The organism is Pseudoalteromonas sp. Angola-7 (assembly GCF_028599255.1).
Classification (GTDB): Bacteria; Pseudomonadota; Gammaproteobacteria; order Enterobacterales; family Alteromonadaceae; genus Pseudoalteromonas; species Pseudoalteromonas atlantica.
Genome location: NZ_JAQREL010000010.1, coordinates 115,343 through 159,333, shown reverse-complemented (window position 1 = coordinate 159,333; position 43,991 = coordinate 115,343). Strand labels below are relative to the sequence as shown.

Here is a 43,991-nt window from a genome sequence, read left to right as displayed (position 1 = left end):
TTTACCGATGCAGCCAATGCCGTACAAACTATTGATGTACAAACCGATGCCAATGGTAATTGGAGTGCCACCCCAGCGACTGATTTAGCCGAAGGTAACTACAGTGTCAGTGCTAGCATCACGGATGTAGCGGGTAACACGGGCACAGGGACAGACAGCGGCGAAGTGGATGTAACGCCACCGACTTTAGAGATCATTCCTTCGTTTGCCCTAGGCAATTTAGTCTCTCTTTCAGGGGATTCTGATTTACCAGAAGGGTCAGTGATCACAATTACCGAGTATTTAGTCGGTGGTTTAGTGGGCGCAACGTACACTGCTACCACGAATGCTGATGGCACATGGGGACTTGCCAACATAACAGTACCTTTGCTTAGTCTTGCGTATGTTACTGCAACTGCAAGTGATGCAGCCGGCAATGTTGCGAGCGTCAACTCACTTAATTTTGATAATGAAGCACCTGCGCTCACTGTGACTGTTGATGCCTTATCGAACGATGCAACGCCTGTGATCTCTGGTGTTACTGATATGGTTCAAGGAACCGAGGTAGAACTAACCGTTGTAGATAGTGCAGGTCAAAGCCAGCAATTTACGGCCATAGTTCAAGCTAATGGAAGTTGGTCTGTTGAAGTGCCAACCGAGTTAGCACAAGGGCAGTACACTGTTACCGCAGAGGTAAGAGACGATGTGGGTAATTTAACCACTGAGCAAGCACAAGGTGAAATAGACAGCATAGCACCTACTCTTAGCGTTAATCCTATCGACACTACAGCAGATACAACGCCAACCCTATCAGGCACTAGTGATGCTATAGGTGCTGATGTAATAATTAGCATTGATGGCCAAACCTTTTTTGCGGTAGTAGATGCTGATGGAAATTGGCAGGTAGAGGTACCAACTGCACTTACCGATGGTAACTATACGGCGCAAATTAATGTTGCTGACGACGCCAATAATATCACTAACACAACAATCGACTTAACAATTGATACTCAGATACCAATAGTCGCATTGGACGACATAACCGTATTTAACACAGATACGCCAGTTATTAGTGGTACATCTGGTGAACCTATTGGCACAAATGTAGATATTGTTATTACAGATAGTAATGGTGATACGCATACGTTAGCTGCTACGGTTGATGCAAATGGTAATTGGCAAACAACAGCGCCTAATTTACCTGAAGGAAATTACAGTGTTGTTGTTAGTATTACCGACGATGCTAATAATACAGGTTCAGCGACTGGAACAGGGCTTGTTGATACTCAAGCACCAACCATTAACATTGACGCATTAGGTACAATTAATAGCAGCACGCCTACTATTTCAGGTACATCTAATGAGGTTGAAGGTACTACAATTAATGTCACAATTACTGATGGTGATAGCACTGATACCTACGCAACGACTGTGGGAGCAGGCGGGGCCTGGAGTGTTGATGTAACCACGCCATTAACTGATGGACAAGTGACAGTTTCAGCAAGCATTACTGATACTGTAGGTAACAGTAGTGAAGCAAATGCTACTGCCACGCTTAATACTAATGCACCTACCATTAATATAAACACTATTGTTGATACAAACGATCAAACACCTACGCTTTCTGGGTCAAGTAGTGCTGCAAATGGTACGCTAGTTACGGTTACTATTACCGATGTTAATAATGTCTCGCACACGGTTACAACAACTGTAACTGGTAATGCATGGAGTGTAGATGCGACAAATATCCTTCCTGAGGGCACGTTTACTGTTTCAGCCAGTGTGACTGAAGGTGGCTTAACCAGCAGTGCAACAGATACAGGGCTGATAGATTTAACAGCCCCAGAATTGAATATTACACCGCTACTAACGAGTAATGATACAACGCCTACAATTTCAGGTACAAGTACAGCCCCACAAGGCGCGATAGTCGCTATTTTGATTACAGATAGCTTAGGCGCAGAGCAAACAGTTAATGCCACAGTAGGTGCAAATGGCACATGGTCAGTTGCAGCTCCTTTATCGCTTAGCGAAGGCACGTATACTGTTACTGCATCAACAAGTGATACCGCGGGCAACCCTGTAAATACTAGCACTACCGGTGTGGTTGATATAACCGCACCAGTGGTTAGCATTAACGATATTGTAGGTAGTACAGATTTAACACCTAGCGTTTCTGGCAGTGTAACAGGTGCAGCCGTAGGAGATGTGGTTGCTGTGGTATTTACCGACTTCCAAGGTAATGCGCATACAGTCAATACAACGGTGCAAGCCGGTGGGACTTGGTCAGTAGAGGCAAGTAATACTCTTTCACAGGGAGCATATTCAGTTGAGGTATTTATTACTGATAATGCCGGAAATACAGGTAGCAATACCACTAACGCAAATATAGATACAATTGCGCCAGAAATTAGTATTGATCAAAGTTCATTAATACTTACCCAAGACAGCACGCCATTAATTAGTGGCACATCAAACGAGCCAAATACAAACGTTATTGTTACGTTTACGGATTCAGTTGGTGCATCGCACCAAATTACCGTACAAACGGATGCAAATGGAGACTGGCAAGCCGCTGCCGATAACATTTTAGCTGACGGTGTCTACAGTGTTACGGCTACGATTACTGATAGTGCAGGAAATACTTCGGTAGATAGTAAAACGGGTGGCGAAGTAGATACAGTAGGGCCAGAGCTTACTATTGTGCCTTCGTTCTTGCTAGGGCAGCTTATTTCTTTATCTGGTACATCTGATTTAGGTGAAGGCAAAACCGTTACGGTAACTCTAGAGCTTGCAGGTGATTTACTTGACTTAACATACGATGTTACCACCGATGCCAATGGTGATTGGGAATTACTAGGCCTAGCGGTTAATGTTATTGGCCTATCAGTTGTAGAAGCCTCTGCGACTGATGATGCAGGTAACACAACCACTATAACTACGGCTGATGTTGATGCGTCAACGCCATTACTTAATGCAGTGGTTGACTTTGTTACAGGGCAAGGGGATTTACCAATCATTAGCGGTACGACCGACCAAGCCCCAGGCACCGAAGTACTTGTTGAAGTCATTGATAGTGATAACGTTGTGCAAGAACTCGTTGCAATAGTACAGGCAGATAACTCATGGGCAGTACAAGTTCCTCAATCACTTGCTGAGGGCGTGTTTACTGTAACTGTAAATGTATTAAGTGAAGTTGGGATCACAGCGACACAGCTAATTAGTAGTGTAGTAGATACCATCTCGCCAACACTTGATTTACAAGTAATTGGTACAACGTCAGATTCTACTCCAATAATTCAAGGAACCAGTGATTTAATTAATGGTGTGGTAGAAATTCAGTTAGACGGCGGCTCAGTACTAACCACAACAGTGAATGCAGCAGGTCTATTTTCACTAGAAGTCGATGCGCTGACTGAAGGGCAGCATGTTGCCAACGTGAGTATCACTGATGATGCTGGCAATGTAGTAACGCAAACGCTTGAGTTTGTTGTTGATACGTTAGTACCTGTGGTAGATATTTTACCGTTGAACATCAGCAATACTGACATACTAACTATTTCGGGTACTTCAGAGGAAGCTCCGGGTACGGACATTGATGTAACTGTGGTAGATAGTAACGGCAACGCAACAGTATTTGATGCCCTTGTTGGGAGTGATGGCACGTGGTCGTTATTAACCACGAGCCTACCTGATGGTATATATAGTGTATTTGCAAGTATTACTGATGCTGCGGGTAATGTAGGCCAATCTGCTACTGAGCAAGTGACGATTGATACCATACCGCCATCGTTAGAAATAGATGCCTTTGGTGTACTTAACACGCTAACGCCAACTATTACTGGCACCAGTGACGAAGAGGCTGGTAGCTTAATTACGGTTAATATTACCGACTCTACAAACACACTTTATGAAGTTACTACAACAGTATTAGGCGATGGCACGTGGCTTATTGTTGCACCTGCACTTGCTGAAGGCGAATTAACCATAGAAGCCATTAGTATTGATGATGCAGGTAATATAGCAACGGTGACGCAAACGGGCGTTGTGAGCACCACTTTACCGAGTCTATTAATCAACCCAATAATAGATACAAGCGATACAACTCCTACTATTAGTGGTACTACCGATGTAATAAACGGTAATGTAGAGGTTGTTATTACAGATAGTAGTGGTAATGCAACAACCTATAACACTCAAGCTATTGCTGGTGTATGGACATTAATACCGACCACTCCATTAGCTGAAGGTGCGTTTACGGTTGATGCGACAGTCGAAAACTTAAACCTTACAAGTTCTACAAGCCTAAGTGGCATTGTTGATTTAACACCGCCATCAATCGATATTGACCAGCTACCAGTGACTAATAACTCACTACCAACCATTACAGGTACAAGTGATGCACCAGCAGGTACAACACTGAGCGTGGTTATTACTGATGCTAATAATGATTCACAAACACTTACTGCCCAAGTTGCAGGCAATGGCGCATGGTCAGTAACAGCGACTACTCCATTAAGTGAAGGTAGCTTTAGTGCTACAGCATCCATAAGTGATACTGCGGGTAACTCTTCTAGCGATACTATGGTGTCAAGTACAGACTACACAGCGCCAACTGTCGTCATAGACCCAATATCGGTAGGGCAAGATACTACGCCTACTGTTACAGGCTCAGTAACGGGAAGCTTTGCAGGCGCGTTAGTAGTCGTTATGTTTACTGATTCAGCGGGTGCCACTCACAATGTTCAAACAACAGTTGGTCCTGATGGAACTTGGAGCGTGACCTCAGAAGAATTACTTCCTGAGGGTAACTACAGCGTAGATGTAAGCATTGCTGATAGCGCAGGTAATACAGGTACGCAATCCACAACTAGCGCAATTGACTCAGGTATTACAATTGACTCAGGACTCGCTCTAACCGCGGATCAAAGTCCACTTGTTACAGGAACTGCTGGTGCTGGAGAAACGATATTAGTCACCTTTAGCGGCCCCATTGAGGTCACTAAGCAAGTAACCGCTGATGCATCCGGGGCATGGAGCGCTTCGCCAGATACAGATTTAGTTGATGGCGCATACTCTGTAACAGCGGTAGCAACGGATACATCAGGCAATACAACTTCAAGCGGTAGCGTATCTGGGTTGGTTATTGATACAACACCAATAGGTTTTGAGGTTACTGATTTTAGTTCAGGAGTATTAGGTATTCTACTTCCATCAGTTGAAGGAACAACAGAGCCAGATACAGAAGTGTATATTATTGGCTCTTCATTATTGGGTGTTAACTTGCTCGGTCTAGATCTAGATGTATTAGAACTTTCAGCGAGCTTTACTTCAGATAACAATGGGGATTGGGGAGGGTTCTTAAACTTAGCTAATCTGAACATTGGTGGAGGGGAGCAATATTATTTCGTTACTGTTGATGAGGTAGGAAACTACTTAATCAAAAATACTGCTAATGAGATAGAACAGTCTGGCAATATATACACGTCACAATCTGGCTCAGGTGCTGGCGATACTATGCCTTCGTCATTTAGCGAAGAGTCGGCATTGGGAGATACGCAGAGCGATGGCGTGTTAAACACAGAAACGATAAACCTTGAAAATATAGGAAGTATGACAAGTTCATCTGAGCAAGTTGTACAAGTAAGCGAAACAGAGCCACTTAATTTAAACGATGTAATTATTGACTCTGAAACAGAGCAATTGCTTGCATTAAATAACTTACTTGACGAAGAAGGCTCTGCAATTGCTTATAGCCCTGCACAAAGTGGAGGACGTGTTGATGAGGCAGCGCCAGCCGTTGATGTTCAAAACCAATCAGAGGAAATGATTAAACACTTAATTGAAAATGGTAACAATCAAACGGATATATAATACCAACCCGCAATAATACTTAATCATTTTGTGGGGCTAAACGTGTCGTTATCAGCGTTAAAAAATTCTTATTTAGAACAACTAAATAGCGAGTTTTTTGCCTAGCTAACAACACGTTTTTCCAGCCTCAAAATAGATCACTTAATTAAGCGGATTGGTATAAATGGAGAGTACCCACTTCAGTTAAATAACTGAAGTGGGGCACTAATACTCATTTTATTAAAAGGTGGTTTGTTTTACCTGAGAAACTTATAATGCTGTTAGCGTTTTTTTAGCACGTTATAAAGGCTAAATATTTAAGACAACGGGTATTGTTTGGGTTAAATAGTAAACCTAAAAAAGCCCTTATTGAGACTTCAATAAGGGCTTTTTTAATAAATTTGGATAAATAAAAGCAGTTAAGCTTTTAGATTACGTACCAGCTTACTGTCGGTATTAACCACGCTACCGCCTTGATCGTAGGTCATACTAGTTGGGGCGCCTATTAAAATATCTTTAAGCTGTTTTACACTTAAGTGCGCTTGGCGGGCAGCGTGCGAGTTTACTTTATTTTGTTTTTGGCACTGCGCTAACTGCGCCTTAACTTGCGCTACTCGCTCAGTTACTTCAGGGGCATTTTCATCATTTGCAGCAAAAAGTTTATTCAACTCTTTATCAAGCTGCGTAAGCTTAGTTAAAAAAGACATTTTTTGTTGGGCAAGTTCTTTTAAACCTTCACCTCTACGAGAGGCAATAATACTAAGCTCTTCGTTTAACAGCGCATGTAACGAATCCAAGCAATTCACTTGTTCATTTAATTTAACGCTAATTAAACTATTGTGATCAGCCATATACGTTAAACTCAAAATCCGCTAAGTTTTTGGTCAGCTTTTCAGCATCGATTTGGTATTTACCTTCGGTAATCGCTTTTTTAAGCTCAGCAACTTTTTCACTGTCAAAGCCAGAAGACTGCTGCGCTTTATCTTGCAGTGTTTTTAACTGCTGTGCTTGTGGTGTTAGACTCACTGAGTCACTCGCAGCTTTCGGCGAAGGGGTGGGTGCTGTTTGTGTACTTGCAGCATTATCTTTTTTAATATCAACTTGTTGCTGTTTTGCGTTTGTAAGCGCATTAGCTTGTTGATTACTGCCATTAACTTGATTAACCATAATAATAAACCTGTATATTACCCAACTTATGCCAAGTTATCGGCATATACATAGGATACTTTAGTATAAATCGAAATTAAATATTAACTTGCACAGACTCTACACCATCTACGCGTGCATTCAAAATTTTACCGGACTTTTTATTCTTAATCTGCACTTGTTCACCTAAAGTGCCATCTTCAAGTGCTATACCTGTTGTTTTTATCCTAAGTCCTTTAATACTCGCATAAATATTTACGGCATCGCCCTTACAAACCATGCAAATTTGATTAAGTAAAACGGGCATACCGCTGCGTATATTTCGTTTACTGCGGCTGCCAATAAGCATTAAAGGGTCATCTAAATATTGAACTCTAACAAATTGTGAAGGCTTCATTTGTACACTTAAATGAGACTCAGTAATAACCTCCCCACGGGCCAGGTTTGCCGTGGCAACCACAACGGGTGCCATTTTTACTATTCTTACATGAACATACTGAGTCCAGCTTTGCGCATCGTTACACTTTATTTGTACAGTCACCTGACGTGTAAATGGCGGCTCATTTGGCACAACCAACTCTGGGTCATTTTCGCACACTCTATCAGGAATACGGCTATCAAGCGCAAGCGCGGTGATCTCCACATTTTTCTCAAGAGGTACGGTAACTTGTTCAGCAATATGAGAAATTGCAATTTGTTGTAATAAATCTTTACTAAACACTTTTGCATGCAAAGGTGTTGCTAAGCAGAGGCTAGCAAGAAAATAAAAAACACTGTATCTTCTGACTTTTTTTAACAAACTCATAATGTTTCGACTATGCTTATGGTTTCAAACAGGGTATAAATATTTTGCGTCAAACTTTAGACGCTCCCGCGATGTTATGTAGCTTTATAAACAGAAAGCAATTATCGTTCCGCATTACTTGTTTTCTTTAGGAGATTTGAATGGCAGGCATTTTAGACTCAGTAAACCAGCGCACCCAGTTGGTTGGGCAGAACCGCCTAGAATTACTATTATTTAAGCTCAGAGGGCGTCAGCGTTTTGGGATCAATGTATTTAAAGTAAGAGAAGTACTGCAATGTCCCCCTTTAACGAGTATGCCAAAATCAAATGCATACATTCGGGGAGTTGCGCATATTCGTGGTCAAACTATTTCAGTTATCGACTTATCTATGGCCGTAGGCGGCCGCCCGATTGAAAATGTAAAAGACAGCTTCATTATAATTGCAGAATACAATCGTTCTGTGCAGGGCTTTTTAGTCGGCGGCGTTGAGCGAATTGTTAACATGAACTGGGAAAAAATAATGCCACCCCCGTCGGGTGCAGGGCGTTATTCTTATCTAACGGCTGTTACCGAAATTGAAAACGAATTAGTCGAAATTCTCGATGTAGAAAAAATCTTAAACGAAATTTGTCCGGTAAATACAGAGGTTAGTGCAGATCTGGCGGCCGATAGTGCTATACAAAAAGACTTAGGCGAGCGTATTGTATTTATTGCCGACGATTCAGCCGTGGCTCGTAACCAAGTAAAAAGAGCACTCGAGCCGCTTGGCGTGCAAACCGAGCTTGCAAAAAATGGTAAAGAGGCTTTAGTTAGGCTTAAAGAAATCGCCGAGCTTGATTGTAAAAATGATATTACGGAGCGTGTAGGTTTACTTATCTCTGATGTTGAAATGCCTGAAATGGACGGCTATACATTAACAGCAGAAATTAAAGCTGACCCTAAATTAGCGCCTCTACATGTTATTTTACACACTTCTTTGAGTGGTGTATTTAATCAGGCGATGATTGAAAAAGTCGGCGCGGATGACTTTATAGCAAAATTTAACCCAGATGAATTGGCAACAGCAGTTAAAAAATGGGTTCATTGTGATTAAGCAACAATAGGTGTTAATAATTTGAATAATAAAGATTTGCAGCAAAGTGACTACGATCAGTTCCGCTCTTTTTTAGAGCAGCAATGTGGTATTGTGCTAGGCGAAAACAAGCAATATTTAGTAAAAAGTCGGCTTGCTCCGCTTATGGCTCGTTTTAATGTTGAATCTTTATCACAGTTAGTGAGTAAAACGCTTGCCCCCCATGAGCGGCAACTTAGAGCCGCAGTGGTTGACGCCATGACCACAAATGAAACATTGTGGTTTAGGGATCAATACCCATTTGAGCTGTTAAAAAATAAACTGTTTCCTGAGTTCAAAGACGCTCGCCGGCCAGTAAAAATTTGGTCAGCGGCCAGCTCTTCAGGTCAAGAGCCATATTCTATTGCCATGTCGGTTGCTGAGTTTCAAGCGCAGCAGCCGGGTGTGCTGCGTATGGGCGCACAAATTATTGGTACTGATATTTCCAATACAATGCTTGATATGTGTAAAAACGCTGAATATGATGCGCTGGCATTAGCGCGAGGGCTCTCAGCAGAACGCCGTAAAAAGTACTTTATGGATAGCGGCAATGGAATGGCAAAAGTTGTCGATTCAGTCAGAAAGCAGGTGAGCTTTAGACATTTAAACTTGCTCGACTCTTATGCCTTAATGGGCAAGTTCGATATTATTTTTTGCCGCAACGTACTTATTTATTTTTCACCAGAGGTTAAAGCAAAAATTATTAGCCAGTTTGCCCAAGCACTAAACCCAAAAGGGTACTTGTTTTTAGGTGCATCAGAGTCAATGACTGGCTTAAGTAACGAGTTCGACATGGTTCGTTGTAACCCCGGAATCATCTACCAAAAAAAATAACGCCTCTTCCTTCCCATTAAAAAACGACGCTCTGTGCGTCGTTTTTTCTTTAATAACAAACTCCTATAAAAAAGTAACCTTATTCAAAACTACTGGCTTATTAATTGCTTTAACTTAGTTAAGTCAATTTTTTGGAGAATGTTATGGCTATCAGTTTTGATAAAGCATTAGGTGTCCATCCGCATGCGATGTTGATCCGCTCACAGCGGGCAGAAGTGCTTGCCACAAATATAGCGAATGCTGATACGCCTGGCTATAAAGCAAAAGATATTGACTTTGCCTCTGCATTAAAAGCGGCAAGGTCAACTCAGCAAAGCGGCAATAGCATGGTCACAACCAATGAAAAACACATTGCTGGCGGTACTCGCAGCGTAGGTGGTTCTGAATTATTTCGCACTCCAAATCAAGGAGATACAGGCGATGGTAACTCAGTTGATATACAGGTGGAACGAAACTTGTATACACAGAATGCGATGGAGTATCAGGCAAGCCTGCAATTTTTAAGTAGTAAATTTAAGGGCCTGAATAAAGCGCTCGGTAGTCAAGGGTAATAATTATGAGTTTATATAATGTTTTTGATATTTCAGGCAGTGGTATGAGTGCGCAAAATGTGCGCCTAAATACTACCGCGAGTAATATTTCGAATGCTAATACAATAAGTTCATCCCAAGACAAAACATACCGAGCTCGCCAACCTGTATTTGCTGCCGAGCTGACTAAAGCGTCTGCCTCAGCCAGTAACCCTCAGGGCTCCGCTGTTGGTGTTAAAGTGTTGGGGATTGTTGAGAGTAACAAACCACTACAAATTGAATATAACCCTAATCACCCAAGTGCGGATGAAAATGGCTATATCTATAAACCCAACGTTAATGTTGTTGAGGAGATGGCAAATATGATCTCTGCCTCTCGCTCATATCAAACAAACGTGCAAGTTGCCGATGCAGCTAAGCAAATGTTAAGCAAAACGCTGTTACTTGGGCAGCGATAACCGAGGGTAGGTTATGAGTAACGATATTAGTACTAGTTCATCTTTTATGGACTCGATTACTTGGCAAGAGACTCAAGTAGCGACTTCCACTGAAGAGAGCGATGCGTTAACACAGGAAGATTTTTTCTCGTTGCTAACTCAGCAGCTATCGTATCAGGATCCGAGTAATCCGGCTGATAACGATCAGATGATTGCGCAAATGACTAATTTTACCATGGCGCAAGGTATCACAGATTTAAACACAAATTTTGAGTCGCTTGCCTCATCAATGACTTCAAACTCTGCTTTACAAGCATCAACCCTGGTTGGTAAACAAGCGCTTTTAGAATCTAATACGCTTGAACTTGGTGAAAGTGGCGAGGCAAAAGGGTCGGCAGTTGCTGAAGAAGCCGTTGATAATTTAAAAATCAAAGTCACAGATGCCTCTGGGCAACTGGTAAGAACTATCGATATGGGTTCGCAAGCAGCGGGTGCTGTGCGCTTTAGTTGGGATGGGAATAATGAATCTGGCGAACGCCTACCAGAGGGCGAATACACGATTACTGCAGAGGGCAGTACCAACGGCGAGTTTTCAAGCTTACCGGTAGCCACATTCAAAAACATTGAAAGCGTTAATATCAACGGCTCTAGTGGCATTATTATTAACACCAAAGAGGGTGCGGTTAGGTTGACGGATGTCGCAGAGATCGCATAACCATTTAAAAGTATTTCGCCTGCTAGCAGGCTATTAGATTAAAAGTTAGAGGTGAATTATGAGCTTTAATATCGCACTTACAGGCCTAGCTGCCGCTCAAAAAGACTTAGACGTAACAGCAAATAATATTGCTAACGTAAATACCACTGGTTTTAAAGAATCGCGGGCTGAATTTGCTGATGTATATGCTGCATCTGTGTTTAGCGCAGGTAAAACCAAAAATGGTGATGGTGTGCAAACAACCATGGTTGCACAGCAATTTCATCAAGGCTCACTGCAATTTACTAACAACTCGTTAGACTTAGCGATTACTGGCGAAGGTTACTTTGCAATGACCGATGATATTTCGTCGCAAGATTTAACCTATACTCGTGCAGGTGCATTTAAGCTTAATCAAGACAATTTTATGGTTGACGCCAAAGGTAATTACTTACAAGCTTTTCCGGTTGATGCATCAAGTGGGGACACCACATCGGTAAGTCTAAGTACAACTAACCCAATTCAAATTCCTGATTCATCTGGTTCGCCTCGCGCTACAGAAAACGTATTTTTGTCATTTAATTTAGATGCAACAGCAGATGCTACAGGCCTTGCTTTTGACCCTACATCAAATGGTACGTATAACTCGTCAACGTCTACAACCGTTTATGATTCACTGGGTGAGCCGCATATTCTTCAGTACTTTTTTGTTAAAGAAGAAGACGCTGCTGCAGGTGGTACTGATAACAGCTGGGAGGTATACGCCACCTTAGATGGGAAAGTTGTAGATGGTACATCAGGTGCAGAGCAAACAACTACACCTTATACACCGATAGCTACACTTGGCTTCGACTCTAGTGGTTTACCTGCGACAACCAACGGTATAGCAAATACTAACGCCACAACATTTGACGAAATTAATTTACCGGCAGGTGCAGGCACTGGTTTATCGTCAATGCTTGATAACGGCGCGACATTTCCAAGCACGGGTATTGAGTTAAATTGGCGCGATGAAAATAACACAGCAGGACGTATTCCCACTCAGTACTCAAGTGGTTTTGAAGTAAAAGCCCTTGACCAAGATGGTTCTACAGTCGGTCGTTTAGCGGGTATTGATATTGGTACAGACGGTAAAATTGTGGCCTCGTACAGTAATGGTGATTCAACCTACTTAGGGCAAGTGGCTATGGTACGTTTTCCAAACTCACAAGGTTTATCGCAAGTAGGCGATACCAGCTGGAAGCAAAGTATTGACTCTGGCGAGCCGGTAGCCGGTGAAGCAGGCTCGGGTACTTTTGGTAGTATTAATTCATCCGCACTTGAGCAATCAAATACCAACTTAACAAACGAATTAGTTGATTTGATTACCGCTCAACGTAACTACCAAGCAAACTCTCGAGCGCTTGAAGTTAACTCAACAATTCAGCAAAGTATTTTGCAGATTCGATAAGTTAACCTTATTTTTGGTTAAGATTTTAAGGCTGCATTTTTGCAGCCTTTTTTATACCTAATACCACAAATTAGCCTAGCTGAACCGTTCAATACCTTCCTTATATTGCGTCAAATTTAATCTGGCATCTATTTTGCATTTATCAACTCAGAGATTTTTTATGTGAGTCGATGTTATGGACAAAATGGTCTACATTGCGGCCTCTGGCGCTAAGCAAAGCCTACAGGGGCTTGCACTTAAAGCCAATAATTTGGCAAACGCAAATACCACAGGTTTTAAAGCTGACTTCGCGCAAGCGCGTTCTATGCAAGCATTTGGCGAGGGCTTGCCGACCCGAGTGTTTTCTATGCAAGAGCGACCTGGTTCTAACATGACCTCTGGCGGCATAATCGAAACAGGGCGAGATTTAGACATTGCCATGAGCGATAACGCCTGGCTCGCTGTTCAAGATGACTCAGGGAATGAAGCCTACACTAAAGTCGGTACGCTGAACATTACTGCACAAGGCATGTTAGTAACGAGCCATGGTCGTCAAGTTATTGGCGAAGGTGGCCCCGTAATTCTACCTGTCCCTATTGAAAAAATAAGCTTTAGTGCAGATGGCGCCATTCAGGTTCGCCCGCAAGGCGCACCAGCCAATTTTTTAGAAGAAGTAGACACGCTACGTGTTGTTGAAGGAAACAGCAGGCAGCTTGAAAAAGGTAACGATGGTTTATTTAGACCAGTACCTGGGCAAACCGTTGATACCTCTGAAAATGTAAAAGTGTTAAGTGGTGCACTGGAAATGTCTAACGTTAATCCAGTTCACGAAATGGTCGATATGATCAACCACCAACGTCAATTTGAGTTACAAGTAAAACTAATGAAAACAGCTGAAGAGATTGACGAACGTCAAGATCAGTTGATGCGCATAGTTTAACTTTAAAATGAGGGCATACTTATGAATCCTGCATTGTGGATAAGTAAAACAGGGCTAGACGCTCAACAAACTGATATTTCAGTTATTTCAAATAATTTGGCGAATGCCAGTACCGTAGGTTACAAAAAGAGCCGCGCTATTTTTGAAGATTTACTGTATCAAAACATCAACCAACCTGGCGGGCGATCATCACAAGATACTGAGTTACCATCAGGCCTAATGCTTGGTGCCGGTGCAAAAGTGGTTGCTAACCAAAAAGAGTTTACGCAAGGCAATATGCTTACCACTGAAAACTCACTTGATTGGATGATCTCAGGCGAAGGCTTTTTTGAAGTGTTGCAACCTGATGGCAATATTGCCTATTCGCGTAATGGACAATTTACTACCGATGAAGACGGCCGCATTGTTACTTCAGGTGCTGGCTTTGTTGTTCAGCCCGAAATGAATGTTCCCGATGATGCGCAATCAATTACGGTTTCTCAAGATGGTGAAGTATCTGTACGTGTTGCAGGGCAAGCCGATAATGTGGTGATTGGTCAGCTAACAATTAGCGACTTTATTAATCCATCTGGTCTTGAGCCAATTGGTCAAAACCTTTACACCGAAACGGCTGTTAGTGGGGCACCTGTGCAAGGTAATCCAGGCGTAGAAGGGTTGGGTACTATTATTCAGGGCTCGCTTGAAACATCAAACGTTAATGTAACAGAAGAACTGGTAAACCTTATCGAAACACAACGTGTTTACGAAATGAATTCAAAAGTAATTTCAGCCGTTGACGAAATGATGAGCTACATCAATCAACAGTTATAATCGTGCACAAGGGGATAGTTATGCGTAAAGTTATTTTATTTGCTGCAGGCACCATATTTTTAAGTGGCTGTGTTTCTACGCAAAATAGTGAAGTGGTTCAAGACGACCCATACTACGCACCCATGTACCCAGAGCCCGTAGCAGAGCCCGTTGTTGCAACAGGTTCGCTATTTAATACCAACACATTTAATGACCTGTATTCAGATAAAAAAGCGCTTAGAACAGGCGATATCATCACCGTCAAGCTTGAAGAGTCAACACAAGCTACAAAAGCCGCAAAAACTGAAACTGACAAAGAAACCGACGCCAGTTTGGACCCCATTATTGGATTAGGTGGCTTACCTGTAAATATAGGTGGCGACAGTATTCAGTTTGGTATTGGTAGTGATTCATCATTTACCGGTGACTCTAAATCAAATCAGTCAAACAGTTTAGTGGGTGATATTTCTGTAAATGTTATGCGTGTTTTACCCAATGGTAACTTAGTTATCCGTGGTGAAAAATGGCTAACACTTAACACTGGCGAAGAGTTTATTAGGCTCGAAGGGCTAGTTCGCCCGCAAGATGTAAGCGCCGATAACACGGTTGAGTCGAATAGAATTGCGAATGCCCGCATCCAGTATTCAGGTAAAGGGCAAACACAAGAGGCGCAAAGTCCAGGGTGGTTAACCCGTTTCTTCAGTAGCTCGTTATTTCCATTTTAAAGGATAGTAGTATGAAAAACATTAAAGCGTTTATTTTGATCATACTGCTAGGCTGGCAATTTTCTGCCAGCGCGGAACGAATAAAAGATGTTTCTATGGTTGAAGGGGTCCGTGCCAACCAATTGGTAGGCTATGGTTTAGTGGTGGGGCTACCTGGCACAGGGGAGCAAAACTCTTACACGCAACAAAGTTTTAGGGGCATGTTAAACAGTTTTGGTATTACCTTACCTTCAACGCAAAGCCCTAAAATTAAAAACGTAGCAGCAGTGGCAGTTCATGCTGAGCTGCCGCCGTTTAGAAAACCTGGTCAAACAATCGATATTACGGTTTCTTCTATTGGTAGCGCAGGCAGTTTACGTGGTGGTACGTTGTTGCAAACCTTCTTAAAAGGGGTTGATGGTAACGTATACGCCATAGCACAAGGCAGCTTAATAGTAGGGGGGTTAGGTGCACAAGGGCTTGATGGTAGCAAAGTAGTAATTAATACCCCAACCGTCGGCCGCGTACCAAACGGAGCTACTGTTGAGCGCGAAGTTAAAAGTCCTTTTATGCAAGGCGACTACATTACGTTTAACTTAAATCGTCCAGACTTTACTACTGCAAAACGTCTAGAAAAAACAATTAATGATTTAGTTGGTCCTAATAGTGCACAGGCGATTGATGCAGCCTCAGTACGCGTTATTGCCCCGCGTGATGCATCGCAAAGGGTGTCTTATTTATCAACGCTTGAAAACCTAGAGTTTAAGCCTGCTGACACCTCTGCAAAAATCATTGTTAACTCACGCACAGGCACAATTGTCATTGGCAAAAATGTGAAGTTACAGCCTGCGGCAATAACCCACGGCGGCCTAACAGTTACGATTGCTGAACAGCAAAATGTAACGCAGCCTAATCCTTTAGCAGAAGGCGAAACCGTCGTTACACAGCAAAGTATTATTGACGTTAACCAAGATGATTCTCGTGCGTTTGTATTTAACCCAGGCGTCAGCTTAGATGACTTAGTGCGTGCTATAAATGAAGTAGGTGCAGCACCTGGCGATTTAATGGCTATTTTAGAAGCCCTTAAAGAAGCGGGTGCAATTAACGGACAGCTTGTTGTTATTTAAATTATTAAAAGCTTGGTGTTACAACAATGTAGCCGAGCTTTTTTAATAAAACCTGCCTTTAAAATGCCTTTGGCTTAATTTTTGCATTTATCGAAGTATTATTCATTTTTGTGTCAAAAAGCTGATGGAAACAAATCACCTCGATAAGCAAAACTTTTTTGATTTAAGTAATCTTAATACTTTACGTCAAGACGCCTTAAACAGCGGTGATGCATCTACTGATGCCTCTAAAGCGGCGCTTAAAAAAGCAGCGGCACAATTTGAAGCTATTTTTACGCAGATGCTTCTAAAAGGCATGCGTAAAGCTAACGAAGCATTTGAAGATGAAGACAGCCCATTTAATTCTAGCGGCGTAAAGTTTTTTGAAGAAATGCACGATCAGCAGCTCTCTTCTGAGCTTTCATCAAATGGGTCTTTAGGCTTGGCTGATTTAATTGTGCAGCAGCTCTCTCCAGAGGCTGAAAACTTTATGCCTGGCTCAGTGTTAAGAACAACCAACGACTTTATCAGTGATAAACGCGCAGGCTCTGAACTACCCCACGAAAAACTGAATAGTGTTGAGCAAGTAAATAAAGACGACTTAGCCCTCAGCAGCGAAGCAATAGACACTAAAACCCCAACACAGCCTGTACAGCAACCGACATTTAATAATGCTGGAGAGTTTGTGAGTTCCGTGTGGGAGCATGCCAAAACAGCGGCCGAAAAAATAGGTTTAAACCCTGCAGTGATGGTCGCTCAGGCGGCCCTTGAGACTGGATGGGGCAAGCATATTATTAATAAAAGTGACGGTAATAGCTCAAATAACCTGTTTAATATTAAATCAGATAAAAGCTGGGAAGGCGACAAAGCAAGTAAAGTAACGCTTGAATTTGAGCAAGGCACGCCTGTTAAAAAGCAAGCAAGTTTTAGAGCTTATGATTCTATAAAAGAAAGCGTAAACGACTTTGTCGATTTTTTAACGCAAAACCCACGTTACGAAGAAGCATTACAAAAAACAGCACAGCCAAACGAATTTTTAGATTCGCTACAAAAAGCAGGCTATGCAACGGACCCTAATTACGCGAGCAAAATAAAAAAAGTGCTAAATAGTAGTGAGCTTAAAAATATTGCAACAAGCGCGTTTACCCAAGGAGTGAAGTAATATGTCGTTTAGTTTATTAAATATTGCCAGTGCTGGGGTGCGTTCAAGCTCTGAGCTGTTGCAAACGACCAGTAAAAACATCACCAATGTAAATACAGAAGGCTACGTACGTGAGCGCACTGAATTTACCACGATGGTAGATAACCAAGTAGGACGCGGCGAAACATACAGATTATTGAACGAGTTTGCCCAGTCGCAGTTAAACCGCGATACGTCAAATAAATCGTTTTTTGATCAATTTGTAACAGAAGCCAACCGTGTTGATACTATTTTTTCAGAAGAGTCTAATAACTTATCAACGGGCATAAATTCATTATTTAATAACGTGCAAGAGGCGCTAAACCAGCCCTCTTCGTCGGTTGCTCGCTCATTAGTAATGACCGATGCGCAAAGTTTAGTTGATCAAATGGATAGGCTTTCGGGTATCGTGCTTGAGCAACAAGGTATAGTGAATGAGCAGCTTGAGATTTTTTCTGAAGAAGCCAACTCACTTATCCAAAATATAAATACGTTAAACCAAGAAATTGCAGTCGTAAATGGCACAAATAACGCCTCTGACGCAAGCTCTATTTATAACCAGCGCGACTTAGCGATTCGTGAATTATCAGAGCTTGTTGATATAGAAACACTTGATGGCCCTAATGGCGAAAAACTCGTCTTTATGGGCAGCGGTGAATCTTTAGTTATGGAAAACGGTACATTTAACTTGTTTTCACTGTCGGGCGACCCCGATCCTAATTTTAAAGAATTGACGCTTGACGTTAATGGCGGCAAAGCTGTGCCGCTAGAAATAGATGCAACTAAATTAAAAGGCAAAATTGGCGGCTTGTTGGCTTTTAGAGACGACATACTCGTGCCTGCACAAAACCAGATTGGCCAAATGGGATTGGCAATTGCAGATGCGTTCAACGAGCAAAATAAATTGGGTATGGATGCTAACGGCGAGCTAGGCGGTGATATATTTACCATACCTACTGTGGGTGCTTATGCATATCAAGCTAATACCGGTGGCGCCAGTTTAACTGCCACGCTTGAGGCCGGTAAAGGCAGTGAACTGCCTGCCAGCGACTTTATTGTTACTTATACCGCTAATGCAAATGAAGTGAGCATTCAGCCCGTTGATAATAAAGGGGAGCCGATAGGCAGCGCTTCTTTAGCGACGATACCCCCATCTGGTGTCATCGACTCAGACGACATTACAAGTGGGGAGTCGTTTGGTTTACAAATTAATGTAACGGGTACAGGTAATACTGGCGATCAGTTTCAAATTAAACTTAACTCTGAGGCGGCGACCAGTATTTCCCTTGCGACAAGCCGCGGTGAAGACTTAGCTCTGGCATCGCCTATTCGTACAGCTAACAGCATAGATAATGTAGGCACTGCTACTATTTCAGCTGGAGAAGTAACAAGCGTTACATCGGGTGGCTTTACCACCGCCCCTAGTTTAGCCAATGGTGATATCACTCTTGTTAAAACGGGCGCTGCAAATGAATACCAAATTACAGATGCAAATGGCACCACAACCTTTACTATAACGCCACCGGCAGAGGGTATACTGGCTCAGGCTGGTGCACCTTATAGCAACTATGGCTTTGACTTTGACATTGAAGGCACGCCAGCCACTGGAGACACTTTCACCCTTGAATTTAACGAAGGCGGCTTTGATGATAACCGCAATGGTTTAAAACTCGCTGATTTACAAAATGGCGAATTAGTGCGGAAAAATGTAGTGACAACAGCCACTGCCGACAATCACGACACATTTAATCAAGCCTATTCGGGGTTAGTAAGTGATATTGGTGTAGTCACTGGTCAAGCCATTACCAGTGCCAGTGCATTTGATGCATTAGCCCAGCAATCTGAAGCCTGGTATGAATCACTCTCGGGTGTAAACCTTGATGAAGAAGCAGCCAATTTACTACGTTTCCAACAATCATATTCGGCATCAGCTCAAGTACTAGCTGCGGCCCAAGAAGTTTTTGACACCTTATTAAGTGCGGCGAGGTAATTATGCGTTTATCAAATAACTTAATGTATCAAAACAACATTAATAAAATACTCGATAACCAACAAAGTGTTGCTAATGCACAAGAGCAAGTAACAACAGGTAAAAAATACTTAACTACCTCAGAAGCACCTGCCGCTATCTCGCAAGGAATGCTGTATTCAAATAAAATACAAACAAATGAGCAATATACTAAAAATATTGACCAATTAACTGGCCGTCTTGAGACTGAAGAAACCATCTTACAAAGTATAAATACCAATATCCAACAAGCGCAAGAGCTAGCGATTCAAGCAGGTAATGGTGTATATACTCAAGATGATTTAGAGTCAATCGCGGCTGAGCTGAGTGAAATACAAAAAACACTCGTCAATTTAATGAATACCCGCTCAGAAGACGGTAAGTTTATATTTTCAGGCTACCAAGACAGCACTCAACCCTATCAGTTTGACTCTACAACAGGTGAGTACACTTATAATGGGGATCAAGGCCAGCATGTTATAACCATTGCTGAAGGGGTGAGTATTAAATCAAGCGATAACGGTTTTGATACATTTGAAAAAAGCGATGCAAGGTTAGATGTTACAGATAATCAAGCTACTATCCCGGTAACTACCCCTGCAAATAATATTACAGCGGGCACGGTTTATGTAGATGGTCAAACAGAGTTCGACCGTTTCCATCAAGATAATTACAATGCTGACCCAACCGCTGCGGCAACAGCGAACACGTATAATGTTATAATAACGCCAGGCGCTACCGCTAATGACCCCGATACTTATGAAATTTTGCGTGACGGTGTGTCGCTAAGCCCTGCACAAGTTGGCGAGGTAACGGATGAGCCAATCGATTTTGCTGGAATGAAAATCGAATTTGAAGGCGCAGCACCAGGCCAGCTTGATTTTACCCTCGAAAAGCCGCACAAAGAAAATGTGCTTAATACATTACAATCACTCATTACAGGGCTAAATGATGGTACACTGGATAACAATGATTTTCAGCAAGTGCTAGCTGATGGTGTAGTACAGCTTCAAAATGCAAGTGAGCAAGTTGTGTATACGCAAGCGAGCTTAGGCGGGCGTATGAATGCGGTTGAAAGTGTAAGCGACTCAAACCTTGCGCAAGATATTCAAAACAAAAGCAACCTTTCTGATCTAGTAGAAGTAGATATGGCAGAAGCTATTAGTGACCTCACTAAACAAGAAACCGCACTGCAAGCCTCGCAAGCCACATTTGGCCGTTTAACTAACCTTTCATTATTTGATTACTTGTAAATAAATTATAAGCAGAAATACCTTGCCGCTTTGGTTAATACAAAGCGGCAAAAACCTCCCTCATCAGCGTGGCAATAATTTGTCACTTTAATGCCTAAACAATTAACGCATCGTTAACTCTCCAATTCTTTTAAAAAAGTTACTTAAAAACAACCACTTAAATGTTTTTTAAAGTTGGCACAGTAAATGCTTTTCTAATGATAAGAAATTATCGAATAGTGGTTCCTGTTAAAACGTGTTGAACCACACTCTGTTTAAACCTAGGAGATGGTCAAATGGCATTAACAGTAAATACTAATGTGTCGTCATTGAACGCACAACGTAACTTAACAAAATCTGGCGAAGGCCTAGCAACTTCAATGGAGCGTTTATCATCAGGTATGCGTATTAATAGCGCAAAAGATGATGCGGCGGGCTTACAAATTTCAAACCGCTTAACCTCTCAAATAAATGGTTTGTCAGTGGCTCAACGTAATGCCAATGATGGTATTTCAATGGCGCAAACCGCTGAAGGTGCGATGAGTGAGTCGACCAACATACTTCAGCGAATGCGTGAACTTGCGCTGCAAGCGGCTAATGGTTCAAACTCAGCAGAAGATAGAGAAGCACTGCAAAAAGAAGTATCAGCACTTCAGGTTGAGCTAACCCGTATTGCAGAAACCACCTCATTCGGTGGTCAACAGTTACTAGACGGTAGTTACGGTAGTAAAACTTTCCAAGTAGGCGCTAATGCTAACGAAACCATTAATGTATCACTTTCAAGCGTTGCAGCTGAAAAAATTGGGTCAAACCAATTAAATTTACAAGGTGTTGCAAATACAGGCTTTGGTACTGCCGTTGCGGCTGGCGCTACTGCACCTGCAAACTCAGTCGCTGCGGGTACATATACGATTTCAGGACGTGATGATTCAATAATTAATATTGAAGCAGGTACCACAGCAAAAGATGCCGCAGCTAAAATTAACCAAATGACGGGGACTACCGGCGTTACTGCGCAAGCGCGTACTGAGGCCGTTCTTGATATTGGTGGTGTAGCTACCGTTGCTGATGAAATAGTAAGCTTTGAGCTAAATGGCGAAAAAGTATCGTTTGTGGCCGCTGCTAATGTAGACAGCGATGAGCAAGCAATGGCTGAAGCGATAAATGCGCGTACAGATGAGCACGGCGTTACAGCTGTAATTGAAAATGGCGTGCTAACTATCTCTAACAACCAAGGTGAAGACGTCGTAATCGAAGATTTTGAAACGACTGATGCTACAGGTACGCCGGTTGCTGCTACTTTAGCTGTTACCGCAGCTTCATATGATGGTAACCCAGATACCGCAGTAACACTTACCAGTGGTACTGGTACAGACTCAACACGAGTAATGGGAAGTATTCAGCTTAATTCTGCAGAAGTGTTTACTGCTACTGCAGATGATACATCTTTAGCTGCGACTACTAATGAGACCACCAGTAAACTTGAAAATGCAGCCGATATTGATGTGACTACTCAAAAAGGCTCTCAAGATGCGCTTTCAATAATTGATAATGCCATTGCCAATATTGATGAGCAGCGTGCGGGATTAGGTGCGGTACAAAACCGCTTTAGCTTTACAATTAACAACCTTGCAAACATTGAAGAAAATGTAACCGCATCGCGTAGCCGTATTCAAGACACCGATTTTGCAACGGAAACAGCAGAGATGACTAAAAACCAAATACTACAGCAGGCAGGTACATCAATCCTTTCGCAGGCAAACCAAGTACCACAGGCTGCGATTAGCTTGTTAGGTGGTTAGTAATAAACGCTATTAATAAAACTTATAAAAAAGCACATCTTGATAGGTGTGCTTTTTTGTTTTTTGTCCAAAAATAGCACGTTGTACGTGAATGAAAAACTTTTTCAGGGGGAATTTAATTTATTATTTCCTTTAAAATTAGTTGTTTATATTTATTTTATTAATAACTTTAAAAATAAATCAAAATAACGCTAAAGATAAATTTTCTCCTGCCGTTAACTTAACCAGTACAGAGCTTGAACATACAATTGTGACAGCTCTTGGTTAAATCTAAACAGTCACATTACGAAAGTAATCAGGAGTTTTATTATGATTTCAGTAAATACAAATGTATCTTCATTAAACGCTCAGCGTAACCTATCTACCTCAGGCTCTGACCTTGCAACGTCAATGGAGCGTTTATCATCAGGTATGCGCATTAACAGCGCAAAAGATGATGCGGCAGGCCTACAAATTTCAAACCGTTTAACATCACAAGTAAATGGTTTAGCAGTAGCACAACGTAACGCTAACGACGGTATCTCAATGGCACAAACCGCTGAAGGTGCAATGAGCGAGTCTACAAGCATTTTACAGCGTATGCGTGAGCTAGCACTACAATCTGCTAACGGCTCAAACTCAACAGAAGACCGTGAGTCACTTCAAAAGGAAGTGTCTGCATTGCAAGTTGAATTAACACGTATCGCAGATACAACATCATTTGGTGGTCAACAGCTTCTAGATGGTAGTTTTGGTTCTAAATCTTTCCAAATTGGTGCTAACTCAAATGAAACTATTAACGTTTCATTATCAAGTGTAGCTGCAGAAAAAATAGGCTCTAACCAAACAAACCTTCAAGGTGCAGCCAATACAGGTTTTGGTACTACAGTTGCAGCGGGCACTACTGCGCCAGCTAGTGCAGTTGCAGGTGGCACTTACGACATTTCTGGTAGAGGTGATGCTACAATCAATATAGCTTCAGGCGCTTCAGCAAAAGAAGCTGCAGCTTCTATTAATCAAGCTACTAATACAACAGGAGTAACAGCCCAGGCAAGAACAGAGGCGACTTTAGATATTGGTGGTACGGCTACAGTAGCAGGCGAAACAGTAAGTTTTAAACTAAATGATGAAAAAGTTTCTTTTGTAGCAACAGCTAACACTGTAAGTGATGAGCTAGCTATGGCTGAAGCTATCAATGCTGGCACTGATGAGCACGGGGTTACAGCTACAATAGATAATGGCGTACTTAGCATTTCGAACAATCAAGGCGAAGATGTTACTATCGAAGATTTCGCAACTACGGATGCTGCAGGTGCCGATGTAGCTGCAACTCTAACAGTTTCTGCATTAAGTTATAATGGTACTGCCGAGGATAATACTACCCCAACAGTATTAACTAGTGGCCCAGTTGCTGGAACTACTAATGATTCAACAAGAATTACAGGTGGTATACAACTTAACTCTTCTGAAGTTTTTACAGTTGAGGCGAGCGATACTTCTTTAGCTTCTACAACAAATGAAGTTACAAGTAAATTAAACAATGTAGCGGATGTCGATATTACTGACCAAAAAGGGTCGCAGGATGCACTAGATATCATTGATAACGCAATTGCTAACATCGATGCTCAGCGAGCTGGCTTAGGTGCGGTTCAAAACCGTTTTGATCACACTATTAGCAACTTATCAAACATCTCTGAAAACGTATCGGCATCACGTAGCCGTATCCAAGATACAGACTTTGCAACTGAAACAGCAGAGATGACTAAAAACCAAATCTTGCAACAAGCGGGTACATCAATCTTATCGCAAGCGAATCAGTTACCACAAACAGCTCTTAGCTTACTAGGTTAATAAGTAAAACGTTATAGCTTAATGAATAGCTAGCTAGTACAAAAAGTCAGTATTAGTTTTAAAAAACAAGGAGGTGGCTTTAGCTACCTCCTTTTGTGGTTTAAGGGTATAAATTAAGCTATTGTTAGTCTAATAACTATACAAGTTCGGCAATTTTAGGAGGCGTTATGAACACCATTACTTCAAACGCAGAAGTTACTATAGCATCAACATCTTTAACTGGTGAAGATAAACAAATAGGGCAGGCTGGCTCAGTATTGACTCAGCGCGCTGTTGATGACGTAAATAAAACGGATGAACAAGGCCCACAAAATCAGTTAAGCAACCAATACGCACAACAAGGAATTGAGACTAATAGTTCGCAAAACCAACAGCTTGAGCGTGAACAGCTTGAAAAAGTGGCGCAACAATTGCAGGACTTTATGGGTGAAATGAACCGTAGTCTGCAATTTCAAGTTGATGAAGACTCAGGCCGTGATGTTATTAAAATACTTGATAAAACCAGTGGTGATGTAATTAAGCAATACCCTTCGGAAGAGGTATTAAGTTTAGTGTCAAAGCTTTCTGAATCTGCGGGTATTTTAATCGACCAAACCGTTTAGTCGACGTATCGTTGATATATTATTAGTTAAATTTTTTGAGTATAAAGAGGTGAAGTATGTCTATTTCGTTTAATGGCTTAGGCTCTGGCTTAGCTGTATCAGACATAGTTGATGCATTAGTTAACGCTGAGCAGGCTCCAGCTGAGGCTCGCCTAAATACTCAAGAAAGTACGCTAACTACTGATATTTCTGCTGTAGGGGCTTTAAAGTCTGCGCTACAGCAAGTACAAACAGCAATGGAAGCGCTAGGTGATGCAGATAATTACCAAAAACGTAGCACGTCAGGCAATGATGATTTTATATCGATTAGTGCTGATGAAGACGCCCAACCAGGTGGTTATTCTGTAAAGGTTAATAACCTTGCTACGGAGCATAAAATACTTTCAGAAGCTTTTGATGCTGACGCCGCTGTGGGTGAAGGTACTATGACACTCAGCTCCGGCGAGAATAGCTTTGATATTGAAGTATCAGACACCGCAACTCTAAGCGAAATCAGAGACGCGATTAACGACAGCAGCGATAACGATAGCATAAACGCAACAATCATAACGGATGATACAGGCCAGCATTTAGTTCTTTCAGCTAAAGAGAGTGGCTTAGAAAACGAGATTAAAGTAGAAGTAACGGATACTGACGGTAATAACACAGATACCAACGGACTATCTCGTTTAGCTTTTGACTCTGCAGGTGTACAAAATGCATCTGAAATTATTGCTGCAACCGATGCATCCATTACCATTGATGGCTCACTCACAGTTAGTAGTTCTTCAAATACGTTTACTGATGTTATAGACGGTATAACAATCACCGCTAAAAAAGCTCAGGGTACTGATGATGATTTAAGTGATATATCGGTAACCGAAAATAATAACAATATCCAATCGGGCTTAAACAATTTTATTTCTAGTTACAATGAATTACTTGAACTTAGTAATAACTTAGGAGCATCAAGCGAAGATGGCGCTGGTGTAATGGCCGGTGATTCGTTACTACGCGGTGTAATGTCTAAATTGCGAGAGCAGATTACCGACTCTGTAGATTTAGGCAATGGCAACTCATTATCACTTTCGCAATTAGGTGTTGAAGCCGATCGTTATGGAGTATTGACGCTTAATACCGAGACTTTAAATGAAAAAATTGATGAAGATGTCGACTTAGTGCAGCAGTTTTTTGTAGGCTCTGATGAAGACGAAGGCGGCTTTGCCCAATCGTTTGATGAGTTAATGAGCTTTTATACAGATTCTGACGGCATTATCCAAAACCGTATCGAAAGTAAAACAAATCAACTAGATGATATTGATAGCCAACGTGAAAGCCTAACAAATAAAATGGAATCGTTATCTGACAGGCTATACGCTCAATACAACGCCATGGATTTATTGGTAGCGAGCTTAAACTCGACAAGTAGTTACGTGCAAGCGCAGCTTGAAAATATGCCTGGTGTGGTGAGTAATAATTCTTAATTTTCCATATTAATTACGAGCAAAAAAAACCGTTTAAAACGGTTTTTTTATGTCTAAATATTGCCTTTAAGATGCTTAGTAAGTTTTAAAACTGCTAGAAGTAGCTATACCGATTTATAAGCCGAAATTGCTTTACCTGTTTTTTTTTGCTTAATTATGGCTTTAGATGATTCATTTTTTACAGCATTTGCCTGTTTGCTAATGTTGTTGATATTGGTTTGCACAGCCACAAGTTGCTCAGCGGTAGGCGGGTTCTCACTTTCGCACCAGCGCTTAAGTTCACTATTTAAAGTATCCATAATAGGGGGAGCTTCATCAGCGTTATTGCTTTGCACTAATAATTCGATTCTGTTGAGCAATTGATTAATATGCTCAGCTTTACTTGTTTCCTCTAAAGCCATTCGCTTATACCGCAGGATTACGCTGATCGACAGGAATGCTATCCCACCCTTCTTTAATTTCTTTAATAATGCCAGCTACTTCAGAAATAATCTTAATGTCATTGTCAACATTTGCTTGCACAAGGCGTCTTTGGCAGTAGTCATAAAGTGCTAATAAATTATTTGAAATACTCGGATCTTGTTCCACTTCTAAATTAAGCGCGTCTTGTAATGCACCTAAGAGTAAAATACAGGCAGAGATGTTTTCGCCTTTTTTTTCTATTTCTTTGCGCTCAATAAACCCTTTAGTAGCGGCCAAACGGCCAATTATGTTACTAAAAATAAGGTTAATTTGCTCATAGGGCGCCATTTCTGCGATGTTGCTGGCGCGCACTTGAGAATATTTTTTTAATGAAACATGAGCCATGGAAAATCCTAAATAAATATGTGAAATCGTCTGTACGTAACAAAAGCAATATTAATGCCAAGCATATTGCATTTATTTAGTTATCGGCATTGTTGCTTTCAACTTAAGTTAATTATAGTTTATATTTTTGACCTACGTAGATTTATACACTAAGTAAAAAACAAGACATAGCATTAGCTTTAAGTATTAAACAGCAAAACAATACTTAAGTTTTAATTATTAAGTATTATTGTTTTATAGCGATGTCTATTTTTTGGCGTTTATGTCAAAAAACCGCCGCTATTACTTGCATCCATACAGATCTCGCTTACAATTTAGCTAATAAAATAAATTAGTGAAATTATGGCTCGCTAACTATGATCTTGATTTTAGATAATAATAATAACCGTGCAATAGGATTACATGCATCACTTACCTTTATTGGGGAAGCTGTGCAGTTGCTTGATGAAAATGACTTTGAAGAAGTATGTAGTAAGTATCAACAGCAAGAATGCATTGTTATTTTAGGCGCATTACAAAGCTTAGATCATGAAGGCTTAATTAAACGCTACCCAACCCTGCCTTTTTTACTCATTGGTGAAACACTCAAGCCATTATTAAGCATTGCTAATGTAGTGGGACTAATTTGTGAGCCGTTTAATCACGAAGTAACCACACAGTTATTACACGACTGCCAACAGTACCAACGTATGCTTCCTGGAAGTCACAAGCATCATAAGCCACATAAAACATTTGATGGTTTAGTAGGGGAAACTGACGCGGTTAAAAACGTACGCTTTTTGATAGAGCAAGTGGCTAAAACCGATGCAAACGTGCTTATTTTAGGTGAGTCGGGTACGGGTAAAGAAGTGGTTGCGCGTAATGTACATTTATTATCTAAACGCAATACGGGGCCATTTGTACCAGTAAACTGTGGTGCTATTCCAGGAGAGCTTCTTGAAAGTGAGTTATTCGGTCATGAAAAAGGGGCGTTTACCGGCGCTATTTCTGCACGTAAAGGGCGGTTTGAATTAGCGCAAGGCGGTACGCTGTTTTTAGATGAAATTGGCGATATGCCACTGCAAATGCAAGTTAAGCTACTTCGCGTATTACAAGAGCGTAGCTACGAGCGTGTAGGTGGCACAAAAGCGATTCAAGCAGATGTACGTGTTATTGCCGCTACCCACCGCAACCTTGAGGAAATGATTGAAAAGGGCAGCTTTAGGGAAGATTTATATTACCGTTTAAATGTATTTCCTATTGAAAACCCGTCACTTAATGAGCGTGCTGACGACATACCTTTATTACTTAAAGAGCTAATGCGCCGTGTTAATGAGCAAAGTGGTACGTCGGCTAAATTTACAGAGCGCGCAGTTGAGAGTCTCAAAGAACATGCTTGGCCTGGTAATATCCGTGAGCTTGCTAATTTAGTGGAGCGCATGGTGATTATGTTCCCTGAAAAAGTAGTGGATGTACCCGATTTACCTAATAAATACCGCTACATCGAGGTAGATGCCTACGAGCCTGAATACCCTGAAGAGCTACTTGAAAAAGATGCCTTTAACGATATTTTTAGCTCAGGTTTTAGCGATTATGATAATGACCCTGAGCCTGAATTTAGCCAACAGGGATCTGGCGTATTACCCGAAGAGGGCATTGAACTTAAAGATTATTTAGCAGAGCTTGAAATAAGCTTAATTACCCAAGCGTTAGAGCGTTTTGATTATGTTGTTGCGCGCGCCGCAGAAATATTAGGTGTAAGGCGTACAACACTTGTCGAAAAAATGAAAAAGTACAATCTGTCACGAGATTAGCAGTATGCAAATGCTGATAGGTTTTTCGTTATTTATTATTCATTTTTGAGAAATTAATTTACGGGCTTTGCCCGTCACTCAAGCAAGCTTGGCGTCTATAAGATAAACGCAAACTTAAACTTTGAAGGTAGACGCTGAGCTTGCTCGCGTAAAAAGCGCAGCTTTTAATTACTTAGACCCAAAAAAACGAGGTTAAATGAGAAACCACAGTTAGCTTACACGTTACTGCTCTAAAGCGAAGCGTCTCTTATCCTCTTTGTGAACAGATCACTTTTATGGTAATAAATAACTTATCAACCAAAAGCCTTTATAATTTCTTCTTTTCTAAAACAATCACTACTATGATCGTTTACCATGCCACAGGCCTGCATATGTGCGTACACCGTTGTAGGCCCTAAAAACTTGAAGCCTCGTTTTTTTAAATCTTTTGCAAATGCTTTTGACTCTTCGGTCATTGCAGGAGCGTCTTCATCACTATTTACATTATTAATAATTGGTTTATTGTCCACAAATCGCCATTGATAATGACTAAAGCTGCCAAACTCTTTTTGAATTTCGATAAACCGTTGAGCATTATTAATCGTGGCAGCTATTTTTAATCGGTTACGTACTATGTTCTTATCTTGCATTAACCGCTCTATATCATCGGCTGTAAAGTTAGCCACTTTTTGCACATCAAAATTGGCAAATGCTTTTTTATACCCTGCACGCTTTTTTAAAATAGTGTACCAACTGAGTCCCGCTTGTGCTGATTCTAGCGTAATAAATTCAAATAATAGTGTGTCATCATAAAGGGGCACCCCCCATTCATCATCATGGTATTTCACATAGTCTGGTTTTGTGGTGTCGAGCCACGCACAACGGCATTTATTTTGCTCACTCATTATTATTCCTTTTTTTGTGCGTCATTTTTTTGTTACGCGTTATTGTAAGCTAACTAAATGAAAAATATATAAAATAATTTTGGTATAAATTCTGCATTAAGCCCTGTATCTACATCATTAAGAGATTTGATTATGGCCCTTGCAAGTGTACTTAAACCACAGTTTATTACTGCAAATCAGTATAACCCATGTTTACTCCAAGAAGAGTACATTGGTGAATTAAGTGATTTAAGACAACAAGCAAGTTGGCTGTCGCACTTAGTTGATACCATGCCAGCAGGTGTTGTTGTACTTGATGGCAAAGGCCTTATTGCAAAAGCCAATCAAATAGCCATTGATATGCTTGGCGAGCCACTAGAAGGTGAAAAGTGGTTTAATATTATTCAACGCTCTTTCCGCCCGCATCAAGATGATGGGCACGAAGTATCTTTAAAAGATGGTCGCCTTATAAAACTTGATATTACTGCACTTGCGCCAGAGCCTGGTCAGCTTATATTAATGACCGATTTAACAGAAACCCGTCGTTTACAAAAGCGTGTTGCACATATGCAACGTTTGAGTGCGCTTGGTAAAATGGTGGCATCGCTTGCGCACCAAGTGCGTACACCGCTTTCTGCAGCTATGTTATACGCGGCCAATTTGGGCTCTAAAAAGCTACCTGAAACATCACGCGATAACTTTCAAACCAAGCTTATGTCGCGTTTAAAAGATTTAGAAACCCAAGTTAATGACATGCTACTTTTTGCTAAAAGTGGCGAACAACAGGTGGTTGAGCAAGTCTCTATGCAGCAACTTTTAAACGAAGTAAAACTTGGTGCCGATGCTATGGTGGCTTTAAATAACAGCGAACTTGCTGTTGAGTTACCAGAGCCAGATATAGAAATCACCGGTAATAAAACTGCGCTGGCCAGCGCTATTCAAAATCTTATTCACAATAGTATTCAAATTATTGGCAGCCAGGCAAAAGTGACCTTAAAAGCACAGCGAGATAGTAGCGAACCTGACACCGTACGTATTAGCGTATGCGATAACGGCCCTGGGGTAGAGCTGAGCCAAATAGAGAAAATTTTTGAACCGTTTTATACCACTAAAAGCCAAGGTACGGGGCTTGGGCTTGCTGTAGTAAGTTCTGTGGCAAACGCGCATCAAGGACGTGTTGAAGTGGTTAATAATGCCAATGGTGGTGCATGTTTTAGTTTATTGCTGCCCATATTCACGGCCTCAACGCAGGAGAAAACAGCATGAGCAATACAATACTGGTAGTTGAAGATGATGCAGGCTTAAGAGAAGCACTCATAGACACGTTAGAAATGTCAGGTATTGCCTGCGTTGCAGCGCAAAGTGCTGAGCAAGCCATGATCCAATTAAAAAAATCTGAGTTTTCGTTGGTTGTAAGTGATGTGCAAATGGGCGCGATGAGCGGCCTAGATTTGCTCAGGAGCATTAAGCTTAACTACCCAGAACTCCCCGTATTAATGATGACAGCTTACGCAACGATTGATGATGCCGTAGAGGCAATGCGCTTAGGTGCAATTGATTATATGGCTAAACCATTTGCCCCTGAGGTGCTTTTAAATATGGTTAGCCGCTATTTACCCGAAAAACCAAAAGACACTGATGGCCCAATTGTAGCCGACCCCAGCAGTATTCAACTATTAGAACTTGCAAGTAAAGTGGCTCGCTCAGATGCAAGTGTAATGGTGCTTGGCCCTAGCGGCTCAGGTAAAGAGGTATTAGCGCGATATATTCACGATAAATCAAACCGATGCGATGCGCCTTTTGTGGCAATTAATTGCGCGGCTATTCCCGAAAATATGCTTGAAGCCACCTTGTTTGGCTATGAAAAAGGCGCCTTTACTGGTGCAATACAAGCGTGCCCAGGTAAATTTGAGCAAGCCCAAGGTGGTACTATATTGCTTGATGAAATAACAGAAATGGACTTAGGGCTGCAAGCTAAACTATTAAGAGTATTACAAGAGCGTGAAGTTGAGCGCTTAGGTGCGCGCAAAACAATTTCACTCGATGTGAGAGTGCTCGCAACCAGTAACCGCGATCTTAAAGAAGCTGTTGCAGATAATAAGTTTAGAGAAGACTTATATTATCGCTTAAATGTATTCCCATTAATGTGGCGACCACTTAGTGAGCGCCCGGGCGATATAATTGTATTGGCTAAGCATTTAATAGAGCGCCATTTAGTTAAAAATAAAGAGCCGTTAGCAACGCTTGATAGTGATGCCGAGCAAAAACTATTGAGCCATACCTGGCCAGGTAATGTGCGCGAACTTGATAATGTAATTCAACGTGCGCTTATTTTGCGAACGGGCAGTGTAATTGGCGAGCAGGCTATTTTTATTGAAAATTTAATGCAAGCGTCAAGCACCACTGCGCCTACTCAGGTTATAGCGCCTGAGCAAGAGAGTACCCCCAGTGACGCATATTATGATGACAAAATAACGCCTGTAGAGGCAAGTAGCTCACTGCCAAGCGTAGATACTGGCAGCTATAAAGATGAGCTAAAAGATAAAGAGCATAAAATAATTTTAGAAACCCTCGCGCGTTGCCAAGGCAAACGTAAAGATGTTGCACAAACACTTGGCATCAGCCCGCGTACTTTACGTTATAAACTCGCACAAATGCGCGATTTAGGTATTTCACTACCCGCATAAACTAACTCTCCCTTCTGTACATAACCCTAAACTAACCACGCTTAGTTTAGGGTTGTCAAATCTCTGACTCTTAAAAATAATAGTTAACTGCATGTTATTAAAGGTTTATTTTTATGGCACGCTTTGTGCTTTAATCCCTTTATGAACGTTAACTGCATTTGCCAGAGAAAATTATGAAAATTCAAAACAGCGCGTTATTCCAAGAAATGCAATCTATGGCCTTAGAAGCAGGCCATACAAATCAAATTAATAAGCTACCAACGCAAGCTCAGCCAACGTCATCTGCTCAATTTGGTGACTTACTAAGCGATGCATTAAATACGGTTAATGGCTTACAACAAGATGCTAAACAAAAAGTCGTGGCTGTTGAAATGGGTGACAGAAGTGTATCGCTTGCTGAGGCAATGATTGCTTCGCAAAAATCATCAGTGGCATTTGAGGCTACAGTACAAGTAAGAAATAAACTTGTTGAGTCATACCAAGAAATTATGAACATGCCTGTTTAAGTAGGTAGTGGAGAATTATTGTGGCGCAATCTAATCAATCAACAGATCTTGCTCTTGCTGGCGGCGGTATTGACCAAAGTGAAGACATCGAGCAACAAGAACAAAAGTCGGGCTACTTAAGCGCCTTAAATGGGGTTGATGTGCTTCGCCAAGTTACCCTAATTATTGCGCTGGCTATTTGTTTAGCTATTGCCATATTTGTGATTATTTGGGCGCGCCAACCCGATATGCGTCCGCTTGGCAAAATGCCTACAGAAGAGCTGATCCAAACACTTGATTTTTTAGATGCACAAAAAATTGACTACGAGCTAGACGGCAACGTTATTTCGGTTGATGAAAGCGAGTATCAAAACATTAAATTATTGATGGCGCGTGAAGGCTTAGAGCAAGGCCCTACCTCAGGCACCGATATCATAATGCAAGATATGGGTTTTGGTGTGAGCCAACGGCTCGAGCGTGAGCGCTTAAAGCACGGTCGCGAGCAACAACTTGCCCGCACTATAGAAGAACTAAACAACGTTACTCGCGCTAAAGTTTTATTAGCCATCCCAAAAGAAAACGTATTCGCACGCAGAGAGAAAAAGCCATCAGCCACAGTGGTATTGACTCTTAAACGTGGCCGTACGCTTGATGGTGAAGAGATTGATTCAGTCGTTGATATGATTGCCTCTGCAGTACAAGGGCTTGAGCCTTCACGTGTTACGGTAACAGATCAAAATGGCCGCTTACTTAATTCAGGCTCACAAGACTCATTAGCAGCACGCTCTCGTAAAGAGTACGACATTGAAAGAAAGCGTGAGCAAGAGTATTTAGAAAAAATAGACAGTATTCTTATTCCTGTAGTCGGCTTGGGTAACTACACGGCGCAAGTTGATTTAAACATGGACTTTAGCTCAGTAGAGGAAACACAAAAGCGCTACAACCCAGACTTACCAGCAGTCAGAAGCGAAACCACATTTGAAGAAAACAACATAGGTGGCTTAGCAGTAGGTATTCCTGGGGCACTGACTAATCAGCCCCCTATGAATTCAACTATCCCAGAAGTGGCAGGCCAGGGCAATGCTGGTACGGCAACCAACCCAAGCCGAGTGCATAAAGAGGCCACGCGTAACTTTGAGCTAGACACCACTATTTCGCATAAGCGTCAACAAACAGGCGTTATTCGCAGAATTAGCGTATCGGTAGCTGTTGATTATGTGCCCAAAGAAGGTGAAAACGGCGAAACAACCATGGCACCGCGCTCAGTAGAAGCTTTGTCAAATATACGTCGCCTATTACAAGGTGGGGTGGGTTTTGATATGCAACGTGGCGATGCATTAGAAGTGGTAACCGTACCATTTGTGCGTGAAGCAGTTGATTTAGACTTAGAAGTACCGCTGTGGGAACAAGATTGGTTTATGAAAATCATCCGCCTTGTGCTTGGCGCCTTAGTTATTATTGTATTAATTATGGCGGTTGTTAAGCCTATGCTTAAGCGCTTGATCTACCCAGATGATACGCTTGAAGAGTACGACGAAGATGCATTAAGCTCAGGGGTTGATATTGGCGATAGCACGCTAGATATGCTAAATAAAGACTTTGATTCTGCTGCTGTTGGTTTCTCAAGTGATGGTACACTGCAGCTGCCAGACTTACATGGCGACGAAGATTTGCTTAAAGCGGTAAGAGCACTTGTAGCGAACGAACCGGAACTCTCATCACAAGTAGTGAAAGCGTGGTTAACAGAAGATGACTGATCAAGAACAAAAACAACTCCCGCCAGCATTTGATGTTGACAAGTTAGATGGCGTAGATAAAGCCGCGATTCTTTTATTGAGCTTATCTGAAGAAGACGCAGCGCAAATCCTAAAGCACTTAGAGCCTAAGCAAGTGCAAAAGGTAGGCATGGCTATGGCTGCGCTGGATGACTTGTCGCAATCTAAAATTAGCGCAGTTCATAATTTATTTATAGAGCAAATACAAAGCTTTAGTACTATTGGCTTCCAGTCAGAAGACTTTATTAAAAAGGCGCTCACCGCCGCATTAGGTGAAGATAAAGCAGCTAGTTTAATAGACCAAATTGTAATGGGCTCAGGGGCTAAAGGCTTAGATTCACTTAAATGGATGGACTCAAAGCAAGTTGCCAATATTATTCGTAATGAGCACCCGCAAATTCAAACCATTGTTTTATCGTATTTAGAGCCAGAGCAATCGGCAGAAATCCTCGCGCAATTTCCTGAAAAAGTGCGCCTAGATTTAACCATGCGTATTGCAAACCTTGAAGAAGTACAACCTGCAGCTTTACAAGAACTTAACGAGATTATGGAAAAACAATTTGCCGGCCAAGCTGGTGCACAAGCCGCTAAAATGGGTGGCTTAAAAGCTGCGGCAGATATCATGAACTACCTAGATACAAATGTTGAAGGGCAGCTGATGGACTCTATTCGTGAACACGATGAAGAAATGTCTCAGCAAATTCAAGATCTTATGTTTGTATTCGAAAACCTTATGGATGTGGATGACCGCGGTATTCAAGCCATACTACGTGAAGTACAGCAAGACGTACTCATGAAAGCAATTAAAGGCACTGACGAAGCGCTTAAAGATAAAATTTTGGGTAATATGTCTAAACGTGCTGCCGAAATGCTTGCCGATGACTTAGAAGCCATGGCACCAGTTAGAATAAGTGAAGTAGAAGCGGCCCAAAAAGAAGTGCTTTCAACAGCAAGGCGCTTATCTGATTCGGGTGAGATTCAGTTAGGCGGCGGTGGCGGCGAGGAGTTCCTGTAAGCTATGTCTAAATTAAAAGGCCGTCCTTTACATGCAGATGAAGCTGATGAGCTTTTAAAAAACTGGCCAATACCTGATGTTGCGCCTGATGAGCGTAGTTTTGGCAATCGTTCAACGGCTTTTGGTACACCGCTTTCTGATTTGTATAAAAAAGAAGTTGAAGAAGAAGCAGTAGAAGACACTCAGCCGCAAGAGCCTGAACTGCCTTCGTTAACTATGGCAGAGCTTGAGCGCATTAGGCAAGATGCTTATGAGGAAGGCTTAAAGCAAGGGCACGAACAAGGCTACATAGATGGCTTTGAAAAAGGGGTTGGTGAGGGCAAAGAAGCAGGTTACAAAGAAGGCGTAGAGCTTGGTAAAACACAAGGCCAAGAAGATGTTAAGCCGTTAATAGAAGAGCAGTTAACCAGCTTGCGTAGCATAATCGACAACCTCAGCGCTCCGCTCGACAAAGTGGACGAACTGGCAGAAAAGCACTTAGTGCAATTAGCGGTTATGTTGGCTGAGGCTATCACCTATCAAGAAATTAAAACATCACCCGATGTTATTTTACATACGCTTAAAAAAAGCATAGATGCATTAAATACTGAGCAAGAAAAAGTTCGTGTGCATTTAAACCCAGACGACCTAGAGCTGGTAAAGCAAAGCTATGGTGAGCAAACTATTGCAGATAATAATTGGCAGCTAATTGCAGAACCCACACTCGAGCGCGGCGGTTGCGAAGTTAAAACGCCACAATCGTCTTTAGATATGACCCTAAAAACCCGTGTCAAAGAAACGTTGGATAGCTTTTTGCATAATAGCGGTATCTAATCTTTTTTGTGGCGTGTTATGGCAGCTCAACGTGCACCTCTAAGCGAACGCTTAAATCAATACCAACACCATATCGCAGCGTTCAAACCTGCTGTAGCGGGTATTTTAACCCGAGTAGTCGGTTTAACCCTTGAGGCGAAAGGGCTACGTGCGCCTGTAGGCAGCCAATGCAAAATAGAAACTATGTCAGGGTTTGTAGATGCTGAGGTAGTGGGCTTTAGTGAGCAAACTCTATATTTAATGCCTAATGACCACATTTCCGGTGTGTTGCCTGGTGCACGTGTTATTCCACAAGTAAATGATACAGGTTTACCCGTTGGTATGAGCTTACTGGGCCGTGTAGTGGATGGCTTAGGCCGCCCCCTTGACGGCCTGGGAAAAATTAACGCAGAGCACTATTTAAAGTTTGCACAAAACCCTATAAACCCCCTCGCGAGAAGACCAATTAGCCAACCTATGGATGTAGGTGTACGGGCAATAAACTCAGTGATTACTGTAGGGCAAGGCCAGCGTATGGGATTATTTGCAGGCTCTGGTGTTGGTAAGTCAGTACTCTTAGGTATGATGACCCGTGGCAGTGAAGCCGATGTTATTGTGGTTGGCCTAGTGGGAGAGCGTGGCCGTGAGGTAAAAGAGTTTATTGAAGAAATATTAGGTGTAGAAGGGCGCAAACGCTCTGTTGTGGTAGCCGCTCCTGCTGATGCATCGCCTCTTATGCGCTTAAAAGGTTGTGAAAGTGCAGTCACCATTGCTGAATATTTTCGTGATCAAGGCTTAAATGTATTGTTATTGCTTGATTCTGTAACCCGGTACGCCATGGCGCAACGTGAAATAGCGCTTGCGGTTGGCGAGCCCCCTGCGACAAAAGGCTATCCGCCTTCTGTATTTGCCAAATTACCGGCGCTGGTGGAACGAGCGGGAAATGGCGGCGAAGGGCAAGGGTCTATCACTGCGTTTTTTACAGTGCTCAGTGAAGGCGATGATATGCAAGACCCTATAGCCGATGCAGCACGTGCTATTTTAGATGGGCATATTGTACTTTCGCGTGACTTAGCCGATAGCGGTCACTACCCTGCGATAGACATCGAAAAATCAATTTCTCGTGTTATGCCACAAGTGGTATCTGAGCCTCATATGCAGCAGGCCCGCGTATTAAAACAAGTGTATTCAATGTATCAGCAAAATAAAGATATGATCACTCTAGGTGCGTATCAAAAAGGGGCTGATCAAATGCTTGACCAAGCTATTAATATGATGCCGCGCGTTAATGCATTTTTACAGCAAGGTATGCGTGATGTAATAAGCTACGACGATGGTTTACACGGCCTAGCTCAATTACTAGGACAAGCATAATGGCAAAAAATAAGCTCGATTTACTGCTTAAGCTCGAAAACGACAAAGAAGAAAATCTGCGCATGAGCTACTTACAAGCCAATCAAAATTTACAAGCTAACCAACAAAAGCTGCAAGGGTTAAATAACTTTAGATTAGAATACTCTCAGCAATTACATGTGAAAGGAAAGTCCGGTTTATCAAGCGCGGGCTTTGGCCAGTACCATGCCTTTATAGCAAAAATTGAAGAAGCAATTCGCCAGCAAGCCAGTACGGTAAATACTGCTAAGCAAGTTGTATCACAGCGTAAAGCTCTGTGGTTAAAGCAGCAGGTAAAAGCAAAAGCCGTGGCAAAACTAATTGAAAAACAAAACTTAAAAGCAGCGGCGTTAATGGCAAAAAGTGAGCAAAAAATGCTGGACGAGTTTTCTGCTAATCAGTTTTTTCAGCGCCGTAAAAGTTTATAACTCTGGCGCGTTTATTGCTTTATTGGTAGGTGGTAATTAATTTTGGCAAAGTGCGGTGGCAACTTGCCGCAGTGCTGTGTAGGTGAATTATGGCAATAAACGATATTTCAATGTTGGCAACAGCTGAAAAAGACTCTTTTTTAGCATTTAAAGACAATAACTTACCTGCAGGTAACGAATCTGGTGATGCGTTTTTAAGCCAGCTACAAGATGCAGACAAACCCTTTGTGTTGCCTGCTAATTCTGAGGCTCCTAACCAAACAGGTTCTTTATTGCCATCTGATGATAAGCAGCTAGCCAATGGCAAAAAACCGACAGATTCATCGAGTGATGACACACAAGATACGCTATTATCTGGCGACAGCGTTTTAGCACAAATAAACTCCTCGCAAGTGATTGACGTAAGTGTAAAAAAACACGGCAGTAGCGATAGTGACTTTAGCGAATTAAGTGCACAAAAGAGTGATAAAAGTGTTAGCTTTTTAGCTTCGCAATTAGGTGAAACTAATGAAGCCGATGCCATAACGACTAAAGCCGATGATACTCTTTTAACTGATAATAGTAGCAACGGCAAAAAAGGCGCGTTTACACACGCTGAGCTTGAACCTAAAGCGACTAAGCAAAGCGCTGTAGAAAATTTAGCCCCTTCGTTAAAAAATGAGAGCCTAGCAAGTAGTGCTGCTAAAAACCCAATAGCAGAAGCAGTGCAAACACAAATCAATAAAACTAATAGCAACGCGGCTCTTGTAAATAGTGACGGTGAAGGTGCTGAAAATACAAAAGCGCCAGTCACTGCGTCAAATGCTGAAGGTGCGCTGCCTATAAGCGATGCAGACATAGAGCAATTAGCCAAAGAACTGACTCGTACATCTACGCAATCAGAGCTATCAACGACATCTAAAGTACTGAACTCATTAAGCGAAGCGCAACGTGCACAGTTAAACGAGCAAGTTAAAAACTCATTTACTGAAACCACGCCAAGTGAAGGTGATGATCGCGCAAGCGCCATTAAACAATTACTTACAGAGTTTGTCGTACAAAACGAAAAACAGACAAGTACGCGCGGTGAGCTAATTCAATCTCAGTTAAAAAGCTTAAATAGCGATGAAAAGCAGGCACTACTTAGTCAATTAAAAAGCTATGTGAGTAACGAGCAACCGACAGGTGATACGCTCAAAAAAGTAAATGAAACAATAAGCAACTTACAAACTATGCTTGATACGCAGCTTAGTGAGAGCAAAGCGCAAAGTGTCTCAAGCTCTGCAAATGCGGCTTTAAATGCACAGCAAGCTAGTAATGCTGCAATGAGTGCGAGTACACCGCAAAATAAAGTCATGATTAATGCTGAACCCCCTTCTAGTATTGAACAAGACGCTGTAATTCCAAAAGAGTTAGACACCTTAGAAGCCGAGCAGGAAAGCTTACTTAAAGAGACTAAAACAAGTACTGGTTTGCCCCGTGTAGCTCAGGTGTTTACGCTGATAACCGATGGTATGAATAACACGCAGGCACAAATAAATGCTCAGTACGACAGCGCTCGTTATGAGCAGTCTATTTTAGAGAGCCAAGCTATACAGTCACAGCAATTACAAAGTAGTACCGCGCAGATTAAGCAGGTGAATATAGATGCAAGTATGATGCAGGCTATTAATATTGTTAAAAGTGATGCAGCTAAAATGCTTCAAGAGCGTGTATCTTCAATGCTAAGTATTAGCAATAAAGAAGCTGAAATTCGCTTAGATCCACCAGAAATGGGTAGTATGCAAATTCGTATCAGAAGTGATGCTGAGCAAGCACAAATAAATTTTGTGGTGCAAAATCAGCAAGCTAAAGAAGCACTCGAACAATCAATGCCGCGTTTACGTGAAATGTTAGCCGAGCAGGGCATTGATTTAGGGGAAAGCTCTATTTCTTATGGGCAATCAGGTAATGAGCAAAGCGATGAAGGCGAGGGGCACTCGCAAGGTCAATCGGCTAATAAAAATACACAGCACGATAAAAATGATGAGCAAGATGGGGGTAACCCACAAAGTTCTCGACAACAAACTTCATCATCAATAGATTACTATGCCTAAGTACTGCTATTATAATAACTAAAACAAGCAAGTACCTTTGCTAAAAAAGGAACCACAATGGCCGAAGAAACAAGTTTAGAAATAGAAGAAACCGGTAAAAGCAAAAAAAAGCTGATCATAATCATAGTGGCAGTGCTGCTTGTTGTTGGCGGTGGTGCTGGCTATTTTTTTATGGCGGGCGATGATGCACCCGTTGAAACATTAGATGAAGAGACAACAACCGCAGCGCAAAGCGACTCGGCCGCTCCTTCAGGCTCTTCAGCTGAAATGGGCAGTGCGTTGTATGTTGCTATGCCAAGACCCTTCGTATTTAATGTACCTGGGTCAAGCAGAGATAGAATTGTACAAATTAAAGTGCAGTTACTTGTGCGTGGCGATGTAAATGAAGAAACCGCTAAAAAGCACATCCCTTTAATTGAAGGCACCTTATTAAGCGTGTTTTCAACCACCACCGCTGATGAGCTCAGCACAAGTGCCGGCAAAGAAACACTGCGCTTTACAGCGCTTGAAAAAGTGCAAGCCGCACTAAATGATGTTGAAGGCACGAAAGTAATTGAGCGGGTATTATTTACCGGCTTTGTGATGCAATAAGGGGCTAGCGTGAGCGATTTATTATCCCAAGACGAAATTGATGCACTCTTACACGGCGTTGATGAAGTCGAAGAGGAAGATATACACGAAGGTGAAGACAGCGAAGGCAGTACACTACAGTACGACTTTTCTTCGCAAGATCGGATCGTGCGTGGTCGCATGCCGACCCTGGAAATTGTTAACGAGCGGTTTGCTCGTCATATGCGAATAAGCTTATTTAACATGATGCGCCGCACCGCAGAGGTGTCGATTAATGGCGTACAAATGATTAAATTTGGCGAATATATTCATACCTTATTTGTGCCAACAAGTTTAAATATGGTGCGTTTTAGACCGCTAAAAGGCACTGGCCTCATTACCATGGAAGCACGACTTGTGTTTATTTTGGTAGATAACTTTTTTGGTGGTGATGGACGTTACCATGCAAAAATTGAAGGCCGCGAATTTACCCCTACCGAACGCCGAATTGTGCAAATGCTACTAAAAATTATCTTTGAAGATTACAAAGAAGCATGGGCGCCAGTTATGGACGTATCGTTTGAATACCTCGATTCTGAAGTGAACCCAGCAATGGCTAATATAGTGAGCCCTACTGAGGTTGTGGTTATTAGCTCTTTCCATATTGAATTAGATGGCGGTGGTGGCGATTTTCACATTGCACTACCGTACTCAATGCTTGAGCCAATTAGAGAGCTGCTTGATGCGGGTGTGCAATCGGATACAGAAGATACCGACTTGCGTTGGAGCAAAGCGTTACGCGATGAAATTATGGATGTTGAAGTTGATTTATCAACACAGCTTCTTGAGGTTGACTTGTCGCTCAAGCAGATAATGGAACTTAAAGCGGGCGATATTATTCCGGTAGAAATGCCAGAGCATATTACGGTATTTGTTGAAGAGTTACCTACATTTAGAGCTAAAATGGGTCGCTCTCGCGATAACGTTGCGCTGCAAATTAGTGAAAAAATTAAACGTCCTGATTCAGTTAAATCTGAGCTGCATGTATTTACCAAAGGCGGCAAGAAAATTGATTCAGATGCAGAATTAGCAGAACTAGAAGATGATCTACACCTTTCTGACGGTGTAGACTTAGACTGGTAATTGATTAAAAGGTTAAAAGTATGAGCGATGATCAAGACACAATGGACGAATGGGCAGCAGCCCTAGCTGAAGCCGAAGGCGGTGATGATGGCGCAGAGGCGCAAGTTGCCGAGCTTGATGAGTTAAGTGATGACAAACATGAACTTAGCGGCGACGAAAAACGCAAACTCGATACAATTTTAGATATTCCTGTAACAATTTCTATGGAAGTAGGGCGTTCTAAAATAAATATCCGTAATTTATTGCAGCTAAACCAAGGCTCTGTTGTTGAGCTAGACCGCGTAGCCGGTGAACCATTAGATGTACTTGTAAACGGTACGCTCATTGCCCATGGCGAAGTGGTTGTAGTAAACGATAAGTTTGGTATTCGTTTAACGGACGTTATTAGCCAGGTAGAGCGGATCAAAAAATTACGATGAATACACTTGTAGCTTTAACCAGCTCAGTATTTACCAAAGCAGACGCCGTAACGCCTACGGCCGATATTTTGTCTATGGTGCTGTCGTTGATAATGGTGCTAGTACTGATTGTGGTGCTGGCATTTTTTGTTAAAAAGCTTAATCCAAACTTAGCCAATAGCGACGAGTTTAAAGTAGTGCGAAGTTTACCACTTGGCTCGCGAGAGCGGTTAATGGTGGTTGAAATAGATAATGCACAGCATTTATTAGGGGTGACCCCACACAGCATTAACTACTTACATAAACTTGAAACGCCGTTAAGTGAAAAAGAGTTGCCAGAACTTGCTAAGCGATTTAGCAAACTACTTAACCCGCAAACGAATCAAAATAAAAAGAATTAACCCTATGATAAAGTGGCTGCTGATTATTTTAGCTATGTTATTTGTACCTGCTGCAAGCAGTGCACAGGGCATAGACGCACTAACTATTACAACCAATGCCGACGGGACGCAAGATTACTCTGTAACCTTGCAAGTACTGGCAATTATGACGGCGCTGAGCTTTATTCCTGCCGCCATAATTATGATGACCTCGTTTACCCGTATTATTGTTGTACTGGCCATTTTACGCCAAGCCATTGGTTTACAATCAACACCTTCAAACCAAGTTTTATTAGGGATGTCGCTATTTTTAAGTATTTTTATTATGGCGCCTATTTATCAGCAAGTTAATGAGCGCGCTATAGAACCCTACTTAAATGAGCAAGTTACTTCGGTACAAGCATTAGAGCTTGCAAAAGAGCCAATGAAAGCCTTTATGCTCTCGCAGGTGCGATTAAAAGACTTAGAAACGTTTGCCAAAATAGCAGGTTATGAGCAGCTTGACTCGCCAGAGGCTACGCCGCTAATTGTGTTAATACCTGCGTTTGTGACCAGTGAACTGCAAACTGCGTTTATTATTGGTTTTATGTTTTTTATCCCTTTTTTAATTGTGGATTTAGTGGTTGCCTCGGTATTAATGGCCATGGGTATGATGATGCTCTCGCCCATGATAGTGTCCTTGCCTTTTAAAATAATGTTATTTGTACTGGTCGATGGCTGGAGCCTAGTAATGGGCACGTTAGCTAAAAGCTTTGGACTAGGTACATAAACCATGTTTTACATTCGCACTTTTAAACATTAGGAGTACAACATGGAACCAGAAATTTTTGTTGATATTCTTAGCGATGCACTGTTTTTAGTTATTAAGCTGGTATCAGCTATTGTGGTACCTGGTTTACTTGTTGGTTTAGTGGTGGCGGTGTTCCAAGCGGCAACCTCAATTAATGAACAAACC

General features: G+C 41.8%; 40 protein-coding genes (1 of these 40 cut by a window edge). 34 read left to right on the top strand and 6 right to left on the bottom strand.

What is annotated here, in order from left to right; all coding sequences use genetic code 11:
- Positions 1-5,853: Ig-like domain-containing protein (locus PSH50_RS14255; protein ID WP_273609785.1), on the top strand; the 5,853-nt coding region annotated here is incomplete at its 5' end.
- A gap of 398 nt (positions 5,854-6,251) precedes the next feature.
- Here the strand turns inward: PSH50_RS14255 and flgN are convergent.
- The 3 genes from flgN to flgA all read right to left on the bottom strand — a co-directional run bounded on the left by flgN (position 6,252) and on the right by flgA (position 7,783).
- Positions 6,252-6,683 carry a flagellar protein FlgN gene (flgN, locus tag PSH50_RS14250; RefSeq protein ID WP_055016782.1) on the bottom strand — a complete coding sequence of 144 codons (432 nt, stop codon included), beginning with the start codon at positions 6,681-6,683 and terminating at the stop codon, positions 6,252-6,254.
- The gene (gene flgM / locus PSH50_RS14245) at positions 6,676-6,999 is read right to left on the bottom strand and encodes a flagellar biosynthesis anti-sigma factor FlgM (RefSeq protein WP_055016783.1); all 324 of its coding nucleotides are present in this window, start codon (positions 6,997-6,999) and stop codon (positions 6,676-6,678) included. The genes flgN and flgM overlap by 8 nt, the downstream gene beginning before the upstream one ends.
- Positions 7,000-7,075: 76 nt before the next feature.
- Complete coding sequence (gene flgA / locus PSH50_RS14240) at positions 7,076-7,783, bottom strand: flagellar basal body P-ring formation chaperone FlgA (RefSeq protein WP_138612317.1); 708 nt, start codon at positions 7,781-7,783, stop codon at positions 7,076-7,078.
- Positions 7,784-7,923: 140 nt separating this feature from the next.
- Between flgA and PSH50_RS14235 the strand changes: the two genes are divergently transcribed.
- From PSH50_RS14235 to fliD, 17 genes are all read left to right on the top strand, one after another.
- On the top strand, positions 7,924-8,856 hold the full coding sequence (locus PSH50_RS14235) for a chemotaxis protein CheV (RefSeq protein ID WP_004588013.1): 933 nt from the start codon (positions 7,924-7,926) through the stop codon (positions 8,854-8,856).
- Positions 8,857-8,877: 21 nt separating this feature from the next.
- On the top strand, positions 8,878-9,708 hold the full coding sequence (locus tag PSH50_RS14230; protein WP_273587032.1) for a protein-glutamate O-methyltransferase CheR: 831 nt from the start codon (positions 8,878-8,880) through the stop codon (positions 9,706-9,708).
- 143 nt (positions 9,709-9,851) lie between these two features.
- Positions 9,852-10,259, top strand: a complete 408-nt coding sequence (gene flgB, locus PSH50_RS14225; protein WP_029773927.1) for a flagellar basal body rod protein FlgB — start codon at positions 9,852-9,854, stop codon at positions 10,257-10,259.
- Positions 10,260-10,264: 5 nt separating this feature from the next.
- Positions 10,265-10,696: a flagellar basal body rod protein FlgC gene (flgC, locus tag PSH50_RS14220; RefSeq protein ID WP_004588016.1), complete on the top strand. Its 432-nt coding sequence runs from the start codon at positions 10,265-10,267 to the stop codon at positions 10,694-10,696.
- 13 nt (positions 10,697-10,709) lie between these two features.
- Complete coding sequence (locus PSH50_RS14215) at positions 10,710-11,390, top strand: flagellar hook assembly protein FlgD (protein WP_055016786.1); 681 nt, start codon at positions 10,710-10,712, stop codon at positions 11,388-11,390.
- Between the two features lie 58 nt (positions 11,391-11,448).
- Positions 11,449-12,819 carry a flagellar hook protein FlgE gene (gene flgE / locus PSH50_RS14210; RefSeq protein WP_138540805.1) on the top strand — a complete coding sequence of 457 codons (1,371 nt, stop codon included), beginning with the start codon at positions 11,449-11,451 and terminating at the stop codon, positions 12,817-12,819.
- A 175-nt stretch (positions 12,820-12,994) separates the two neighbouring features.
- Positions 12,995-13,738: a flagellar basal body rod protein FlgF gene (locus tag PSH50_RS14205; RefSeq protein ID WP_055016788.1), complete on the top strand. Its 744-nt coding sequence runs from the start codon at positions 12,995-12,997 to the stop codon at positions 13,736-13,738.
- 21 nt (positions 13,739-13,759) lie between these two features.
- On the top strand, positions 13,760-14,548 hold the full coding sequence (gene flgG, locus PSH50_RS14200; RefSeq protein WP_004588020.1) for a flagellar basal-body rod protein FlgG: 789 nt from the start codon (positions 13,760-13,762) through the stop codon (positions 14,546-14,548).
- A 20-nt stretch (positions 14,549-14,568) separates the two neighbouring features.
- Positions 14,569-15,252, top strand: a complete 684-nt coding sequence (gene flgH / locus PSH50_RS14195; RefSeq protein WP_273587033.1) for a flagellar basal body L-ring protein FlgH — start codon at positions 14,569-14,571, stop codon at positions 15,250-15,252.
- Between the two features lie 11 nt (positions 15,253-15,263).
- Positions 15,264-16,358 carry a flagellar basal body P-ring protein FlgI gene (locus PSH50_RS14190; protein WP_055016790.1) on the top strand — a complete coding sequence of 365 codons (1,095 nt, stop codon included), beginning with the start codon at positions 15,264-15,266 and terminating at the stop codon, positions 16,356-16,358.
- A gap of 124 nt (positions 16,359-16,482) precedes the next feature.
- On the top strand, positions 16,483-17,499 hold the full coding sequence (gene flgJ / locus PSH50_RS14185; RefSeq protein WP_273587034.1) for a flagellar assembly peptidoglycan hydrolase FlgJ: 1,017 nt from the start codon (positions 16,483-16,485) through the stop codon (positions 17,497-17,499).
- Between the two features lies 1 nt (position 17,500).
- A complete protein-coding gene (gene flgK, locus PSH50_RS14180; protein WP_273587035.1) occupies positions 17,501-19,507 on the top strand; it encodes a flagellar hook-associated protein FlgK in 2,007 nt (668 codons plus the stop codon).
- Between the two features lie 2 nt (positions 19,508-19,509).
- Positions 19,510-20,778, top strand: a complete 1,269-nt coding sequence (gene flgL, locus PSH50_RS14175; RefSeq protein WP_273587036.1) for a flagellar hook-associated protein FlgL — start codon at positions 19,510-19,512, stop codon at positions 20,776-20,778.
- A 275-nt stretch (positions 20,779-21,053) separates the two neighbouring features.
- The gene (locus PSH50_RS14170) at positions 21,054-22,559 is read left to right on the top strand and encodes a flagellin (RefSeq protein WP_273587037.1); all 1,506 of its coding nucleotides are present in this window, start codon (positions 21,054-21,056) and stop codon (positions 22,557-22,559) included.
- A 306-nt stretch (positions 22,560-22,865) separates the two neighbouring features.
- Positions 22,866-24,389 carry a flagellin gene (locus PSH50_RS14165; RefSeq protein WP_273587129.1) on the top strand — a complete coding sequence of 508 codons (1,524 nt, stop codon included), beginning with the start codon at positions 22,866-22,868 and terminating at the stop codon, positions 24,387-24,389.
- 167 nt (positions 24,390-24,556) lie between these two features.
- Positions 24,557-24,991 carry a flagellar protein FlaG gene (locus PSH50_RS14160; RefSeq protein WP_273587038.1) on the top strand — a complete coding sequence of 145 codons (435 nt, stop codon included), beginning with the start codon at positions 24,557-24,559 and terminating at the stop codon, positions 24,989-24,991.
- A gap of 56 nt (positions 24,992-25,047) precedes the next feature.
- Positions 25,048-26,454, top strand: coding sequence for a flagellar filament capping protein FliD (gene fliD, locus PSH50_RS14155; RefSeq protein WP_273587039.1), 1,407 nt, complete (start codon positions 25,048-25,050; stop codon positions 26,452-26,454).
- A 104-nt stretch (positions 26,455-26,558) separates the two neighbouring features.
- On the opposite strand, the gene PSH50_RS14150 is transcribed toward fliD, so the two are convergent.
- Together PSH50_RS14150 and fliS are read right to left on the bottom strand one after the other, a co-directional pair.
- A complete protein-coding gene (locus tag PSH50_RS14150; RefSeq protein WP_273587040.1) occupies positions 26,559-26,855 on the bottom strand; it encodes a hypothetical protein in 297 nt (98 codons plus the stop codon).
- Positions 26,856-26,859: 4 nt separating this feature from the next.
- On the bottom strand, positions 26,860-27,261 hold the full coding sequence (fliS, locus tag PSH50_RS14145) for a flagellar export chaperone FliS (protein ID WP_273587041.1): 402 nt from the start codon (positions 27,259-27,261) through the stop codon (positions 26,860-26,862).
- 356 nt (positions 27,262-27,617) lie between these two features.
- On the opposite strand from fliS, the gene PSH50_RS14140 reads away from it, so the two are divergent.
- Positions 27,618-29,054, top strand: coding sequence for a sigma-54-dependent Fis family transcriptional regulator (locus tag PSH50_RS14140; protein ID WP_138540814.1), 1,437 nt, complete (start codon positions 27,618-27,620; stop codon positions 29,052-29,054).
- 293 nt (positions 29,055-29,347) lie between these two features.
- Here PSH50_RS14140 and PSH50_RS14135 read toward each other — a convergent pair whose 3' ends face one another.
- The gene (locus tag PSH50_RS14135; protein WP_273587042.1) at positions 29,348-29,938 is read right to left on the bottom strand and encodes a DNA-3-methyladenine glycosylase I; all 591 of its coding nucleotides are present in this window, start codon (positions 29,936-29,938) and stop codon (positions 29,348-29,350) included.
- A 132-nt stretch (positions 29,939-30,070) separates the two neighbouring features.
- On the opposite strand from PSH50_RS14135, the gene PSH50_RS14130 reads away from it, so the two are divergent.
- The 15 genes from PSH50_RS14130 to fliQ form a co-directional block, all read left to right on the top strand.
- Positions 30,071-31,183 (top strand): PAS domain-containing sensor histidine kinase, encoded by a 1,113-nt coding sequence (locus tag PSH50_RS14130; protein WP_273587043.1) that lies wholly within the window; start codon positions 30,071-30,073, stop codon positions 31,181-31,183.
- Positions 31,180-32,604, top strand: a complete 1,425-nt coding sequence (locus tag PSH50_RS14125) for a sigma-54 dependent transcriptional regulator (RefSeq protein WP_055019769.1) — start codon at positions 31,180-31,182, stop codon at positions 32,602-32,604. The genes PSH50_RS14130 and PSH50_RS14125 overlap by 4 nt, the downstream gene beginning before the upstream one ends.
- 173 nt (positions 32,605-32,777) lie before the next feature.
- Positions 32,778-33,110, top strand: coding sequence for a flagellar hook-basal body complex protein FliE (gene fliE / locus PSH50_RS14120; protein ID WP_004588289.1), 333 nt, complete (start codon positions 32,778-32,780; stop codon positions 33,108-33,110).
- Positions 33,111-33,130: 20 nt separating this feature from the next.
- Complete coding sequence (gene fliF, locus PSH50_RS14115; RefSeq protein ID WP_273587044.1) at positions 33,131-34,846, top strand: flagellar basal-body MS-ring/collar protein FliF; 1,716 nt, start codon at positions 33,131-33,133, stop codon at positions 34,844-34,846.
- On the top strand, positions 34,839-35,879 hold the full coding sequence (gene fliG / locus PSH50_RS14110) for a flagellar motor switch protein FliG (protein WP_004588291.1): 1,041 nt from the start codon (positions 34,839-34,841) through the stop codon (positions 35,877-35,879). Before fliF ends, fliG begins: the two co-directional genes overlap by 8 nt.
- Positions 35,880-35,882: 3 nt before the next feature.
- Entirely contained in the window at positions 35,883-36,692 is an 810-nt protein-coding gene (gene fliH, locus PSH50_RS14105) for a flagellar assembly protein FliH (RefSeq protein WP_064386715.1), read from the top strand.
- Positions 36,693-36,710: 18 nt separating this feature from the next.
- Entirely contained in the window at positions 36,711-38,045 is a 1,335-nt protein-coding gene (fliI, locus tag PSH50_RS14100) for a flagellar protein export ATPase FliI (RefSeq protein ID WP_096041360.1), read from the top strand.
- On the top strand, positions 38,045-38,491 hold the full coding sequence (fliJ, locus tag PSH50_RS14095) for a flagellar export protein FliJ (protein ID WP_029773801.1): 447 nt from the start codon (positions 38,045-38,047) through the stop codon (positions 38,489-38,491). The genes fliI and fliJ overlap by 1 nt, the downstream gene beginning before the upstream one ends.
- Before the next feature lie 89 nt (positions 38,492-38,580).
- Positions 38,581-40,566: a flagellar hook-length control protein FliK gene (locus PSH50_RS14090; protein WP_273587045.1), complete on the top strand. Its 1,986-nt coding sequence runs from the start codon at positions 38,581-38,583 to the stop codon at positions 40,564-40,566.
- Between the two features lie 57 nt (positions 40,567-40,623).
- Positions 40,624-41,157 (top strand): flagellar basal body-associated protein FliL, encoded by a 534-nt coding sequence (gene fliL, locus PSH50_RS14085; protein WP_055015924.1) that lies wholly within the window; start codon positions 40,624-40,626, stop codon positions 41,155-41,157.
- Positions 41,158-41,166: 9 nt separating this feature from the next.
- Positions 41,167-42,258 carry a flagellar motor switch protein FliM gene (gene fliM / locus PSH50_RS14080; RefSeq protein WP_055015925.1) on the top strand — a complete coding sequence of 364 codons (1,092 nt, stop codon included), beginning with the start codon at positions 41,167-41,169 and terminating at the stop codon, positions 42,256-42,258.
- A 20-nt stretch (positions 42,259-42,278) separates the two neighbouring features.
- Positions 42,279-42,677, top strand: coding sequence for a flagellar motor switch protein FliN (gene fliN / locus PSH50_RS14075; protein ID WP_055015926.1), 399 nt, complete (start codon positions 42,279-42,281; stop codon positions 42,675-42,677).
- Positions 42,674-43,057: a flagellar biosynthetic protein FliO gene (gene fliO, locus PSH50_RS14070; protein ID WP_138540821.1), complete on the top strand. Its 384-nt coding sequence runs from the start codon at positions 42,674-42,676 to the stop codon at positions 43,055-43,057. Before fliN ends, fliO begins: the two co-directional genes overlap by 4 nt.
- Positions 43,058-43,061: 4 nt before the next feature.
- Positions 43,062-43,805 (top strand): flagellar type III secretion system pore protein FliP, encoded by a 744-nt coding sequence (gene fliP, locus PSH50_RS14065; protein WP_055015928.1) that lies wholly within the window; start codon positions 43,062-43,064, stop codon positions 43,803-43,805.
- 42 nt (positions 43,806-43,847) lie between these two features.
- Positions 43,848-43,991: the 5' portion of a flagellar biosynthesis protein FliQ gene (fliQ, locus tag PSH50_RS14060; protein WP_004588301.1), read on the top strand. Its footprint extends 126 nt past the window's final position; only the first 144 of its 270 coding nucleotides appear in the window; its start codon is at positions 43,848-43,850; its stop codon lies off the right edge, out of view.

What these genes read in the sequence shown, in the direction of transcription:
- flgN (WP_055016782.1), bottom strand. Translation starts at nt 6,683, where the DNA reads ATGGCTGATCACAATAGTTTAATTAGCGTTAAATTAAATGAACAAGTG.
- flgM (WP_055016783.1), bottom strand. Translation starts at nt 6,999, where the DNA reads ATGGTTAATCAAGTTAATGGCAGTAATCAACAAGCTAATGCGCTTACA.
- flgA (WP_138612317.1), bottom strand. Translation starts at nt 7,783, where the DNA reads ATGAGTTTGTTAAAAAAAGTCAGAAGATACAGTGTTTTTTATTTTCTT.
- PSH50_RS14235 (WP_004588013.1), top strand. Translation starts at nt 7,924, where the DNA reads ATGGCAGGCATTTTAGACTCAGTAAACCAGCGCACCCAGTTGGTTGGG.
- flgB (WP_029773927.1), top strand. Translation starts at nt 9,852, where the DNA reads ATGGCTATCAGTTTTGATAAAGCATTAGGTGTCCATCCGCATGCGATG.
- flgC (WP_004588016.1), top strand. Translation starts at nt 10,265, where the DNA reads ATGAGTTTATATAATGTTTTTGATATTTCAGGCAGTGGTATGAGTGCG.
- PSH50_RS14215 (WP_055016786.1), top strand. Translation starts at nt 10,710, where the DNA reads ATGAGTAACGATATTAGTACTAGTTCATCTTTTATGGACTCGATTACT.
- flgE (WP_138540805.1), top strand. Translation starts at nt 11,449, where the DNA reads ATGAGCTTTAATATCGCACTTACAGGCCTAGCTGCCGCTCAAAAAGAC.
- PSH50_RS14205 (WP_055016788.1), top strand. Translation starts at nt 12,995, where the DNA reads ATGGACAAAATGGTCTACATTGCGGCCTCTGGCGCTAAGCAAAGCCTA.
- flgG (WP_004588020.1), top strand. Translation starts at nt 13,760, where the DNA reads ATGAATCCTGCATTGTGGATAAGTAAAACAGGGCTAGACGCTCAACAA.
- flgH (WP_273587033.1), top strand. Translation starts at nt 14,569, where the DNA reads ATGCGTAAAGTTATTTTATTTGCTGCAGGCACCATATTTTTAAGTGGC.
- PSH50_RS14190 (WP_055016790.1), top strand. Translation starts at nt 15,264, where the DNA reads ATGAAAAACATTAAAGCGTTTATTTTGATCATACTGCTAGGCTGGCAA.
- flgJ (WP_273587034.1), top strand. Translation starts at nt 16,483, where the DNA reads ATGGAAACAAATCACCTCGATAAGCAAAACTTTTTTGATTTAAGTAAT.
- flgK (WP_273587035.1), top strand. Translation starts at nt 17,501, where the DNA reads ATGTCGTTTAGTTTATTAAATATTGCCAGTGCTGGGGTGCGTTCAAGC.
- flgL (WP_273587036.1), top strand. Translation starts at nt 19,510, where the DNA reads ATGCGTTTATCAAATAACTTAATGTATCAAAACAACATTAATAAAATA.
- PSH50_RS14170 (WP_273587037.1), top strand. Translation starts at nt 21,054, where the DNA reads ATGGCATTAACAGTAAATACTAATGTGTCGTCATTGAACGCACAACGT.
- PSH50_RS14160 (WP_273587038.1), top strand. Translation starts at nt 24,557, where the DNA reads ATGAACACCATTACTTCAAACGCAGAAGTTACTATAGCATCAACATCT.
- fliD (WP_273587039.1), top strand. Translation starts at nt 25,048, where the DNA reads ATGTCTATTTCGTTTAATGGCTTAGGCTCTGGCTTAGCTGTATCAGAC.
- PSH50_RS14150 (WP_273587040.1), bottom strand. Translation starts at nt 26,855, where the DNA reads ATGGCTTTAGAGGAAACAAGTAAAGCTGAGCATATTAATCAATTGCTC.
- fliS (WP_273587041.1), bottom strand. Translation starts at nt 27,261, where the DNA reads ATGGCTCATGTTTCATTAAAAAAATATTCTCAAGTGCGCGCCAGCAAC.
- PSH50_RS14140 (WP_138540814.1), top strand. Translation starts at nt 27,618, where the DNA reads ATGATCTTGATTTTAGATAATAATAATAACCGTGCAATAGGATTACAT.
- PSH50_RS14135 (WP_273587042.1), bottom strand. Translation starts at nt 29,938, where the DNA reads ATGAGTGAGCAAAATAAATGCCGTTGTGCGTGGCTCGACACCACAAAA.
- PSH50_RS14130 (WP_273587043.1), top strand. Translation starts at nt 30,071, where the DNA reads ATGGCCCTTGCAAGTGTACTTAAACCACAGTTTATTACTGCAAATCAG.
- PSH50_RS14125 (WP_055019769.1), top strand. Translation starts at nt 31,180, where the DNA reads ATGAGCAATACAATACTGGTAGTTGAAGATGATGCAGGCTTAAGAGAA.
- fliE (WP_004588289.1), top strand. Translation starts at nt 32,778, where the DNA reads ATGAAAATTCAAAACAGCGCGTTATTCCAAGAAATGCAATCTATGGCC.
- fliG (WP_004588291.1), top strand. Translation starts at nt 34,839, where the DNA reads ATGACTGATCAAGAACAAAAACAACTCCCGCCAGCATTTGATGTTGAC.
- fliH (WP_064386715.1), top strand. Translation starts at nt 35,883, where the DNA reads ATGTCTAAATTAAAAGGCCGTCCTTTACATGCAGATGAAGCTGATGAG.
- fliI (WP_096041360.1), top strand. Translation starts at nt 36,711, where the DNA reads ATGGCAGCTCAACGTGCACCTCTAAGCGAACGCTTAAATCAATACCAA.
- fliJ (WP_029773801.1), top strand. Translation starts at nt 38,045, where the DNA reads ATGGCAAAAAATAAGCTCGATTTACTGCTTAAGCTCGAAAACGACAAA.
- PSH50_RS14090 (WP_273587045.1), top strand. Translation starts at nt 38,581, where the DNA reads ATGGCAATAAACGATATTTCAATGTTGGCAACAGCTGAAAAAGACTCT.
- fliL (WP_055015924.1), top strand. Translation starts at nt 40,624, where the DNA reads ATGGCCGAAGAAACAAGTTTAGAAATAGAAGAAACCGGTAAAAGCAAA.
- fliN (WP_055015926.1), top strand. Translation starts at nt 42,279, where the DNA reads ATGAGCGATGATCAAGACACAATGGACGAATGGGCAGCAGCCCTAGCT.
- fliO (WP_138540821.1), top strand. Translation starts at nt 42,674, where the DNA reads ATGAATACACTTGTAGCTTTAACCAGCTCAGTATTTACCAAAGCAGAC.
- fliP (WP_055015928.1), top strand. Translation starts at nt 43,062, where the DNA reads ATGATAAAGTGGCTGCTGATTATTTTAGCTATGTTATTTGTACCTGCT.